This window comes from Opitutia bacterium KCR 482 (genome assembly GCA_029269845.2).
In the GTDB taxonomy this organism is placed as follows: Bacteria; Verrucomicrobiota; Verrucomicrobiia; order Opitutales; family Intestinicryptomonadaceae; genus Merdousia.
Map to the genome: position 1 here is coordinate 1,995,787 of CP149973.1, position 57,671 is coordinate 2,053,457.

At 45.8% G+C, this 57,671-nt stretch carries 51 protein-coding genes and 1 tRNA gene (2 of these 52 only partly in view); 27 read left to right on the forward strand and 25 right to left on the reverse strand.

Annotated elements, in window-relative coordinates:
• A protein-coding gene (locus P3B99_008610) for a hypothetical protein (protein ID WYJ07257.1) crosses the window boundary here: on the forward strand, positions 1 to 1,185 show its 3' portion. 294 nt of this gene lie to the left of the window's left edge; the window shows 1,185 of its 1,479 coding nt (coding positions 295-1,479); its start codon lies off the left edge, out of view; the stop codon is at positions 1,183 to 1,185.
• 2 nt (positions 1,186 to 1,187) lie between these two features.
• Here P3B99_008610 and P3B99_008615 read toward each other — a convergent pair whose 3' ends face one another.
• Positions 1,188 to 2,483 (reverse strand): RNA-binding domain-containing protein, encoded by a 1,296-nt coding sequence (locus P3B99_008615; GenBank protein ID WYJ07258.1) that lies wholly within the window; start codon positions 2,481 to 2,483, stop codon positions 1,188 to 1,190.
• Between the two features lie 60 nt (positions 2,484 to 2,543).
• On the opposite strand from P3B99_008615, the gene P3B99_008620 reads away from it, so the two are divergent.
• From P3B99_008620 to P3B99_008635, 4 genes are read left to right on the forward strand one after another with little or no spacing between them, the layout of a single operon-like run.
• Entirely contained in the window at positions 2,544 to 3,233 is a 690-nt protein-coding gene (locus tag P3B99_008620; GenBank protein ID WYJ07259.1) for a hypothetical protein, read from the forward strand.
• Positions 3,230 to 4,963: a hypothetical protein gene (locus tag P3B99_008625; GenBank protein ID WYJ07260.1), complete on the forward strand. Its 1,734-nt coding sequence runs from the start codon at positions 3,230 to 3,232 to the stop codon at positions 4,961 to 4,963. Before P3B99_008620 ends, P3B99_008625 begins: the two co-directional genes overlap by 4 nt.
• Positions 4,960 to 5,298: a hypothetical protein gene (locus P3B99_008630; GenBank protein ID WYJ07261.1), complete on the forward strand. Its 339-nt coding sequence runs from the start codon at positions 4,960 to 4,962 to the stop codon at positions 5,296 to 5,298. Before P3B99_008625 ends, P3B99_008630 begins: the two co-directional genes overlap by 4 nt.
• Before the next feature lie 3 nt (positions 5,299 to 5,301).
• A complete protein-coding gene (locus tag P3B99_008635) occupies positions 5,302 to 6,249 on the forward strand; it encodes a hypothetical protein (protein WYJ07262.1) in 948 nt (315 codons plus the stop codon).
• A gap of 58 nt (positions 6,250 to 6,307) precedes the next feature.
• Here P3B99_008635 and P3B99_008640 read toward each other — a convergent pair whose 3' ends face one another.
• The 5 genes from P3B99_008640 to P3B99_008660 are packed head-to-tail and all read right to left on the reverse strand — an operon-like array spanning position 6,308 to position 10,599.
• The gene (locus P3B99_008640; protein ID WYJ07263.1) at positions 6,308 to 7,072 is read right to left on the reverse strand and encodes a hypothetical protein; all 765 of its coding nucleotides are present in this window, start codon (positions 7,070 to 7,072) and stop codon (positions 6,308 to 6,310) included.
• Entirely contained in the window at positions 7,059 to 7,844 is a 786-nt protein-coding gene (locus tag P3B99_008645; protein ID WYJ07264.1) for an FkbM family methyltransferase, read from the reverse strand. Before P3B99_008645 ends, P3B99_008640 begins: the two co-directional genes overlap by 14 nt.
• Positions 7,845 to 7,848: 4 nt before the next feature.
• Positions 7,849 to 8,955, reverse strand: a complete 1,107-nt coding sequence (locus P3B99_008650; protein WYJ07265.1) for a hypothetical protein — start codon at positions 8,953 to 8,955, stop codon at positions 7,849 to 7,851.
• Positions 8,955 to 9,791: a glycosyltransferase family 8 protein gene (locus P3B99_008655; GenBank protein ID WYJ07266.1), complete on the reverse strand. Its 837-nt coding sequence runs from the start codon at positions 9,789 to 9,791 to the stop codon at positions 8,955 to 8,957. Before P3B99_008655 ends, P3B99_008650 begins: the two co-directional genes overlap by 1 nt.
• Before the next feature lies 1 nt (position 9,792).
• The gene (locus P3B99_008660; GenBank protein ID WYJ07267.1) at positions 9,793 to 10,599 is read right to left on the reverse strand and encodes a glycosyltransferase family 25 protein; all 807 of its coding nucleotides are present in this window, start codon (positions 10,597 to 10,599) and stop codon (positions 9,793 to 9,795) included.
• Between the two features lie 629 nt (positions 10,600 to 11,228).
• On the opposite strand from P3B99_008660, the gene P3B99_008665 reads away from it, so the two are divergent.
• The 6 genes from P3B99_008665 to dcm all read left to right on the forward strand — a co-directional run bounded on the left by P3B99_008665 (position 11,229) and on the right by dcm (position 16,249).
• Positions 11,229 to 11,831 (forward strand): tyrosine-type recombinase/integrase, encoded by a 603-nt coding sequence (locus tag P3B99_008665; GenBank protein ID WYJ07268.1) that lies wholly within the window; start codon positions 11,229 to 11,231, stop codon positions 11,829 to 11,831.
• 24 nt (positions 11,832 to 11,855) lie between these two features.
• Positions 11,856 to 14,069: a hypothetical protein gene (locus P3B99_008670; GenBank protein WYJ07269.1), complete on the forward strand. Its 2,214-nt coding sequence runs from the start codon at positions 11,856 to 11,858 to the stop codon at positions 14,067 to 14,069.
• 1 nt (position 14,070) lies between these two features.
• The gene (locus tag P3B99_008675; protein WYJ07270.1) at positions 14,071 to 14,331 is read left to right on the forward strand and encodes a hypothetical protein; all 261 of its coding nucleotides are present in this window, start codon (positions 14,071 to 14,073) and stop codon (positions 14,329 to 14,331) included.
• A gap of 2 nt (positions 14,332 to 14,333) precedes the next feature.
• A complete protein-coding gene (locus P3B99_008680; protein ID WYJ07271.1) occupies positions 14,334 to 14,801 on the forward strand; it encodes a hypothetical protein in 468 nt (155 codons plus the stop codon).
• Positions 14,798 to 15,004: a hypothetical protein gene (locus P3B99_008685; protein WYJ07272.1), complete on the forward strand. Its 207-nt coding sequence runs from the start codon at positions 14,798 to 14,800 to the stop codon at positions 15,002 to 15,004. Before P3B99_008680 ends, P3B99_008685 begins: the two co-directional genes overlap by 4 nt.
• Positions 15,005 to 15,100: 96 nt before the next feature.
• Positions 15,101 to 16,249, forward strand: a complete 1,149-nt coding sequence (dcm, locus tag P3B99_008690) for a DNA (cytosine-5-)-methyltransferase (protein WYJ07273.1) — start codon at positions 15,101 to 15,103, stop codon at positions 16,247 to 16,249.
• Here the strand turns inward: dcm and P3B99_008695 are convergent.
• Entirely contained in the window at positions 16,246 to 17,472 is a 1,227-nt protein-coding gene (locus P3B99_008695; protein ID WYJ07274.1) for an MspI family type II restriction endonuclease, read from the reverse strand. The two genes, dcm and P3B99_008695, sit on opposite strands and share 4 nt — an antisense overlap.
• Positions 17,473 to 17,689: 217 nt before the next feature.
• Here P3B99_008695 and P3B99_008700 point away from each other — a divergent pair, with 217 nt between their 5' ends.
• Together P3B99_008700 and P3B99_008705 are read left to right on the forward strand one after the other, a co-directional pair.
• Positions 17,690 to 19,216 (forward strand): ATP-binding protein, encoded by a 1,527-nt coding sequence (locus tag P3B99_008700; GenBank protein ID WYJ08447.1) that lies wholly within the window; start codon positions 17,690 to 17,692, stop codon positions 19,214 to 19,216.
• A 149-nt stretch (positions 19,217 to 19,365) separates the two neighbouring features.
• Positions 19,366 to 20,475, forward strand: coding sequence for a Fic family protein (locus P3B99_008705; GenBank protein ID WYJ07275.1), 1,110 nt, complete (start codon positions 19,366 to 19,368; stop codon positions 20,473 to 20,475).
• Positions 20,476 to 20,825: 350 nt separating this feature from the next.
• Here P3B99_008705 and P3B99_008710 read toward each other — a convergent pair whose 3' ends face one another.
• The 6 genes from P3B99_008710 to P3B99_008735 form a co-directional block, all read right to left on the reverse strand.
• Positions 20,826 to 21,767 carry a transposase gene (locus P3B99_008710; protein WYJ07276.1) on the reverse strand — a complete coding sequence of 314 codons (942 nt, stop codon included), beginning with the start codon at positions 21,765 to 21,767 and terminating at the stop codon, positions 20,826 to 20,828.
• A 151-nt stretch (positions 21,768 to 21,918) separates the two neighbouring features.
• Complete coding sequence (locus tag P3B99_008715; GenBank protein ID WYJ07277.1) at positions 21,919 to 24,135, reverse strand: ATP-binding protein; 2,217 nt, start codon at positions 24,133 to 24,135, stop codon at positions 21,919 to 21,921.
• A 67-nt stretch (positions 24,136 to 24,202) separates the two neighbouring features.
• On the reverse strand, positions 24,203 to 24,697 hold the full coding sequence (locus tag P3B99_008720) for a hypothetical protein (GenBank protein ID WYJ07278.1): 495 nt from the start codon (positions 24,695 to 24,697) through the stop codon (positions 24,203 to 24,205).
• A gap of 12 nt (positions 24,698 to 24,709) precedes the next feature.
• Positions 24,710 to 25,441 carry a hypothetical protein gene (locus P3B99_008725; GenBank protein ID WYJ07279.1) on the reverse strand — a complete coding sequence of 244 codons (732 nt, stop codon included), beginning with the start codon at positions 25,439 to 25,441 and terminating at the stop codon, positions 24,710 to 24,712.
• 56 nt (positions 25,442 to 25,497) lie between these two features.
• Complete coding sequence (locus tag P3B99_008730) at positions 25,498 to 25,989, reverse strand: hypothetical protein (GenBank protein WYJ07280.1); 492 nt, start codon at positions 25,987 to 25,989, stop codon at positions 25,498 to 25,500.
• The gene (locus P3B99_008735) at positions 25,976 to 27,214 is read right to left on the reverse strand and encodes a hypothetical protein (protein ID WYJ07281.1); all 1,239 of its coding nucleotides are present in this window, start codon (positions 27,212 to 27,214) and stop codon (positions 25,976 to 25,978) included. The genes P3B99_008730 and P3B99_008735 overlap by 14 nt, the downstream gene beginning before the upstream one ends.
• 148 nt (positions 27,215 to 27,362) lie before the next feature.
• Between P3B99_008735 and P3B99_008740 the strand changes: the two genes are divergently transcribed.
• The 5 genes from P3B99_008740 to P3B99_008760 all read left to right on the forward strand — a co-directional run bounded on the left by P3B99_008740 (position 27,363) and on the right by P3B99_008760 (position 31,242).
• A complete protein-coding gene (locus tag P3B99_008740) occupies positions 27,363 to 28,361 on the forward strand; it encodes a WYL domain-containing protein (GenBank protein WYJ07282.1) in 999 nt (332 codons plus the stop codon).
• The gene (locus P3B99_008745) at positions 28,354 to 28,869 is read left to right on the forward strand and encodes a 3'-5' exonuclease (protein ID WYJ07283.1); all 516 of its coding nucleotides are present in this window, start codon (positions 28,354 to 28,356) and stop codon (positions 28,867 to 28,869) included. The genes P3B99_008740 and P3B99_008745 overlap by 8 nt, the downstream gene beginning before the upstream one ends.
• Positions 28,866 to 29,519: a DUF4163 domain-containing protein gene (locus P3B99_008750; GenBank protein ID WYJ07284.1), complete on the forward strand. Its 654-nt coding sequence runs from the start codon at positions 28,866 to 28,868 to the stop codon at positions 29,517 to 29,519. Before P3B99_008745 ends, P3B99_008750 begins: the two co-directional genes overlap by 4 nt.
• Before the next feature lie 37 nt (positions 29,520 to 29,556).
• On the forward strand, positions 29,557 to 30,660 hold the full coding sequence (locus tag P3B99_008755; GenBank protein WYJ07285.1) for a hypothetical protein: 1,104 nt from the start codon (positions 29,557 to 29,559) through the stop codon (positions 30,658 to 30,660).
• A 366-nt stretch (positions 30,661 to 31,026) separates the two neighbouring features.
• The gene (locus P3B99_008760) at positions 31,027 to 31,242 is read left to right on the forward strand and encodes a DUF6140 family protein (protein ID WYJ07286.1); all 216 of its coding nucleotides are present in this window, start codon (positions 31,027 to 31,029) and stop codon (positions 31,240 to 31,242) included.
• Positions 31,243 to 31,263: 21 nt separating this feature from the next.
• Here the strand turns inward: P3B99_008760 and P3B99_008765 are convergent, their stop codons facing one another.
• Complete coding sequence (locus tag P3B99_008765; GenBank protein WYJ07287.1) at positions 31,264 to 31,476, reverse strand: hypothetical protein; 213 nt, start codon at positions 31,474 to 31,476, stop codon at positions 31,264 to 31,266.
• A gap of 196 nt (positions 31,477 to 31,672) precedes the next feature.
• Here P3B99_008765 and P3B99_008770 point away from each other — a divergent pair, with 196 nt between their 5' ends.
• The 3 genes from P3B99_008770 to P3B99_008780 all read left to right on the forward strand — a co-directional run bounded on the left by P3B99_008770 (position 31,673) and on the right by P3B99_008780 (position 38,386).
• The gene (locus P3B99_008770) at positions 31,673 to 33,346 is read left to right on the forward strand and encodes a hypothetical protein (GenBank protein WYJ07288.1); all 1,674 of its coding nucleotides are present in this window, start codon (positions 31,673 to 31,675) and stop codon (positions 33,344 to 33,346) included.
• 98 nt (positions 33,347 to 33,444) lie between these two features.
• A complete protein-coding gene (locus P3B99_008775) occupies positions 33,445 to 34,608 on the forward strand; it encodes an ATP-binding protein (protein WYJ07289.1) in 1,164 nt (387 codons plus the stop codon).
• 133 nt (positions 34,609 to 34,741) lie between these two features.
• The gene (locus P3B99_008780) at positions 34,742 to 38,386 is read left to right on the forward strand and encodes an SIR2 family protein (protein WYJ07290.1); all 3,645 of its coding nucleotides are present in this window, start codon (positions 34,742 to 34,744) and stop codon (positions 38,384 to 38,386) included.
• Between the two features lie 510 nt (positions 38,387 to 38,896).
• Here the strand turns inward: P3B99_008780 and P3B99_008785 are convergent.
• The gene (locus P3B99_008785) at positions 38,897 to 39,424 is read right to left on the reverse strand and encodes a transposase (GenBank protein ID WYJ07291.1); all 528 of its coding nucleotides are present in this window, start codon (positions 39,422 to 39,424) and stop codon (positions 38,897 to 38,899) included.
• A gap of 319 nt (positions 39,425 to 39,743) precedes the next feature.
• Positions 39,744 to 40,133 carry a hypothetical protein gene (locus P3B99_008790; protein WYJ07292.1) on the reverse strand — a complete coding sequence of 130 codons (390 nt, stop codon included), beginning with the start codon at positions 40,131 to 40,133 and terminating at the stop codon, positions 39,744 to 39,746.
• Here P3B99_008790 and P3B99_008795 point away from each other — a divergent pair.
• Together P3B99_008795 and P3B99_008800 are read left to right on the forward strand one after the other, a co-directional pair.
• On the forward strand, positions 40,105 to 43,506 hold the full coding sequence (locus P3B99_008795) for an autotransporter domain-containing protein (protein ID WYJ07293.1): 3,402 nt from the start codon (positions 40,105 to 40,107) through the stop codon (positions 43,504 to 43,506). The genes P3B99_008790 and P3B99_008795 overlap by 29 nt on opposite strands.
• A gap of 71 nt (positions 43,507 to 43,577) precedes the next feature.
• Positions 43,578 to 44,762, forward strand: coding sequence for a hypothetical protein (locus tag P3B99_008800; GenBank protein ID WYJ07294.1), 1,185 nt, complete (start codon positions 43,578 to 43,580; stop codon positions 44,760 to 44,762).
• A gap of 99 nt (positions 44,763 to 44,861) precedes the next feature.
• On the opposite strand, the gene P3B99_008805 is transcribed toward P3B99_008800, so the two are convergent.
• The 4 genes from P3B99_008805 to P3B99_008820 form a co-directional block, all read right to left on the reverse strand.
• The gene (locus P3B99_008805) at positions 44,862 to 45,023 is read right to left on the reverse strand and encodes a hypothetical protein (GenBank protein ID WYJ07295.1); all 162 of its coding nucleotides are present in this window, start codon (positions 45,021 to 45,023) and stop codon (positions 44,862 to 44,864) included.
• Positions 45,024 to 45,043: 20 nt separating this feature from the next.
• Positions 45,044 to 45,337, reverse strand: coding sequence for a hypothetical protein (locus P3B99_008810; GenBank protein ID WYJ07296.1), 294 nt, complete (start codon positions 45,335 to 45,337; stop codon positions 45,044 to 45,046).
• 53 nt (positions 45,338 to 45,390) lie between these two features.
• The gene (locus P3B99_008815) at positions 45,391 to 47,112 is read right to left on the reverse strand and encodes a PEP-CTERM sorting domain-containing protein (protein WYJ07297.1); all 1,722 of its coding nucleotides are present in this window, start codon (positions 47,110 to 47,112) and stop codon (positions 45,391 to 45,393) included.
• A 159-nt stretch (positions 47,113 to 47,271) separates the two neighbouring features.
• Entirely contained in the window at positions 47,272 to 47,811 is a 540-nt protein-coding gene (locus P3B99_008820; protein ID WYJ07298.1) for a hypothetical protein, read from the reverse strand.
• A gap of 88 nt (positions 47,812 to 47,899) precedes the next feature.
• On the opposite strand from P3B99_008820, the gene P3B99_008825 reads away from it, so the two are divergent.
• On the forward strand, positions 47,900 to 48,190 hold the full coding sequence (locus tag P3B99_008825) for a transposase (GenBank protein ID WYJ08448.1): 291 nt from the start codon (positions 47,900 to 47,902) through the stop codon (positions 48,188 to 48,190).
• Positions 48,191 to 48,311: 121 nt separating this feature from the next.
• Here P3B99_008825 and P3B99_008830 read toward each other — a convergent pair.
• Positions 48,312 to 48,398: transfer RNA gene (locus P3B99_008830), tRNA-Ser, on the reverse strand.
• Positions 48,399 to 48,464: 66 nt separating this feature from the next.
• Positions 48,465 to 49,061, reverse strand: a complete 597-nt coding sequence (locus P3B99_008835; protein ID WYJ07299.1) for a lactate utilization protein — start codon at positions 49,059 to 49,061, stop codon at positions 48,465 to 48,467.
• Positions 49,062 to 49,365: 304 nt separating this feature from the next.
• Between P3B99_008835 and P3B99_008840 the strand changes: the two genes are divergently transcribed.
• Together P3B99_008840 and P3B99_008845 are read left to right on the forward strand one after the other, a co-directional pair.
• A complete protein-coding gene (locus P3B99_008840) occupies positions 49,366 to 50,130 on the forward strand; it encodes a hypothetical protein (protein ID WYJ07300.1) in 765 nt (254 codons plus the stop codon).
• 116 nt (positions 50,131 to 50,246) lie between these two features.
• On the forward strand, positions 50,247 to 53,456 hold the full coding sequence (locus P3B99_008845) for a hypothetical protein (protein WYJ07301.1): 3,210 nt from the start codon (positions 50,247 to 50,249) through the stop codon (positions 53,454 to 53,456).
• A 398-nt stretch (positions 53,457 to 53,854) separates the two neighbouring features.
• Here the strand turns inward: P3B99_008845 and folE2 are convergent, their stop codons facing one another.
• Together folE2 and P3B99_008855 are read right to left on the reverse strand one after the other, a co-directional pair.
• Positions 53,855 to 54,808 (reverse strand): GTP cyclohydrolase FolE2, encoded by a 954-nt coding sequence (gene folE2 / locus P3B99_008850; protein WYJ07302.1) that lies wholly within the window; start codon positions 54,806 to 54,808, stop codon positions 53,855 to 53,857.
• A 47-nt stretch (positions 54,809 to 54,855) separates the two neighbouring features.
• On the reverse strand, positions 54,856 to 56,292 hold the full coding sequence (locus P3B99_008855; protein WYJ07303.1) for a GAF domain-containing protein: 1,437 nt from the start codon (positions 56,290 to 56,292) through the stop codon (positions 54,856 to 54,858).
• Positions 56,293 to 56,501: 209 nt separating this feature from the next.
• Here P3B99_008855 and P3B99_008860 point away from each other — a divergent pair, with 209 nt between their 5' ends.
• On the forward strand, positions 56,502 to 56,783 hold the full coding sequence (locus P3B99_008860) for an HPr family phosphocarrier protein (protein ID WYJ07304.1): 282 nt from the start codon (positions 56,502 to 56,504) through the stop codon (positions 56,781 to 56,783).
• A 136-nt stretch (positions 56,784 to 56,919) separates the two neighbouring features.
• Here the strand turns inward: P3B99_008860 and P3B99_008865 are convergent, their stop codons facing one another.
• Positions 56,920 to 57,671, reverse strand: partial view of a sugar phosphate isomerase/epimerase family protein gene (locus P3B99_008865; protein WYJ07305.1) — the 3' portion only. The gene runs 73 nt beyond the window's last position; the window shows 752 of its 825 coding nt (coding positions 74-825); the start codon falls outside the window, past its right edge — the gene reads right to left on this strand; its stop codon occupies positions 56,920 to 56,922.

Sequence of the window (57,671 nt, forward strand, 5' to 3'; positions counted from 1 at the left end):
GTTGAAGAATCGAAGCTTGTCCAGACTCTGCAAACCCTCAATCAGCGCACGATTGACGCCTGCGACGGCAACGATACCTACCGCGACGCCCTAAACCGCCTCGGCATAGACTTGAAGAATTTCGCCGACCAGTCTCCCGAAAAGCGTTTTGAAATGCTCGGCGTTGCCTTTAAGAATTCGGACGAATCGCTCACCGCGCTGAACGACATTTCGACGATATTGGGGCAAAAGACAGCTCCGCAACTTTTGGAGGTTTTGGACAAGGTGGCGACGCAGGGAATGGAAAACATAACCCAGTCGGCAATCGAAGCGGGCAACGTTATGGACGAGGAAACGCTTGCCGCTCTTGCCCGCGCGGGAGACGAAATCGACAAATGGCAAAACCGAATCATAGTCGGATTCGGAGGGTTTCTCGCAGATATGGCCTCCGCAATCGGACGGCAAAAGTGGGGGCTTATGATTGGTATGAAGTTCGCCCAAGCGGGCGAATTTATCGAGGAGGCGTTGCGGGATATTTCAAACTACATACTCGCGGTGTTTTCGAGCGTGTTTAGATACATAAACGGCGCGTTTTCGGGCTTTGTTGTTCCCATTCGCAACGCATTTGTGGGGTTTATCGAAACCGTCGGAAACGCGTTGGGGAAGTTCGTCGGAATGTTTTCCGACAGTTGGCAAAATGCGATAAACAATGCGCTTGACGGCTTACGCGAACTAAAAGACGAGGCAAACCTACTTTCCGCGAAAGACAAAAACAAAAGTTTCGGGCAGATTTTTGCAGAGGAAGTTTCCGACGCGTCGAATAGGAACAATTCGCGCAATCGCCAGAATTTGCTTACTTCAAAATCGGTTGATTGGTATAAGAAACAGCTAAAAAACGTCGAACAAGCCCGCGATGTCGAAAAGCAGTTGGCGGTTTCGGCGGAAAATGTGCGCAAGGCAAAATATCGAAAAGCCGACGAGTCGCCCGAAATCAAAAAGTCGGCAAAAGAGCGGAAGCTTGAAAAGTCGCTATCAAACCACAACGATTCGTCGCTTGCAAAAATCGGCGGAGGCGGACTTCTTGCCGCCCGCTACGACATCACCGCAAAACAGCTCTCGGAATCCAAACGCCAGTCGAAACTGCTCCAAAAGATAGCCGACAACACCGAACGCCAGTCGGTAAAATCGGAGTTGTTGATGAAGTGATTTCAGAGAATTTCCCAATGCCCGCCTTTGTCCGCTCCGACACGTTTTATTTTATTTTTGGCTTTTAACTCTCGTATGTGTTTTTCAATAGTAGAAGACCCTAATTGTAAAATTGAGGCAATTTCTCCCGTCGTTATGTCGGGATTTTCGCCCATCAATTTTAGGATTTTCTCCTTGCTTTTCTCCTTACCTTTCTCCTTACCTTTCTCCTTACCTTTTATCTGGTCGAAAGTGAAAGAGACTCGCAAATAATGGTCTGTAAATTCAAAGATTGACCTGTCATACTTTCTCATAATGCGGGTCATACCCGATCCCAAGTGTTCCACATAACCCAGATCTTTGAAGATTCTCATCAGTTCCCGATTTCTGGGCTTTGATATTCCCCCGAAAAATTCTTCCCTACTAAGGCCGTCAATTAGTCCGCCGTAGGAAGTTATGACAAATTTGTCCGAGAATATTTCAAAAAGAGGAGTATCCTCCGAGGAGTAGTCGTTGTGGACAAAGGCGTTTATTATGGCCTCTCTTAACGCCACCTTATCAACCAACGGGCTGTCGATTCGTTGTCCAGAAGTAATCTCCGATCTTGTAATATTTTCCAGTTCAAACTTATCCAAAACGCTTTGAACGGATTTTATAAGCGAACAATATCCGTATTCCTCGTTTTCACGCAAGTCGGCTTTGTCTTCGCCCCAATATTTGGCAACCCTAATTGAAGCCGAATTTTCGTCAGCCAATAGGAACGCGTCGTAATTAAATTTGCCCGACCCCGTCAGCAAATCCAGTGTTTTCGGGAAATTATCGTTTAGAGGCATCCCGCGTTCCTCATAGCAGATTTTCAACTGGCGAAAAGTCAAATCCTGCCGTTTGGATTCGATGTTTGCGATGGATTTTCTTACGCGCCTTATAAACAAATCCTCTATCATCGACTTCGTCATGGGGTGCGAAGAACTTCCTATTCTTATGAAACACCCGCTCTCCGACATTCCCTTGCGCTTTATGTAATACGGTTTTTCGACGCCGCTTGCCAATGTTATTTTCAAAACGGTTTTTCCGGAAATTTCCTCGCACGCAATATCGAACAGCCCCATTGCGCTTGGAGAAATATTCGACATTAGTCTGTCTTTTATCTTCAACTGAACCTCGTCGCAATTATCGACACCGACGGCATTTCCGTTTTTGTCGATACCCACATAAACTACGCCGCCCTCATTGTAGTTCAAAAACGCGACTATTTCCTTCTCGAAGTCGTCCGTTAGGCGTTCTTTAAATTCAACTCTGCTATTTTCGACCAAATCCATTATACATATTAGAGTGAATGTATTTTAATAAATCAAGATTTTTGACACCCGCCGTTTAGTATGCGGGTAAGATTGCAGAACGGCGAGGTATGTTTTTTGCGGGATTCGGGCGAGCGGATTGTTTCGGCGGATTCGGTCGCGACGTGCTCCGCCACTTGGTTTTGCTATCCGTGTTCGGCGGCGCTTGCGCATTGCCCGATTGTAAACAAGTCTCCGCACCCGATTTGGTCGGATTTGTATTGCAAGTCGGTAGGCATTAAGCGGCACGGCGAAGGCGCGATAATCACCGCCCAATACGAGGGTTCGGAATTCGTCTGGGATTCGGACAGGGATTCCTCCGAAAACACCGTCGAAGTCTCCTGCACGATGCGCGAAGAGCCGATAGAAAGCCACCCCGATTTCGAGAGATGGGCGGGAAGTCCCGACAAGCCCAACTGCGGAATATTCGACGACGACGGCAAATTCGTCGGCTGGAATTCCAAAACTCAGGGTGGCAAAATAATGGCGGGTGTTAAAAGCTACCTCGTGCCGTCGTATTCGGCGGCGGTAGGCTACATTTCAAGGGGAATTCCGAGCCTCGGCGGAATCGGCTCAATCGGCGGCGGCAGCGGACTGCCCACAGTCGGCGGAAACCGCCAGTGGATGTGCACGGGAATTTCCTACAACAAAATGGCGGACGGCAAATACAAAGTCTCCATCACCTACCTTTTGAGCGGCCCGAACGGCTGGAATAAATACATATACAAATGATTAACGATTTGGGAAACCAGAAACTGCCGCGATTCCGCGCGGGGTTGCCGCTACTTGAACAGGTAACGGCGGAACGGCTAAACGACATCTGCGCAATGATAGAAGCCTCGCGCCTGCAAAACGGCGTGGGATACACAATGAACAGAAGCGCAGGCGGAACTACGCTTACGATTCTCGATACGCTGATAACGAAAAATTCCAAGGCGTGGCGAATCTCCTTCGGCGATGAATTTTCCGAAATGGAAAAGTCGATGCTCGCAGTCTACATTGCAAAAGACACCGAGGAATTGCGCGACATCAAGTTTCCCGATTCGGCGACAATCCGTTCCAATATCGAAAACGCCTTCAAAACTTTCCAGAAAACGCCCAAAAGCGGCGATGTCATCTGGAACGAAACCGACGGATTGCGCTATCTTGTCTTCTCAGAAAAGATTTTGAATGACTGCGGCGGCGCGGTCGAAAAGAATTTTTACTGCATAAAGTTTTCTGTCGGCGAAAAAGAAAACGTAAAAACTTTCTACGCGCTTTACGTCGGCGAACACCCGCAACAACCTGCGGGAAGAACGCCTAGCCAGCCCATTGCAGGCCCTGCGGGCAGAGACGGGAAAGACGGCAAGGACGGCGAAAAGGGAGAAAAAGGCGACAAGGGGGACAAAGGAGACCGAGGCGAAAAAGGCGAGAAAGGCGAAACTGGGGATAAAATCGTCGAAAAGATTGTCGATAGCGGCGCGTATGACGATACCGAAATCCGCAACCAACTCGCAAACCTAAAAGCCCTTTGGGACGAGCACAACGCGCTAATCGCCGAACTCAACACCCTCACTAACGACGAACTCTACAAACGCCAACAGCTCGAAAAACGCGTCGGCGAAATCGAATCGCAAATAAAGGCGATTGTGGAATCTTTAAAAGCCCTCGCCAATGCCGACGAAAGCATAAAGGCGCAGATTTCGCAGCTGTGGGCTGCAATCAACAACCTGCCCAAGGGCGAGAAAGGAGACCAAGGCCCGGTCGGTCCGCAAGGCCCTCAGGGGATTCAGGGGGAACGCGGAGAGAAAGGCGAAAAAGGCGATACCGGACCTATGGGTCCGCAAGGTCCTGCGGGAGGCGGCGGCGGAACGCAAGGCCCGCAGGGTCCGAAAGGCGACAAGGGAGACAAAGGGGATAAGGGCGATACGGGCGCACAAGGTCCGATGGGGCCTCAGGGACCGCGCGGCGAAAAGGGAGATTCCGCCGACACTTCCGCGCTTGCCTCGGCGGTCGCATCTCTCGAATCGCGAATGGGCAACATCGAAAGCAGAATGTCCTCCGCAGAGTCGATTATGGCATCTATGCGCCAGAACGTAGACTATGTGAAGCGCACGATTGATTCCGCCGTAAACGTCGCCGTGATGGACGCAAACGGCAATCTCGCAACCCTCAAAGTTTTGCAGCACATCGACGGCGGCAACATTATGACCGACATTTACTATTTCGACCCGTCGACGAATATGATGAGCAAAACGCAGGTGTTTTCGACGGGGTCAAGGCAGGTCGATACGGGTTGGAAGCCGACGAATATCCAGTTTGTGCTCCCCAACGGCGAAAGCGCGGAAATCACGATTCTTGCCGACCAGAACACGCTAAACAATCTGGGAGCGGCGTTCTATTCCGAACCCTGCGAGGTTTGCGACGGCGGCTCTTCGACCGTAAAATACTTCCTTGTGAAGTCGGGGGAAGGTGGCGAATGATTCGGCTGAAATCAAAATGCGGCGACGACTGTTCGCAATGCGAGCCGAGCGTAATTGCAACTTATACCACAAACGGCGACAATCCGATGTGGGATTTGACGCCGTATCAGGGCGACGGCGTCGGTAAGCCCAACGCGCTTTGGCGTTTGTATGAGCTAAGCGGTGGTGTTGAATACAATCGCGGGCGCATCGACGAAAACGGTAAACTTGAGGGATTGCCGAGCCAGTTTAAATCCAACTACACCTACGACGGCTATATGGAGCTTCAACAGGGCTGCCCCGATGTCTGTTGCGACGACCTCTGGTGCGGCAACATCAAATGGCCCGAAAGTTAATTTATGTTTGAATTCGATAAAGGGATAAATTCGCATATGCCGTTTGTGGCTCGCGGCGCGCCGCCCGACTATGCGCCGAAGGCTTTTTGCTGTCTTAAAATCGGCGGCAAGTGGAAGCTTCACCACTATGAAAACGGCGAATGGAAGCGCGTTTACACAGGGCTTCCCGAAGACGCCACGGAGTGTTCGCCCACTGCCGAACTTGTAGACGGTAGATGGAGAATTTCGTTCATAGCGGGCGGGCACGAAAGCGACAGGCGTTTTTATCTCTACAAGATTGACGGAATCGACAACGTTCCCGAAAGGGTTGTCGCCGCAGATGTAGGCTTTGTTTTCAAGAACCGCATTGTCTACGGCGGGCGTTCTGGCGGGCTTTACATTGTAAACGGCGAGCGTATTCAAAAGCTGGGTTTCCCCGACGCCGAATACCTCTACCGCGTTTCATACAATCCCGACAACCCGAGCGAGTGGCTGATTTCGGGGCAGACGAAATCGGGTGGGACTTTTTCGCGCGTTTGCAATGTCTTCGCGGGAACGTTGCAAGACCTTTGCGTAAACGGCAAGCCTGCCTACAAAGCGGCGTTGTTTAACGGCAGATGCTTTTACGCCGAACGCGGCAAAAACGGCTTTGAAGACAGGCGCATTGTGGAGGCTGCGGATTTTACCAGAACCGATTTGGAGTTTGAAAAATCGGCAATTTTGGAAACTTTGGATACTTTGCCTACAACATTTCAAATGGTGGGGAAGTTTACAAAGGCAACCTACAACTGGGCAAAATCGGGCTTCAAACTTGCCGACGAAGCCGAATTAACAAGAAGAAAATCGATCTGCAATAAGTGCAACTTCTGGTATCCCGCCGCCCGAATGGGACTCGGCAAATGCCTAAAATGCGGCTGCTCCTCCGCAAAATTCAAATTGGCTTCCGAAAAATGCCCAATCGGTAGGTGGTAGGTTAAAGACTGCAATTTTTGTCTTTTATAGCGTTTTATAATAAAACTAGCAACTTGAATTATTGATATAAATCGGTAAAAATGCCCTTTAGCCCGACAGGATTTACCGAGATGATTTTCGTGTCAGGATAATACGTTTCGGCAAATTTTTTTAACATTATCCAGTTGCCGATTAGTTTGTTCATTGAAGTTGTCGACTTTGTTTTATCGAAATATCCCGAAGAGCAATCGCAGCCTACAAGATAAATCTTGTCTGGGTTTGTCCAAAGAATAAATTGCATGGCCGAGAAACTTACCGAATTAAAATCTCCCAACATTGTAGATGAAATATCATATGCAAATTGATGAGGTTTACATATTTCGTCAGTAAAGTAGCGGCTGGCTTTTAATTTTAACGCTAAAGATTCGGGGATAATCAGATTTGATTGCGGAAGAACGCCAATGAACTTTTTTATGTGCGAGTATTTTTCTTCTAAGAGGTAGCAAATATAGTCTTTTGAATTAAAATCTTGAATAAAAAGATAATCCAAATTCAATTTATCAAATAAGAATGACTTATTTACTCCAACATTAACTACATTTGGTATTTGCTTATACTGCGATAGGGTTGGCCCAGTAGCAATTAGTGCAACTGACTTGCCTTCATTAATATTTTTATATTTATCAAAAGAATGTGAATGAATTTTTGCCACACTATTTGCCAGCATGGTGGCTCTAATTGCCAGCCTGTAGTCGGATTTATCGAAAACTCTTTTATGAAATTTGATTCCCATAAAATTGTAAGTTTTATGGACTCCGTCTTCTGAAATTTTAAATAGTTTCATTTGTCAAAAGGATTTCAAAAAAGTTGCCAAATTTTGTGCCCCAACTTGGAGTTTTTATATCTGATGTTAGCATGGCAAATAACTTTTCGTTATTTAGCGGGTTCATTTTAGCGTCTCTCATATTTTTCCATTTACTGGAAACGCTTACGATTTTTTCGGATGTATTTTTCAAGTCCTTAAAAAACGGAGGGTGTAGTGCTAAAAAAACTGTATAATCCGAAAGATTTTTCAAATCGTCTAAAATAAGTTCTTCAGCGCCTTCAATGTCTATTTTTATTATTAATTTTTTCCCGAATAGGTTTTTGTTTTTAATAAAGGAGGAGAGTTTTGTTGATGGAATTTTCCAATCGTGCCCTCTAATACTCGACGCAGAAGATGTGCCGTTTTTTATTTTCCCTCCAAAATCTACTATACCGCCGTCTACATTTGTAACGCATAAATTACTTAAATCTGCAGAAAGCGTGCTTTTATTGTATGCGCAATTCTGTTTTACGATAGCAAAAGATTCGGGGTTTGCTTCAATCCCATATATTTGTTTGTATCCCAATTCTGCGGCAAAAAATATTGTCATGCCAACCCATGTTCCGACATCTATATAAACGGCGTCTGGAGAAACAAACTGTTTAAAAATATTGTAAGTTTGAGGTTCCCATCCCGTTTTGTCGTATTCATTCCAAAACCAATGATTTTGCACTTTGAAATATGTTTTATTTATTTCAATAAAGCGCGTTTGTGTGTATTTCTTTGAATTAAACCAAGTTAGTTTTAACATATTTTTAATATTTTAACTTTTTGCCGAACAGGCGGTTGAAAAAGGAAAGAGATTTTTTTCTTTCGTTCTGCCAATGTAGATCATATAGATCCTTGTATAAAAATCGCTTTGCCTCTGCAAACTTATCCGAATCAGTCCTGAGAACTTCTTCGCCTTTTAAAACACGTTGATAGAAATCAACATGATGGCAAACAAGATTTTCTTCGTTATAGTATTTCGTTATCCAATCCCTTGAAAAATTTCCTATGTCGGATAATAAATTTTTGTTTTTCAATAAATTTTTTAAAACAATTTCTATGTCGTTTATGGACGTGTTTACGAATGGGCAATCGTTGCATTTGAAGTAGGAGATAAAGTTCTGCATAGAACGACCGTCAAGAAAACAGAAAACTACTTTCCCTTGCGAAAGGCCTTCAAATTCCGTAAGGTGAAATGAACCCGTTACAATATCGCCAATAAGGATATCGGCTTCTCTTCGAATTTTAATCGCTTCGTTATAGGGTATTCCGAAAATTTCCACATATTTAAAACCCAATTTTGTTGATAACTTTTTTAGCTTGGAGGAAACCTCGGGATATCCTTTTGTGTCCCATCTACGTTCAAATCTTTTCCGTTTTGTAGATGCAGAAAATGCAACTATTGGAATTTCATTCCATGTCTTTTTCGGGGATAATTCTTCGGATTGTGTCGGAATAATGTTTGGCAGAATTTCGACATCTAAAAAAGATCTTTCGGGATAGTGTGGAATGACTGCCCGTGCATTAAACCCCTTTAAACATGGATTCGAAAGGCCATATACAAAGCGATTCGAATGAAAGTGCTGTATGAATTTACAAGAAGGTTTGGCGAGTTCTTTTAGGCTTATGCCAAACTTATTGTTTACCAAATCCATTGGGTGATGACATACAATTATATCTGCTGCGGAAATTAACGAAAGAGCAATGTTCTTGTCTTGCTGCCAAATTAAATCTTCGGGGAAAACTCTGGAATTATAGGCGTTTGGATTCAAATTAATTAAACGAGCTTTCACATTTGTAAAAGCGTTTAACGCATTTACAATTCTTATAGGAGCGCCCGCCAATGGTGTATATGTTAAATGAACAACCAACATTATACAAAGTCTTTCACAAATATATTTCTGATAAGAAAGTTATATATTTTTTGTGGGGTATGCAAAGAGTTCACAGTATACAACGACAATGATTCATATTTATACCACAGAATTTTTACTCGATTTAGTGTAAACTTCCGCCATGGTTTACTCGGTCCGACGTAGTGGATAATTTTTGCCGAGGGGACTTTTTCGGGAAAGGCCTTTTGGTGGGCGCGTTTGAAATTATAGATACAGTCAAGTTCCTTAATTTTGCCGTTGAAGGTTACGTTGATTGTGTCTTGGTCTTGGTATTTGAAATTGTTTTCGGCGGTGAGTTTGAAGAGTTTTTCGGCGATGTCGGTTTTGCGCATTTCGTCGAGGTTGAAGAGAATCACCCCAGCGTTTATATACAGCCCGTCAAGCCCGAGTGTCTTTTTATAGCCGACGCTTTCTATGTAGATGTCGCTTACGCCCGCGCAGTAATAGTTTGTTAAATCGGTATCGAAGAGTTCGCAAATGTCGCCGTTTACGATTGTGTCGCCGTCCAGATACAAAACACGGGAAATATTAGGCAAAACTTCGGCTATCATATAGCGGAAGTATGTCTCCCTTGTGATATGCCCGATTGTCAGTCCGAACTTTTCAAAGCGCGAATCGTCTATTTTGTGGAATTGGATTTTCGCGTTTTTATAGCGCGTTTCAAACATCTTCAGGCGCGCGGTTGTAGCTTCGCTTAAATCCGAATGTAATATGTGGACAACCACATTGCGCGAAGCGTTGTTTTCCAAAAGCGACACAATGGAAACCGCCATGTACGGCGCAAAACTTTCATTCGTGGCGTAGCAAATGTCCATTCTATTTCCCCCTGCATATTGAGGATATTGCGTATCTGAACTTGTAAACCAGACGAGCGAACGGATAGTGATATTGTTTCTTGCGTGAAATTCCCGAGGGAGTATCGGCAAGTTCGCAACATGGCGGCAGCAGACCTTGCACATCGAGTTTGGTTTCCCAAGTGTATTGCAGATCTACGTCTATCGGACGGAAAAAGCGCGACCGCTTTTCAAGAAATTCCTTTGCGCCGTCTTTCGTGATTGCGTATGCCTGTGTTCCCGCCGGCGGTTTTTTCCATCGAACAAGTTCAAATGCAATCGGAACGGTTATGCTTTTTGAAGTTTTTGTTATCTTGGGCGCATTTGGCGGATTGTCCGACGTCCAATTTTCTATATCACAAGTTGCGGGAATTTCAAAAGCGACGGGTTTGCTTGAAACTATCTTCTTCCTCTTAAACGGCGCAATTAGTTTGATGTAATTCCAATTCGTGATTGAATCCAGTGCGTGCGGAACAAGGGCGAAAGAATCCTTCAAAATAATATCGTCTTCAAGTATAATTACGTAGTCGAGGTTTTCGGAGAGGATTTTTTCGCAAACCCTCAAATGGCTGATATAACAGGCTATTTCCGACCTGCTTAAGTCTACATAATATTTGCGCCTGTTGAGTTCCGCCGAGTAATAATGGCGCAAAAGCTCGTCGGATATTTCGCGGCCGTCGACCGCCGAGAAGCGCTCATAGGGTAGCCCCAACTTTTCAAGTTGCGCACGCATGGCGCACCACCTCGACACATCCCTATCGAGATTGATTACGAATATCTTATATTTCATATGCTCCATTTGTTGCCGTTGGGGTACAAACACACTTTTCCCACAACAACGAGCGTAGTATTAAGAATACGATACCAGACAAATATTCTTCAAGTGCCTAAAATATAAATTGATGTGTAAATATGAACGAAGATATTTTGATAAAATCTTGAAAAATCCACCAATTGAATCCCGCCTTTTATATTTTTATTTCACGTGTTTGAAAAATAAAAATTGACAATCGTATTCTTAATACGATGAACACGGAATACATTTCAGCTAAAAGGATTTTGACGGGGACTGACGTTTCCGTTTTGGACGCGGCAAGAATCGCAAAAAACATTTTGGACGCAAAACCGAAAAACTTCGCCCTTACCGACCTCCAATTTTGCGCAAAAGTCATTGAAGTAGGGTTACGACATATCCGCACAAAGGAAATGTCCCTCGCCGACGGATTTGCTCTATATTTAAAGAGCAAGCAACATTTGCGTCCAGATTCGATACGGGACATTCGCTGTATTGGGAATAGGCTTTTGCGGATAACCCCCGAGTTTGGCAAACGTAATTTTTCAGAGCTTAGCGTAACGGAATGCGAGGAATGGCTGAACGCTGCGTTTCATACGGATAGTCAATTCAACAAAGCGAGGACTATGTTGCACGGATTGTTTGAATTCGCCCGCCGCCGCGAGTGGTGCGACAAAAACCCGATAAAGCGAATCGAACGCCGTAAAGTCGTCGAAAAGGAAATCCAGCCGTTGAAACTTGCCGAAACAAAGCGGTTAATCAAAAACGCGCAACGCGAAAGCCCCGTATATGCTGTTGTCGCCGCGCTTTTGGTCTATACTGGAATCCGTCCGCGAGAAGTCCGACGCCTTACTTGGCGAGACATTGACACCGAAGAAAAAACAATCACAGTTCGTTCGCAGTGCTCGAAAACAGGCGGCGTCCGCCAAGTGGAAATCCCTCCCGTTTTGAACAGGCTTTTGATTGTCAATAAATCCGAAAACACTTCCCATATCTGCCCGACAGACTGGCAACGCCGCTGGCGCAAAATCCGTGACAATTCGGGCTTTCGCGGGCGTTGGGTTCAGGACGTTTTGCGCCATACCTACGCAAGCTTTCACGCAAAAAACTACGCCGACTTGCCGCGCCTTCAACTGAACATGGGACACCGCGACCAATCGCTACTGCGCTCCCGCTACATCAATATGCACGGTATTTCCCGCGCCGAGGCAAAAAGCTTTTTCAACTGATAATTTGACAAGTCTGCTTCTTGTATGACTCTTTTTATAGACGTTGAGAACAAGAAGCTTGTCCAGAGTTTGACTTCCGACAGGAGTGTGCCCGCGCCCGTATTTATGCAGGGCGACAACGAGCCGCTCGAAATCTTCCTCCTGCAAAAAGGCGGAGAATCGCTCTATCAAGTAAAGCCGCTTGTTGTCGGCACGGATTTTTTGCGGGTTGCGATTGCGCGTTTCAAAGGCTATCCGAAATCACTCACTTATGTGGCAGGCTACGCGTTGAATCCGAACGGCGGTGCGGAAGTGGTATTGCCGCTGAACACCACGGCAATCGAAAACGCCGTTCAGGAGAGCGAATACATTACCGCTTTTTTGGAGGTGGAATATTTCGACACTACGGGCAGAATCGTTACGATTTTGCAGACCGCCTGCCGCGTAAAGAACGACCTCATCGAAAACGCGCCCGCAGTCGAACTTCAGGAGCAGTTCTACGACAAAGTTTACACCGACACCGTCTTCTCGAAGAAATCCGCCAATCTTTCGGACTTGGCTGACAAGTCGGCTTCAAGGAAGAACCTCGATGTCTACGCAAAAGGCGAAGTTTACAACAAATCGCAAATCGACGCGCAGGAGGCAAAGAACCTCAAAAAGGCTTCCAACCTTGCAGATGTTGCCGACAAATCAGCAGCCAGAACAAATCTCGATGTTCCGCAGAGGCGCGACCTGTTCAAGTATATGAAGTGCGGAATCTGGTCGGACACTTCATTGTCCGTTCCATCGGAATACGGCGCAACACTCGGCGATGATTTCGTGTCGGGAAATTGCTCGACATTTCTTACGATTTATTTGCCCGAACCGACAGCCTATTATACGCAACTTTACGCCGTTTCATACGCAGACAGCGGAATGTTCACGCCCGAAATTTCCGCAGACGGCAATATGCTTAAACTCGGCTACATCTATCGGGAAAGCGAAAGCGGCGGAACTGAAACTGTCGAGAAGACGGCGGCGATTTCAAAGGCAATCGAATACGGCGACAAAATCGCACTAACCGTAGACGGCAGGAATTTCAAGCTATACAAGGGCATAGAACTTGTTTCCTCGGGCACGATTCCCGACGAACTTTCCATAACGGGCGCGTCTTCGTTCTTGGGCTGGAAAGGCTTGAAGCAGGTTATGGCGTATTCCAATTCGCTCCTGTTGCCGCTTACCGCAAGCGAAGGCAAGACCGCGAAAATAAACTACTCGATTGAAGACTTCGCTAACGGCAATTTCCCGCCGAAGGGCATTCTGAACTCGCGCTATCACTATTTCAGAAGCACGTTCGCAAGCTCGTTTACGCGCAACAGCGTGCATTCGAAGGGCGTCGGCGGCGCGGAAATCGGCGGCAAGAAGAACGCGCTGAAAATTTCGCTCGTGCCCGACACCTACAACACTTCGCACGAATACGAACTTCCCTCAAAGTATTTCAGCGGCAACGGAATGCTGCACAAAATCAGGTTCTCGATTTACCTGCCGACAACAAACCCGAACATCACGAAAGTCCAGCTGAGGCTCGGAAGCATTGCTTCCACAAGCGCGGGGACGATAGTTTCAAAGACCGACAACATCGACAAGTCGGGCGTGATTCTGCCAAAGGACGAGTGGCAAACCGTGGAAATGACGCTCACACTCAAATGGTCGGGTTCGTTCAAGCTCTACTTGTATAAGGGCACAAGCTCCTACTTCAAGCTCGAGGAGGAATCGACCGACGCGGTTTATCTGCATTCGATTACCTGCTCGTGCTTGCAGGGCTTCGAGGGATTTTTCTACGGCGCGGGGAATTCGGGATTTTGGAAGAACCACGGCGCGTCGAGCAGGGACTTGGCGTTTTACGGGTGGTCGCTGCCGTTCGAGGGAAACGGAAGTTATACAAAGCACATTGTGGTTTCGTCGTTTTCGAGCACGACGTATCTTTACGCGGAGGGCTTCCCGACGGGCTTGGAGCTTTCGCAGATTGTCCTGCGCTTCGATTCGGAGCTGCCCGACACTTCGAGTGCCGAAGAGGAAATCCTGAAGAACGTCTTCCGCCTCAGGACAAACGACGACACGGTTTGCGAGGAACAGCTTCCCGCAATTCCCGCAAACAGGCCTTATTACATATACCCCAAGCGCGGACTTCCCGAACTCTACTATTCGCTGGAAGTCGCGCCGATGTATGCGTGCAACTGCGGCGGCTCGGTAGATTTAATTTTCACAAAGGTAAGTTAATATGGGTAAATATATCACAAAAATCACTCTCGGCGAAGACGCAAACGACTTCGCACAAATTGTCGGCGTTCTGGGCTTTTGCGGCAACCGCTACATCTGCCAAGCACTCGACGGCGATTCAAACATTATGCACTCGCAGACGTTTTCACTTCCGAAGAACATCGATGGGCTTCCCGCCAACGATTCCGCATTGGAAGCCGATGTCCTGAAATCTTGGAAATCCGAAGAGCTCAAACGCCGCAAGGCGCAAGGAATGGAGTAGAAATGGAAGCAATATCATCATTATGGGACAGCGGAGTTCTGGGCGCGATTGCGACAATGGTTGTCACGATACTCGGGCAGCTTTCCGCATTGAACAACCAAAAGTTTACGGCGGTTCTGGAAACTTTGCAAAAGCAACAGTCTTCGGACTCGGCGGTTCACGATTCGGCGTTTGCAAGAAGCGGCGACAAGGGCGTTGTAGTTAGGCGAATTATGCTTTTTATGGCGTTCTTCGTGCTGGCGGTATGCCCGTTTATCTTCGCATTTTTCGGGGACATTCCGATAGCCGTCGAAACCGTCAAACAATCGGGAGGCTGGCTCTGGGGACTTTTTCCGGAAAAGGAAACGTTCGCCGTCGCCTACATAAACGGCTTCTACTTGGCTGATGTCTGGAAGGAACTTATGGCAAATTTAATTTCCGCATACATAGGAGCGGGCATAACGAGAAAGGCGTTTACACTCGGCAAATGAACGAAGTCTTTGAAAAGGAAATCGAGCACATCGTAAAACGCTTGGAAACACTCGAACACACAGTCTACGGCAACGGACATAAGGGACTGAAAGCGGAATTAATCGAACTAAAAACCGAAATCGAGACCTTCAAGAAAATCGCCGTCTGGCAAGTGGGTATCCTCCTCGCCATCCTCTGCGCCGTTCTGAAGATTCTGATTTAAACAAAAGTCTCATACGGAAAAATCTTTACTTTGTTAAAGATAATGTTTTGACTTTTTTAACAATATATGCAGTATGTGTCAAATAAAGGAGTTACTATGCAAACATCATACGATAAGCTTTTTTGCCTGTTGGAGGGGAAAGATATAAATAAAACCTCTCTTCAAAAGATGACACGCATTAGTTCTCGTTCTATTGCAAAATTGGGGCATAACGAGGATGTTTCAATGGGGGTTCTTCGAAAAATATGCGAAGTTTTGGAGTGCGATATTTCTGACATTGTTGAATTCAAGCCAGATGTTCCCGAAAAAGTTTTAAAATACCGCCATAAGAATACCGATATGTTTAAATTTATAGATTTATTCGCAGGTATAGGTGGGATAAGATTAGCATTTGAACAGAATGGAGCCAATTGTGTTTTTTCATCGGAGTGGGATGAGAATGCAAAAAAAACATACGAAGCAAATTTTCATGAGAAACCTTTCGGTGATATAACAAAAATTGCGCCTGATTCCATTCCTGATTTCGATATTTTGACAGGAGGATTTCCCTGTCAACCGTTTAGTATGATAGGGAAAAGAGAGGGCTTTAATCATAAAACGCAAGGTACCTTATTCTTCCACATAGCTGAAATTTTGAGGGTTAAATTTCCAACTTCATTTTTGTTGGAAAATGTGCCGGGACTTTTAACCCATGACAATGGGAGAACGTTTTCAATCATCATGGAAACATTGGATGATTTGGGGTATGATGTAAAGACTTCCGTTTTAAACAGTGCTGACTTTGGACTTCCTCAAGTGAGAAAACGTCTTTATTTTGTAGGATTTAAAAAATCATTAAAAACAAATTTTGTATTCCCAAAAGGGCGAGGGAAAATTGTAGGTATAGGACCTTTTATAGAAAAGGATGCCGAAGGTCCTTCCATATCCAAGAGATTACAAGAAAGTTATATTTTTAAAAAAGACGATGGGCATCCTGAAATCGTCGATGAAAACTCAAATTTTCCAGTAAAAACCCTCTGTGCTTCATACCACAAAATCCAACGTATAACAGGAACATTTGTTAGAGGCGGGAAAACAGGATTAAGACTGTTGACGGAAAAAGAGTGTAAGGCAATAATGGGGTTTCCTATGGATTTTAAAATCCCTGTTTCTCGGACGCAAATGTATCACCAATTCGGAAATTCGGTAGCAATCCCCGTTGTAGCCGAAATTGCGAAAAAAATGATGTCGATCCTGACTCGTTAGAGAACGGGAGCTTTTAACTGTATAGATTTCCCGCGTTGCTTCGACGCGTATGTCCAGTTAAAAGGCGTTCCGAATGTTCCTTTTTTGGTAGAGATTAAGTTACAATAATCTTCTACTTTATGCGCAGAGAAGCAATCTTTGGTCGTCTGGTATGATACAATATATTTTGCGAATTGGGATTTATTATTGACTTCAGCCCCAAATCCTCCCACTACCCACATTGAAAGATTGCGCAACAATGGATTTAGTTCGTTTTTTAGGTCTTTTTCAGTTTCTGGCGGTAAATCTTTTACATTCCCAAAATACTGAAAATCGTTAAGCAGTTTTCGTAACTTTGCATTGTTTGGAGCCAAAACATCAGCAAATGTATCTGCTGTGTATTGATGTATACTTACAGTGTCGCATTTTGAACGTTTACAGCTGATTGTAAGTTGAAGCGTTTTCCCATCCGAAAGAGTAATATCGGCTATAACGTCAGTTTTTGGCGAACCTCCTGAAGGCAAATATCCAATTTCTTTTTTGTCAGCAGTCGTTTCAATTTTTATGACATTGGCAGCATCTAAATCAAAAGCATCTACCAACTTCTTAAAATGCATAAACTCCTTGTTTTTGGCGGGAAACTTTCCTTTTTTCCAAAATGCAAAAAACTGTCTGTCCTGCAATATTTCGGCTATATATCTTTCAAAGCTCTTTCCTTTTTTATCCCAAATCTTACCAACTTTCGCATTTGGTGTGCTTGATGTAATATCTACCTCATCTTCAAGAGAAACTAATGCTTCTTCCTTGATTTCTTTTACCAATTCATCGAAATCGATAATTCTATCAATGGCACTAATTTCCTTGCCTGTTGTATACTTATCATCTTGTCTTTTGAAATTTTCTACATCGTCGCTCTCGGGAGAATAGGCAAGTATAGCTTTTGTGACGGTCGTATCCAAAGATTTCAGATTGTAGGCATCCCACTGTTGTCCTTTTATTCGATCTGTCCGCATCGATGTGGTTGAAAATATCACCCATCTGGACCTATCCATAAATTGAATCATGAATGGAGCGTAGAATTGAGCGGTATTTGATGCCGTAGGATGTCCTATCCTGAATTTCTGTTGAAAGTCGGAAATGTATCCTTGCCCTAAAAGCGAAGAAAGTATCCCTGTTAAGCTTTCTTGGTTTTCGTATCCATGTATGCTTTTTTCCTTGTTGGATAATATGTTTGCTTTAGACATCTTGCCCTCTATCGGTTGGTTGAAATTTTTTATTCATTCTTCTATGATTTTGTAAAAATGCAAGGTTCAAAACTTAATTTACAAAGAAAAATTAAATCTCACGCTTTTTTGGGCTTGTGTACTGAATATAAGACAGTGCTATGATATTTTTAAGTTGCACTATTTTATCCTTTTGAATTATATGGAAGGAGAAAAATTCATAACAACCTTACAAAACATGAAGATAAAAACCATAAAAATAAAGAATTTTAGAGGATATCGAAATTCTACTTCCATAAACGTTAAAGAACTAACAGCTTTCGTCGGCAAAAACGATTCAGGCAAATCTACTGTGTTAGAAGCCTTAGATATATTCTTTAACGACGGAAAGGGTATTATCAAAATCGAATCGGATGATTTAAATATAGGGGCAAGAGATGACGGAGAAAGTAATATCGAAATTTCAATTGTTTTTACGGACTTGCCAGACTCGATTATTATAGATTCGACAAATAAAACAACATTAAGAGACGAATATTTACTTAATGACGAAGGCGATTTAGAAATCGTAAAAATTTACCCCAATGGGGGAAAAGCAAAAGTCTATATAAGAGCAATGCATCCTCAAAATTTAGAATGTAATGATTTGCATGCAAAAACAAATAAAGACCTTAAGAATATATTAGAAAAACACGAAATAGAGTGCGCTGACAAAACGAAAAATGCAACTATTAGAAAGGCTATATGGGATCATTTCTCCAACGACCTAAATATAGCCGATTCAATGATTGATGTATCAAAAGGAGATGTAAAATCAATTTGGGAACAAATTAATAAATACATGCCCTTCTATTCGTTGTTTCAATCAGACAGAAAAAACAGCGACGGAGATAGTGAAGTCCAAGATCCGTTAAAAGAAGCGGTAAAACAAATACTAAATACACCTAACTTAAAGCAACAATTAGATTCCATTGCTTCTGAAGTATATGAAAAACTGAAAGATGTTTCGACTCGAACACTTGAAAAGATTAAAGAAATGAATCCTAACATAGCAAACAGCTTATCCCCAAGGATTCCTTCTGTTGAAATGTTAAAGTGGCCCGAAGTCTTTAAAGGGGTCTCAATTACAAGTGATAACGATATTCCTATAAATAAAAGGGGTAGCGGAGTAAAAAGATTAATTCTATTGAATTTTTTTAGAGCTGAGGCAGAAAGAAGACGAGAAGAATCCGACAAAGCCAACATTGTGTATGCAATAGAAGAACCAGAGACGTCACAACATACGAATCATCAGAAGATTTTGATAAAAGCCCTATTGGAATTAAGCCAAATGCCTAACACCCAGATTTTAATAACTACACATAGCTCAAATATTGTAAAAGAATTGGACTTTGAAAATATAAGATTAATAAAAGACGATGGAAATCAACGCAGCATAACTGGCGTAGAATTAGGTCAATTACCGTATGTTTCATTAAATGAAATTGCCTTTTCCGCATTTGAAGAAGTTTCGCCAGAATATCATGACGAGCTCTATTCCCACTTAGATGAAATGAACTTGCTTAAAGAATATGAAGATACTCAAGAAAAAATAGAATACATAAGAGGTGAAAATAAAAAATGGAATGTCTCTAAATCGGAATATATAAGGCACCAGATACATCATCCTGAAAACAAAGAGAATAAAAGATACACAGAATCTGAATTGAAAGATTCAATTATAGCGATGAGAAAATTCATAATGGAGAAAAAGCGGCAACCATAGATAAATGGCATAACGGGCTATATAAGTTGCCTTTCTATATTTTCTAACATTACGTTACACTTTTATTATCTCCGCGTGTTTTGCGGAGATAATGCTTGTTTTTCTCCGCAAAGTGTGTTTTGATGGCGTCGACAAAGGAAGTGTTGGGTATGTATATTTACGAGTGCAAAGGTTGGCCTAAGTTTATTTGGAATGCGGCGGATATTCAGTCTGCGCTTTCGCGGGCTGTATTTGCGCAGGGCAAGTTGCTTGGCAAAATGGGCGCGCTTGGTTTCGACGTGAAAAACGAACAGGTATTAAGCAGCGTTTCCGACGAAATCATAAAATCTTCCGAAATCGAGGGCGCGAGTCTCAATCTCGAACAGGTTCGCTCATCGGTTGCGCGCAGGCTCAACATAAGCTACAAATCTTCTACCGAACCAAGCCGCTACGTAGATGGAGTAGTGCGCATGATGATGGACGCCATCGACAACTACGACCGACCACTTACGCAGGAACGGCTTTTTTCGTGGCACGCGGCGTTGTTTCCGACCGGTTGGAGCGGTATGTCCGAAATAGAAGTCGGCAAATTCCGCTCGGATAAATTCGGGCGAATGCAGGTTGTTTCGGAGCGCGGCAGCCGCAAGGCAATTCACTACGAAGCTCCGAAAGCGGAAGTAATTCCCGACGAAGTCGCAAAATTTCTGCGCTGGACATATTCGGTAAAGCCCGACTTAACCGCGGCGGCAATCGCGCACCTGTGGTTTGTAAGCTTGCACCCGTTTGAAGACGGCAACGGGCGCATAACACGCGCAATTACGGAGTATATGCTTGCAAGGTGCGAAAAGTCGCAGCTGCGCTTTTACAGTATGTCGAAGCAAATAGAGCTAAACAGGCGAAATTACTACGACATAATTGAGCACACGCAAAAAGCCAGTCTCGATATAACGGGCTGGCTAATTTGGTTTTTCGATACAATTTTCGATGCAATTTCCGATGCCGACAAGATGAGCGAAAGGCTTGTGTTTAAAGCCCGATTCTGGCAGAATCTTGTAGATGTCGATATAAGCGCAGGACAACGAAAGCTCATAAATAGATTACTCGACGGCTTTGACGGTAAAATGACTTCATCGCGCTGGGCGAATATCCGCGACTGCTCGCAAGACACCGCCTCGCGCGAAATCAACGACCTCATCGCAAAAGGCGTCCTTTTGAAAGAGGGCGTAGGGCGTTCGACGCACTACGTTATAAATCGAAACAAAATATATCCCAATGAATAGTCTCTCATAGCTACGCAAAACCTCAATTCTCCGCAAAACCTGCGGTGCAAACGATAAAAAATTAGCAACTACACGACGCCATCGAAAATATATTCTGATAATCAATATACTTACGCAACTACGGCGGCACCTCGTCCATCCCGCCACTTTAAAAGCCGCAAGTTCAAAGACTTGCTGCTTTTTTTGTTTCTAAATTTCGCGCCAAACCCAGTATCCACGCGGCTTGCGGGGATACGATGCCGCGCAAAGCCAGTATTTAAGCCACTTGCGGCGGAACGCCCGCCCACCCGAAAACCACCAAAATTGGCGTTTTGTTGGTAGTTTTGGGTCAACACCAAAGAGAGTGGATTTCAATGAAAGACGCCGCATAGAACCAAGACCCTCAATCTGTAATTTTGGAAGTTTTTATAACCGTAAGCCATTCGTTGTATTAGTTTCATTTTCCTGTGGAAGCCTTCCGTTATCCCGTTGTTTTTTGTAAATCTCCACATTCGGATTATCGGCGCAAACCAGTCGCTTATGGTTTCTGCGAGCCTCTCAAACTCTTGCGTCGCTTCGTATTTCATCTGTTTCATCATTGTTTTCAGTTCTCTTATATTTCTCTTACATTCCTTTGCCGTTTGATGTTTCCTGTTCAGTAGTTCGCATATCCGCCCGTCTATCGACGCTACTTTCGCCTTCCTGTAATAATGGTCGTAAAATACAACCTTCTTATGCCCGCAACCGCGACAAGACGGTATACCGTCTTGTTTGTATTCCAACCTCGCAAAAAAGTCTCGACCTTTTCGCCAACTTCGTATTACTCTATAAAAACTAAACAACATCAGAGGCATTGTAGGACTTCCGTCCTCTTTGCCTCCCTTTTTTTCTACTTCTTCTACCCTCATCCCACTACCTTTGACGTTGAGAGGGTCGTATTCTTTGAGCGTTTTATCGCGGAGATTTATGCGCTGACTGTGCGCCATAAAGTTGCGCGCGCAGTCTTGCACCAATACAACCTTGTTGTATGAATTTAACTCGACGCGCCTGATGGCGTCGTTGATGACAATCTCGGTGGACAGCCCGCGCTTGTGGCATTCCGTGTTGAGTTTTAAGACGGCCAAACGAACGCCGCTTGGAATTGTCATATCCTCTGGGAGCGAATACTCGCTCCTAAGCGAAAACATAAAAGATTTTGCTTCGCTTTGGGTCGTAAACGACCTTGATTTTATTTTGCCCGCGTCGGGATAAAACACCAAATAAGGCGATTTGCGCCCGTCGCGGTACTCCAGTCTGAGTGAATTTTTCTTCATACAAGGGCATGTGTTCTGCGGATAAAATTTCCGTCAAAACACAGAATCCCTTGATACGTGCGTAGCACGTCCCGCGCCCATTCGGGCGCACCCTATAAAAACAAAAAGCGGCAAAGTCCCCTTTGCCGCCGATGTTTGTTGTAAAATGCCGTTAAACGCAAAATCCGATTCTATTGTTGCTATTTGTTGAACGGTCTCTTTTGAATTCGGTCTCGCGCTTTAAAAGTTCAAGAATGTCGCGCTCGTCGTAGACGGTATCGGCAAACTGAATTTGCTGAAAGACATTTTTGAAATCTCCCGCCGTCAGATTGTTTAGTTTCTCCAATTCGCAAATGGTTTCCTCGGACAATCCTTTTATAGTATCAAAAAAATAGCTCTTGAACAGCTTTTCTCTCGCATCTTTACCGAGGTATCCGAATGTTATTTTCTTTTGGAATCTGCGCATTGCTGCGGTGTCGATGTTCTCCAAAATGTTTGTGGAGCAAATAAAAATGCCTCTGAAATTTTCCATCTGCGCTAGCATTTCGTTTGTTTGCGAAATTTCCCAATTTCTGCTTGCGGTCAACCTGTCTATAAAAAGCGAATCAGCTTCGTCGATTACAAGAATTGCCTTCTCCCGTTCCGCTTGGGCAAAGGCTTTGGCTATGTTTTTTTCAGTCTCGCCGACATACATTGACTGCATGTCAGACATGTTTTTCAGGATTATTTTCTTGCCCAGTTTTTGCGCAATATGTTTAGCCAATTCCGTCTTGCCGCTTCCGGGGACGCCCGCAAAAATCATGTTAAGCGGACAATTTACCACGCCTTCTTCCTGCTTTTTGCTGTAATTCGACAAAATTTTCATCAAAGTGTCGTAGGAAGTGTCCATGTTGATTATGTCGGCGTCGAAATGGCAGTCGGGCTTATATCGCGAAAATTTTTTCGGCGACTTCCCGTTTATTAAAACGCTTTGAGCTTTTGCAAAAGCCTCGGCCGCATCTAAAAACTCTTCGGTCGAAGAATCTTTAACGACGGTATTAGCCGAATTTACAGACAAAGCGATGCCCGCTGTGGATAATTGATATTTATCAAGGCGGTTGAATAATTCTTCCGCATCGATTTTGTCGGAAAATGTGGTGGCATTCAGAGCGGTTTTAAGCGAATTTATTTTTTGGATTTTTGAAAGGCCGTCAAATTCTATGCTGAACGTAAACCTGCGCAGAGTAGACTCTTCTATTGATTCAATGGAATTTGTAATCCAAATGCTTTTTCCTTTCATCGAGTCGAGTCTTTTGTTGATGTCGCCTTTGTCGGTATTTTTGCGGTGTAAAAATCCGAAGTTCGACGAAATTATATTGTCGCATTCGTCGATAAGCGCAACTTTTCCAGTTTTGTTTGAAATAAACTCGGCCATCGCGCATTTGTTGAATTTATTTTCGTCCTCGTTGTCTTTATTGAAAATCGGAACGGCAATTTCTTTTCCGCAGGCGGTAATAAGTGTTTTTGCAAATTCGGTTTTTCCGCTTCCCGCCTTGCCGTATAATAAAATCTTGCATGGTGCTTCGGATTTTAACAATTCCAATATGATTTTCTTGGAGAGCGCCGGAACGTCAAAGCTCGAAATGTCGAACGTGGCGGCGTTTTCTTCCGCAGTTATGACATTGGGGATGAATTCTTTTGTAAGTCCTTGTATGTAATCCGAAATATCTTCCGAAACTTTCAGCTTTTGATTTATAATGCCGAATTTTCTCAAAGACGACGACGATGAAATCAATGTTGTATACTCGCATATTTCAACGTCAAGCAAAGCCGATATGAGATATGCCCTTCCGCGTCCGTCTAACCTGCCCAACATTTCCTCCAACGGTGTCCATATCGATTTCACCATAAAAAAGACTATGAGTTTTGCCTCCGTCTCGGTTAACTCGAAGAAACTTTTTGTTAGTTGAACTTGCTCCGACATGTAATCGAAATTTTCGAGGTCCAAATTTTTGTTTAAATTTTTCAGAACCATCTCTGTAATATTGGGGAGTAGAATCTTGAATAATTCCGAGCTTGATATGCCGATTGTATGCGAATGATTCCAACTAAAAATGCGCCAATCATTATAATCGACATCCAATGATTTGACTTTTTCGCTCGAAAAATTACGTTTCTCATATTCAAGTATGTATTTATGGCACGACGCCAACAAATCTACTCCGATTTTTTGAAACAAATCAACCAGCATATCCATGTAATTTGATTCACATTGCGGATGCCTATTTAGGAAATTTGCCTTTATTATTTTGTATGCGTAGAGCGCGCAAATTCTGTCTTCGTCGAATATATGTCCGCAGTTAAGATAACCGTCCGAATCAGATTTCGCAATAAGAATGTCTGTGCCCATAAATTTTTCCTTTCAAGACAAAGACTATAAAAAAATTGCACGACAAAATATGTCGCACAATTTCGGTTTATTCGATAAGTAGTTTTTCCATCTGAAATTCAATGTTCTTTTCTTTTAGCTTTATCATGTCTTGTAATGCAAAGAGTCCGTCGCAAAAGAACCAATGGGTGGCATAGCAGATGTGAATACTGTATTTTTTCAACGGCTCGAAGATTTCAATGTCCCAATTTTCGTCTTCCAAAAGGGTTGAAATTCGATCTGTGGGATTTCGGGGATCGGGATCGACCGAAATCATATACGGAGTTTGATGTTCGGCAACTTCGGGTGGAAAGTTTATTTTAATTGCTCCTTCTAGCGAGTAATTCCCTTCTATTACGCTTATATTTGTCAAATGATTCAACCAACATTTTCCTTTACACAATCTATCAAAAAGTTCGTGTGATTTTCTAAGCAGAATAGAATTAACCCGCTTTATTTTGGCTATGTTTTCTTCGGAAAATTCAAACTTTTTATTCAGCCGTATTTTTCTATTATGTAAATTTTCCGTGATTTTATTTTTCATGATATTTACCTCCTACAAAATGCGAAATTTCTGTAAATCGTCCTTCGTTTGGAGAATGACATCATCTTTTAGCGGACGAATTTGATCTTTCATATTTTGCAACACACTTTTAGATGCATTGTAAATGCGTTGGTAAAATTCAAGACGAGTAGGGAAATATGCGTTCCATCCGTCGCGAATACACGACGGCTCGATGGAATAATTCGACGTTGCAACAATCAAAAATACTCCCGTTCCTTTTGAGTATAAAGCCTTGTTTATAAGTTGGTGAAAGAAAAAGTGGTTCCCTTTTCGTCCAAGCAATTTTGAGTAATCGGAGGTAATGGAAACAATGACGGGTAATTTTCTCTTCGCAATTTTGTTGTATTCAAAAAACGAACCGCCGAAGCTCTCCAAGAGTTTGTATCTTTCGCGGTAAATTCTGTAAAGAACTTCTGCTACATCGAGAATTTCGGGAGTTCTGGTTTTTACTTTTCCTCCCCAAAAATGGCAATTCCCCTTAAAACGCGAAAAGATTTTTCTCTCATTTGAATTTAAAATTATCTCCAATTCCTCGTCGGAATAACGCTCCGAAAGCGATGTAATTAGACTTGAAACGTATTTTGTCAAAAAGCGGTTGTCGCCTCCAATCAGAATATTCCCGAGCGAAAACAAGTCTTTGAAAACGGTTTCGCCCGTGCAGTTTTTGCCAATCGGAATAGTTATAGCTTTTTCAGGTTCAAAATTTTGATTTTCGTCTTTCATGTTAATTTATATACAAAAATTCAGCGACAGAATACGTCGCATTCGCTTATGTATGATTACAAAAACTCGTCATACAAAACGTTTCGCATTGTTGCGAGTATGTGGGGATTGGGGGTAGGTGGAAGTTCGAAGCCGTGTTTGTCGTTATACTCCCAATCTGTCTCATTTTCGGACAGCACTGAATTTATGAAGTCGTTTAAGATGCGGCTTACTGCCGCGCTTCGGCTGATTCCCGCCGAACAATGAACGAGAATGTGTGTGATTTCCGTGTTTTTTAACGCTTCTTCAATGCTTTCCAAAATAAAGTATGCCATTTTGCGGTCAAAAACTTTTGTGATGCCTTTGAGCCCAATGTCTGCGGGGGTTGCGTCGTCAAAAAACAAAACAATTCCGTGTTTCGGTGAAATCGGAGGGCAACACAAATTTTTTACCTTACCGTCATCGTTTTTGCAAAAGTCGTTTATGCTTACAACAAATAATGAATCGTCGGCTTCAAGCTCGGACTTGTGCGTTTCAACGTATCTTCGGCTACAATTAAATATTTTCATGGTTTTTAATACTTTCTATAATGTGGGGATAAACTCTTACAAATCTTTCTTGTAATTCTTGCGGGAGCTTATCCCAGCATTTGTGTTCTATACAATCGTCCAAATAAGCAGGATATTCTGCGCTTTTTAGCAAAGTAATCCACTGTTCGGGGTCATTTACATCGTCGAACGTATTGGAGGTAAGCCATTCGTCAATCTCAATAAAATCGTATTTTGTGGTGTTGCAGACTTTGCTTCGACAAGGCGAATCCTGTCCGAATGTTTTGTAATACTTTTCAAAATAAGAATCCGTGCCAAGTAGTCTATTCCAATCGGTTTTGTCTAAACTTGTCCAATCGGAATTCGAAAGGAATTGGAGTTCAAAATTTTTGTTGACCAACAACAACTCTACCCATTCGGCAGAAGAAAAGTATTTAAATATTTTGCGCGAACATGCAGCGGCTCTCACATCATAGCTTTTTGCATATCGAAGAATGTCCTGCCAATTTTGCCGGCTTAGTTTTTTCCAATACGAAAAATCACATGCTATTTGATGAATTTCCTTTGAATGTTCGATTAACGTATCATCCATTATCCCGTCCAAAACTCTTTGTTTTAATAGAAACGTCCAGTTCTCCCCACTAAGTTGCGAGAAGTCTATTGATTTTAAATCGGCCATGCCCTTCGAAAAAAGCGCGATTTTCCCATTTGGGAACTTTGATGCTTGCGAAAACTTTTCGTTGCGCCTTAGCAGAAACCGCCAGTTTTCGATGCTAAGCAATTCGTATTCATTAAAGCATTTTTGCGGAATTATGCCGAGATACAGTAAGGCGATACGTCCCGCAAAATAATTCTTTGCGATATTTTCGTATTCTTTTGAAAAATCCAAAATCATTAACCACGAGTACGAATCGAGCTTTGAAAAATCCCGTTCGGGAAAGTTTGTCATCTTGCCTTTTCTTAAAACAAATAACTCGGCAAAATCATACTGTGAAAACTCGTCAATTTTGTTGCACAGGTCGCGCCTATTTGGGAAGCAAGCCAAAATTGCAATTTGTCCGCGCAAAAATCGCGCGGCTTTTCTCAAAAACACGGGGTTTGATTTAATAAGGCGAATCCAGTCTTGCGTGCTCAATAAATCCCATGCATAAAAGTACTGTGTTAGATTTTGATGCTCAATAAGAGCATCGACGCCGTTAAAATCAAAAAGTCTTTCGATTTCTTTTTCGTATTCTTCTGCGGACATATATCTCCTTTTTTTGGCTCGATTATACATTTCAGCGCGACGAAATATGACGCAAAGTGGCATTTTCACGATAAATTCAAAATAGTGCGACGTATTTTGTCGCAATCGCCTGCTAAATTGTTTTCATTAAAAATCGAAAGGAAATGTTATGCCAAAGAGCAACAACAATAACACAATCGCCCGACAGTGGGAAATGCTGAAAATGATACCCAAAAAAGCTCCAGGAATTACCGCCGCCGAGCTTGTGTCCAAACTTTCCTACGCGGGTATTGACGTCTCAAAGCGGACGGTGGAGCGCGACCTGCGCGACCTCTCCCTGATATTCCCCATCGCTGCAACCGATTCCGTTCCTCCGTTCGGCTGGTATTGGATACGCGACATCGGTTGCGAGTTCGGCGGAGTTGAAGTTTCCGAAGCCGTATCGCTTACGCTTGCCGAAGACATTCTGAAAAGCGTTCTGCCAGTCTCGATGTTAAAAACTCTCGAACCGCGGTTTGAATCGGCGCGCAAAAAACTTGCCGCGCTTGATTCTTTACCCATCAGCAAGTGGAGCAGTAAAGTTCGCTATATTCCCGATTCTCTGCCCACAACGCAGCCGTTCGTGAAAAATTCTATTCTCGAAACTCTGCAAACGGCACTTGTTGGCGGCAGGCAGATAAAAGTCGCCTACGACCCAATGTGGAAGAAGACAAAAACATATACGTTAAACCCTCTTGCAATAGTTCAGCGTGGCGCGCGTGGATATCTGATAGCCGTCATCGACGGCTACGAAAATCCCGTCCAATTTGCGATTCAACGGTTGCGGTCGGTTGAAATTTTGAAGACTTCCGCCATTCGCCCGAAAGGGTTTTCGCTCGACAAATACATCGAAAGCGGTGTAATGCAGTTCGGACAGGGCGAAGTTGTAAAGCTTAAAGCAAACGTCTCCGAAACGCTTGCAATGTATCTCGACGAATGCGAGATCGTAAAAGATCAAAAACTGCGCTTTGTGGACGGCAAGTGGCAGTTGTCGGCTACAATTAAAAATTCGTGGCAGTTGATGTTTTGGATTCGTTCGCAAGGTTCAGACATAACGGTTCTCTCTCCAAAATCCATTCGCGAAGATTTGTTAAATGACGCAAAAAAAGTTGTGGAAAATTATGGATAATTTGAATTTTACCGCCATCGATTTTGAAACCGCGAACGGGAATAGGGCGAGCGTTTGCAGTGTTGGCGCAGTATTTGTGCGGGACGGCGAAGTTGCGGATACTTTTTATAGCCTTATCCGGCCGACGCCGAATTACTACACCCTCACCCGCATTCACGGACTTACGCGAAACGATACCGATTCCGCCGCAACTTTCCCCGAAGTGTGGTCTAAAATTTCTGATAGGCTGGGGAATGCGCTGCTTGTAGCGCATTTTGCAACTTTCGATGAGTCGTGCTTGCGTCAAGTTTTCGCCGCATACAATATGCCCTACGACAACTATGAATTTCGTTGCACCTGTTGCGGCGCAAAACGATATTTTTCGACTTTACCAGCTTCCCTGCGTCCCGAAAGAACAACTCTGGACGTTGTTTGCGACTACTTCAATCTTGAACTTAACCACCATAACGCGCTTTCCGACGCCGTCGCCTGCGCACAAATAGCAATAAAAATAAAGGACTATCTATGAAAATTCTGACCTACATAATTTTGGCTCTGACGCTCTGCGCTTGCACAAAAAGCAACTGCACAATCACCGATAAAATTTTTGCATTCAAAGAAGATTCTGCGGCACATCAGACAATAAACGAAATGCTGCGCAAGAAGTTCGCCGAATTGAAAACGGAAATTGCCGCCGAAGCTGCCGAAGCTAAACGCGACCCCGAAGCCGCACATATTCAATACGAAGTTTCCGCCGAAACAAAAGTTTATGTAAATACCCCCAAATTCTTTTCCGCAAGAAACGACTATCATACCTATACAGGCGGTGCACACGGCGACTCAATGTCGGAAGGCTTTAATATCGTGTTCAACGATGATGGCACAATAACAAGACTCTCGCTCTTCAATGTAATCGACGTAAACAAGACGGACGAATTTGTAAAACTCGTCCTGTCGAAACTGAAACAGAAATACGGTAAGATGCTTGCACTCGACGATATCAAAACAAACACCGACCTGCTCAACGCCATAGACGGATTCGTCCTCAGAAAAGACGGTCTGGAAATCTTCTTCAAAAAATATTCCGTAGCCTGCGGCGCTTGTTCCACCGCCCCGATTCTAGTTGAATATGGTCGTATTAGTGATATCGCCAACACGGTAATTGACATTATATTCTAAAATGATAACAATCTAAATTATTATGATTTTGACTGCTATGGAAAATATATATTTAGAGCATTACAAGCCTTTAATTAAAAAGTTTATTGAAGAAATGGACAAACTTGAATTACCTGAAATTCAAGGAATGCCAGAGCCATTTCTTAGTTATTTTGGGAAAAGATATTTTTCATCTCAGCAAAGAATAGTTTTTGTTGGTCGGGATACAAAAAACTATGGCGATCTAAGATTGTTTATCAAAGCGGAAAAAAACAACCCGCTTTCCAAAGTAAAGTCAGAGTTAAATTCATTCCAAAAGCTTGATTTTAGGAATTGGGGTTCTACAAGATATAAGTTTTTTGGTTTTATAATGATGTTTTTTGCAATCAAGAACGATTTACAACCAGAAAATTGGACTCTCATCAAACAGGATAAATATAAAGACCTCTTGGAATCGTTCGCATGGGCAAATTGCCAACCCATAGAATATTATGAAAGCACAGCAAAACATCGAGGTGTAGATGGTGTTCTATGGGAAAAAATAAGAAATGCAGGACGAGTCTTCTACGGCTTTAAACATATTTTAACGACATTGGATCCTGATGTTGTTGTAATACTGCACAAGAATATTCCTTCTGACTACTTTGAAGGTGTTAACATCCAAAAAATCGAGGGGAATTCATTTTATGAGCACTATATTTTGAACGATAAAAATGTACATATCATTAAACTTTGCCATCCAAATCGTATGCGTTTGACTGCAAGCGAGATGACTGTAAGTAACTTTTGTAATTTTTTGAAGGATAAAATGGATGTTATCAAAAAAGATTCAGTAATTTCAGCGAATACTTCTGCAAAAGTTGAATATTTTAAAAAATATAAAGAAAATTTAGCCAAAACTGCGGATAAATATGAATTTATTTTTGCACTGGCGAAATATCTACAATCGCATAACATTTATATGTCATATAACGGGTTGGCAGAGCTTCTAAACTACTGCGGATATACAACGAATAGGGGTACTCAATATGTCGTGAATTCAAAACGGGCTAGAATTATAGGAACAGCGTATCGCCGTGCGAAAGATAAAAATGATCATAGTTTAGCCGAAACAATAGCTACAGTTTTTGTGAATCCGAATTTTTCATATAAGTACGAATAAACTTAAAGTTTTGTTTGCATAATATTTGAAAGATAAAAATTAGTATATAATAGCTCGCGACATATAATGTCGCGAGTTTCGCTTATGATTTGGGTATGGAAATTTTGGTGCTTTTAGTTGTTATATTATTGGCGGCATTTGTTTATTTTTTGCCTGTGATTATTGCGTTTTGGCGCAGGCACACTTACAGGTGGGTGATTTTTATTTTAAATATATTCGGGTTCTTGGGTATCTTTTGGATTGTAGCGCTCATTTGGTCGGTTTGGCCGCGCGACGAAATGTTTAATTAATTTTTTGTGCGACGTAAAATGTCGCGCTGGTGATTAAAATAGACGTCGCCAAACAAAATTAACAGAAAGGATAATTATGGCACTTTGGACTGTTACGGTAAAAGCAACAAGAAACATAAACGGTCTTAGACTCGAACGCGGAATGAGTGTGCAGGTCTCGTCGATGTACCACCCGATATCGTATAATAACGGTGAAGCAACTCGTCAGGCTTTCATCCGAATCTATGGCATAGATTTAAAAAAGGCAGGCGCGCTTAGCATTGCGTACTTTGACATAGAAAAGCAAAACTAAATAACGAAGCGGCGGAATAATTTATTCCGCCGCTTTTTCATCGAGTTCCTGTTTGTATTTTTCAAAACAAGCCGGATGTCGCTTTAAAACATCTATGCATTCGTCGGGGTAATTGTGCTGATTCTTTTCGATATATTCTTCCTGCGTTTGGGTGTCGGACTGCCAAAATAACGGCTCTACCCAACTTGAAATGTAGGAGCACGCAACAACTATTAAAACTGCAATATCTTTCATTTTTGTTTTCTGTTTCAAAAATAATAACCATCGGAAGCGACAATACACGTCGTTTAAGATTTATTTTGAGATATTTTTATGAGAACGACGTATTCTGTCGCGGGCGTCTTTTATAAGAATCTTAAAAAGAGAAGCAATTTCTTAACTTCTCTAAAAAATAATTGCAAAACTAAACAATATATAACAAAATAAAGATATGAAAAAATACACAGATGAACAATTGGAAAAGTTCAATTCGGAAGAATGGTGCGACTTACTTTTGGCACAACCGCAGTTTGCTGAACAATGCGATAGATTTAATGCTTGGATGAAATTCAAATCAGGTGATTGGACTGATATTTTGCGTAAACTACCGCAGTTTGCCGATAGATGTGATAAAATCAATGCTTGGACAAAATTTGAAGATGTCTCTTGTAGTCTTCTTATCCGCGAACAACCGCAGTTTGCCGATAGATGCGATAAAGTCAATGGTTGGGTAAAATTTAATGACTTAGCTTGGTACCTGGTTCTCTCTGCTCAACCGCAATTTGCAGACAGATGTGATAAGCTAAACGGCTGGGCAAATTTTGATGGAAGAGTTTGGCATGATCTACTTTTAAAACAACCGCAGTTTGTAGAAAAAGCTAAAAACTATGCATCAGGCTGGGCTGGTATTATTATGCAGACTCCTGAACTTGCATCTGAATGCAAAGATTGGGAGAAGTTCGGCGGTTCTGAATGGATTGAGCTTTTACCGCAGTTTACAGATTGGTGCGATAAGGTAAATGGTTGGATGAAATTTACTTCAGAAGATTGGTGCGAATTTCTTTCTAATCATCCAGAACTTGCGGGCAAATGTGATAAAATGAACGGCTGGGCGAAATTCAATTCAGGAGATTGGAGTGAACTTCTTTCTAATTTTCCAAAGTTTGCGAGTAAATGCGATAAACAAGATGGCTGGAAAAATTTTGATTCAGATGCATGGGGTGCTCTTTTAGGTTCCCAACCGCAGTTTGTAACTAGGTGTGATAAGTCTAATGGCTGGAGAAAAATCACTTCGGCAGATTGGGAATACATGCTTTTCTATCAACCGCAATTTGCAGACAGGTGTGATAAGGTTAACGGTTGGGTGGAATTCACTTCGGGGAACTGGAGTGAACTACTTTCAAAACGACCGCAGTTTGTAGATAAATGCGATAAAGTTGATGGTTGGGAACAATTCGATGGAGAGGATTGGCGTGCTATTCTCTCTTCCCAACCGCAGTTTGTGGACAGGTGCGATAAAATAAATGGTTGGGCTGAATTCGACGGCTTAAATTGGGGGTACCTACTTTCAAAACAACCGCAGTTTGCGGATAAATGCGATAAAATGGACGGTTGGAAACAATTCGACGGATTAAGTTGGTGCATCCTTCTTTCTGCCAAACCACAGTTTGTAGAAAAGTGTGATAAAATGGACGGATGGAAGCAAATTGATGGATCCGGTTGGAGTATCTTGCTTTCGGACCAACCGCAGTTCGTGGATAGATGCGATAAGGTAAACGGTTGGGCGGAATTCACTTCAGGGAATTGGGTGGAACTTATTTTTAATCATCAGCAGTTTGCTGACTGGTGTGATAAGATGAATGGCTGGGTGGAATTCAATTCGGTTGATTGGCACGATTTGCTATACTATCACCCAGAGTTTGCAGACAGATGTGATAAAGTGGATGGTTGGGGACAATTTGATGGATCAGAATGGAGATACCTTCTCTCGGGCCAACCGCAATTTGCAGATAGATGCGATAAGGTAAACGGCTGGATAAAATTCATTCCGGCGGATTGGGATGAGTTGCTTTCTTCCCAGCCGCAGTTTGTGGACAAGCGAACAAAGTGTAAAAAGAACTCATAGGAAATATGTAGGAAAAGTTTAACGTTGGCAGGTCAACATCAGATTATTAGTTAAATAGTTAAAGAAAAGTCTTGCAAATCGGAATGTAAACTCCCAAAATGCAAGGTATGAAAATTGAACGGTCGGAAAAGTTAAAAATCGAGAATGATTTAAATCGATTTCCTGTTGTTGCCATTGTAGGGGCGAGACAGGTCGGGAAAACAACTCTTGCAAGGGAAATTGTCGCCGACTTGAAGGAGTTGAGCGTTTATCTCGATATGGAAAAGCCTGCCGATTACGACAAACTTAATGATGCGTATCTTTATCTCAAAGACAACTCCGAAAAACTCGTAATAATCGACGAAATTCAGCTGCGCCCCGAGTTGTTTCCTCTGCTTAGAAGCCTAATCGACGAAGACAGAAGAAACGGCAGGTTTTTGATTCTCGGCAGTGCTTCGCCTGAGTTGCTGAATAAATCTTCACAATCATTGGCTGGACGAATCTGTTATCACGAATTATCTTCGTTTAGTCTTTTTGAGGTAGGCGCGGAAAGTGCGGATAAACTATGGCTAAGGGGCGGTTTCCCCGATTCATTTCTCGCCGCGGACGACGAACAAAGTTTTTCGTGGCTTGATTCTTTTGTTTCAACATTCTTGGAGCGGGATTTAAACATCTTGGGTTTCCGTCTTTCGCCGACTCAAATGCGCCGAGTTTGGACAATGACGGCGCATTATCACGGTTCGGCCATAAATTATTCGAGCCTCGGGAAATCGCTGGAAGTGTCGAACAAAACCGTAAAATACTGGTTGGACGTTTTGAGCGATACTTACATGCTCCGTCAGCTCCACCCTTGGTCTGGGAATACGTCGAAAAGACTGGTTAAGTCTCCCAAAGTCTATTTGCGGGATACCGGCATCTTGCATTCGCTTCTAAAAATAGAAACAAAAGATTCACTTTTGTCCCACCCGATACTCGGCGCATCTTGGGAGGGCTTCGCGATAGAGCAAATAATATCCGCCGCTCCCGCGCGTTCGGAATTTAGCTACTATCGAACGGCTACCGGCGAAGAAATCGACTTAATTGTGGATTCTCCGAAAGCGGGGCGAATTGCTTTTGAAATAAAGCGTTCTTCCGTGCCCGCACTCGGGAAAGGATTTTACAACGCGCTCGATACAATCAAACCTCAAAAGGCGTTTATCATTTATTCCGGCGACGAGCAATATCGCATAAATGATACAGTTTCTGCATTGCCGTTGAAGATGGTACCCGAGGTTTTTGAGTAATATTCAACAATATAAACCATAAACAATGTTGTGATGCATTGAAGCATTTAAACAACAAATATTTTTCTGACATAAGTATATAAAAATTCAATATTCACGAATAAGATTATTAACTCGAGAATACATATAAAGCATGCAGTTTATTCCTAATGGCCCAGATATTCCGATTCAACTATTGAAAGCTCACGAAGAAGGTAAGGTTGTATTCTTTTGCGGAGCTGGAATATCTATGAATTTTGGGTTGCCAAATTTTGAAAATTTAGCTTATAAAATCTACGAACTGAACCACGAAGAACCGATTCCAACCGAGCGTAATGCTATTAAAAATGGTTTTGTCGATGAAGCTCTTGAATCATTTGAAAATCGTATTGTAAGCGATAAAATATCCATCAGAAAATCGTTACATTCCATATTAAAGCCAGATTATCGAAAAACCAAAGGAAATACGCACAAAGCTCTATTGGATTTGGCAAAAAACAAATCCGGTGAATATCGTATAGTCACTACAAATTTTGACAGAATATTTTCCGATACTTTAGAAAAGTATAACATACCAGTAAGAGAACACATAGCGCCATACATTCCTATCCCCAAACCGACCAATTGGAACGGTCTTGTATATCTACATGGAAGATTACCAGACAAAGAAGAAGACATAAGTAGCTTAAAAAATTTAGTTCTTACGAGTGGAGATTTTGGGTTAGCATATTTACGAGAATATTGGGCATCACGTTTTGTAAATGAATTATTCCGTAATTTTGTTGTTTGTTTTGTCGGGTATGGAATAAATGATCCCATTTTAAAATACATGCTGGATGCATTGTCTGCCGATAGAAAAGCTGGGGAATCTCAGTTCCCAGTTTATGCATTTATAGAAGATGACACAAAAAATACAGAAAACAAAGAATTGATACATAACGCAATAATTCCCATACGCTATAAAACAGACAATAAGCATTCTCTTTTGCACGACACGTTGATTGAATGGGCGAATGTATATTCGAGTGGAGTCGACGGTAAGGTTCAATACGTTTTAAAATACGCATCTTCAGACCCATCAAAAAATTCTAATAACGATGATTACGTTGGAAGAATGATTTGGGCATTGACAGATTATACCGGAATTCCTGCGAAGAAATTTGCCGAAATGAATCCGCCACCGACGATTGAATGGTTATATATATTTTCTGAAAAGGATCCATTTGGCTTTTTTGGGAATAAGAAAGTGAGTGAAAAGAACAATATTACAGAACCGATTGTAAAATGGATGTTAAAACACATTAATTCCAGCAAACTAATCTTATGGTTTGCAGAAAACAGATGGGGGGTTGACAAAAAATTTATCGCATTGGTTGAAGATGTGTTTACAAGAACCCTCATATTAATAAAAAATGGAGACCAGAAGAACTCCCCATATGCAACCTTGTCAAAGCGTAACAAAGCGTTATGGTGGTTGATTCTAAGAGGTTATGTTTTAAGGAATCGCGATTTTGATTTTTATAATTGGATAAATCACTACGAGGATACAAAATTGGACTTCATTGGAAAGAAAACATTATACGAACTTTGTTCTCCAAAAATACAAATACAGAGAAACTTCTTATCGTGGAATGAAACAACTCATCAGCCAATCGAAGACGAAATTCTTATCGATGTTGTGCTGACATGCCAACAGTTACGTTATGAAAAAAATGCCATAAGAAAAATTGTTCCTCTTGAAACCTTATTTGAATGTGCGCAAAAATCCTTAACCGACTTTCTAGATCTTTCTGGAGAATTAGATTTGGCAAACGAAAAATTTGATAGATCGGCATACGACCTTCCATCCATTGAAGAACATCCGCAAAACAAAAAACATTACAGCGCATGGGTTGTTCTTATTGAACTACTTCGGGATATATGGTTGGATATTAATGCAACGAATCACAAAAAAGCAATGACAATTGCAATATCCTGGTGGCAAGAAAAATACCCAGCATTCAAGAGACTAGCACTTTTTGCTGCATCTAAATCTAAACACATTAATTCCGCACTTTGGATAAAATGGATTTTAGCCGATAATGCATATTGGTTATGGGGTACGGCTACATATCATGAAGTAATTACTCTCTTGTCGCAAAGAGCAATCGAATTACCTCCTATTTCATTTGAAAAATTGAAAGATGCAATAATGAGTGGGCCGCAACGGTCTTTGTATCGGAGAGATATTTCTGATGGAGAATATCAGCGTATTAGAGAACGCAAAATTTGGTATTACTTCGCAAAAATACAAAATGGCGGTTGTAATTTGCCTTCAACCATATCTGATGTCTTGTCGAAATTTTCCCAACAATATGGGTGGAAACTTGATGATAATTCAAAGGAAGATTTTCTCTCCTGGTCGATCGGTTCGGGGGATCCAGAATATGAAAATAGACCGATAACAGATAAAACTCCAGATAAACTAACAAATCTTGTTGAGTGGCTTGGGGAAGAGAAACAAAAAAACAATTTTTATTATAAGTCAGACTGGGCAGAGTTCTGTGCCGAAAATTATAAGTTTGCGGCATATGGATTGTATTTTGCCATAAAAAACAATAAATGTTCTAAAGAAAAGCTTAATGTTGCATTGGCAACTTGGTGTAGAAAAAGTGATACGTTAAGAAAGCTTTGGCAATTGATTCCAAGCACAGATCTATCTTTTATTAATAATACAACCATTAGTAATTCCAAAGGACAAATAATTTCATGTTTAACTCAGTTATCAGAAGATACTGAAATTTGGAAGAAAGATGATACAAATGAAAATATTGAGGTATTTTGTGATTTTTGTTTTAGAGTAATCGATATTGTGTTTAACAAAAAAGAATTTGATTCTGTCGATATAAATGATGCAATAAACGATCCATGCGAGCAACTTTCAGTGGCAATATTCAAAATATGGATAAGCGAAAATCCATCAAAAAATTCTGGATTAACAGAATATTGGAAAACTATATTTGGACGTTTATTAGATGTAAAAAACAAGAATTTGTTTTATACCAAATTCGCATTTGGGGAGTATTTGAACGCTTTGTATTACGTTGATAAACAATGGGTCAAAGATCATATGTATCCGATGTTTTTACATTGGAGCAAATTTCCACGCATTTGTATGATTTTGTGGGCGGGTGTCCTGTCGAATAAAATTGATGCGCAAATACTTTACGATCTAAAAACATCATTCTTAAAATTGGCAAGACATATCTCGAAAATGAAGATGTCTATTGATAATTACACAAATATTTTTGTAACAATGGCATTGTCTATGTCAAAAAGCTATGGGGATAAATATTTAAGCTCTGTTATAAAATCGTTTCCCAAAGAAGAATTATACAGAGTTTGGACATCAATCCGACATTATTTCAAGTATCAAGGAAATAAAATCGATGTCTGGGAGTTACAAATAAAACCATTTTGCCAAAATATATTTCCGAAAGATAAATGTATTAAAACTCCAAAATTAGCACATGAAATCTCAATGTTCATTGTTGAATCAAATGAGTTGTTTTCGGATACATTCAAAACATTGAAGGGATGGCTATCCACATGTAATAGACAAGATGATATCCTTTATTCCATGTCATTATCGTTGCCAAAGGCGGTACAACCAATGGATATTTTAGAATTTTTGAATTTAATTTTAGACGATTCGAGCATATATAACATCGGATTAGAAAAAATACTAACAAATATATCGAAAATGGATCCGTCATTGCAAAATGAAAAGATTTTTAACGAGTTGATGTCCATTTGCTGATCTGTATTTTCGACATATAATCGCATTTAATACGTCGAACTGAAGTGAATTCTAAACAGGGCAGAGAAAAAATACTAGGAACTTGTCTTTGTTTAAATTTATGACATTACTAATATTCTAATTAATGAGTTTTGTATAATTTTACTTGCAATCAAAAGATAGTTTTTCAGATTTACAGAAAGATAAAATAACATATATTAAAAAAAGTGTGCATCCAACAATTTTCCAACATAATTTCCTAATAAACTGATAGTTATGGAGAATTGCCCTGTCTGTCACGCAGGAGGTCGCGAGTTCGAGTCTCGTCCGTCCCGCCACTTTAAAAGCTGCAAGTTCAAACACTTGCGGCTTTTTTGTTTCTACATTTCGCGCCAAACCCAGTATCCACGCGGCTTGCGGGGATACGATGCCAGTATTTAAGCCACTTGCGGCGGAACGCCCGCCCACCCGAAAACCACCAAAATTGGCGTTTTGTTGGTAGTTTTGGGTCAACACCAAAGAGAGTGGATTTTAATGAAAGACGCCGCATAGAACCAAGACCCTCAATCTGTAATTTTGGAAGTTTTTATAACCGTAAGCCATTCGTTGTATTAGTTTCATTTTCCTGTGGAAGCCTTCCGTTATCCCGTTATTTTTCGTAAATCTCCACATGCGGATTATCGGCGCAAACCAGTCGCTTATGGTTTCTGCTATCCTCTCAAACTCTTGTGTCGCTTCGTATTTCATCTGTTTCATCATTGTTTTCAGTTCTCTTATATTTCTCTTACATTCCTTTGCCGTTTGATGTTTCCTGTTCAGCAGCTCGCACAATCTTTCCTTAAACTCGTAAGCCAGCTTTATCGCGGGATTGTTCACAAAAAACTTTTCCAATCGCTCTCGCTCTTCGGCTTTCAACCTATCTCCACGTTTTCGCAATGGGTAGGTCAGTTTCCTGTTCCATTTTACCTCTTCTTGGGCTTGTTTGCAATTCAAGCGAAGCGCGAATGAGATTTTGCCGCAGGCAAGAGACCCGAAGGGCGAGACGGTTTGCGCATGCAAACGCGAGTCAAAACTCCATAAAATGGTACAATACCAATCTTATTACGTGGAACCTGTCCGCCACTATTTTTGCTTTCGGAAAACACCGCCTTACTATGCTTCGGTAGCTGCTGCTTAAATCCATACACACTACTTTTACTTTATCCCGACCTTTGTAGCTCATTAACTTACTTTCCACCAAGTTGCGAGATTTCCCCTCTATCACATCGTATACCCTATGATGCGTTAAATCCGCTATCGTTGTCGCAAACGCTCCACTGTGCTTTGCGATATCCCCAACCTTTTCGATATCTTCTTGTTTGTCGCCCCATCGAGGTATTTACTGATGATTTCGTCTTTGGCGTTCTCCGATATCCGCTTGTTGCTTTTCAATCCCCGTATCGGCTCTCGATAAATTCTTCCGCATTTCGGACATCGGTATCGACGCGCCTTTATGACTGCATCGTATATCCGTTGCGGAAAACGATGTAACGGCAAAGGACATAACAAACAATGTCGCCGTTTCCAAAGGCACGAACGTAAGCGTTTCCGCCGTCGGCGGCAATGTCGCAGCCGACGATATCAGCGGAAAGCTCTCCGCCGAAAATGTCGGCGGAAGCATAAGCAGCGCGACAAAGCTCGGTTCTCTCGACGCGAGAAATATCGGCGGCGGCATCACCCTCAACAACGTTGACGCCGAATTGAAGGCCACCGATGTTTCGGGCGACATAACCGCAGTGTCGGCTGGCTCGCTCAACGTCAAAAACGTCGGAACAGTCTCCCTAACCGACGTAAACGGAACGTCCCTCGCGGAAAACGTGGACGCCCTCGAAATATCGGGAACGGCCGTCGGAGACGTAAACGCCAAAAACGTAGCCGGAAAAGTGTACGTGGAAAACGCCTCCGCAAACGTCGCCGTGAACACGGCAGGAAGCGTGGAGGCAAACAATGTCGCCGGAACGCTCTCCGCCGTTGATATCTCGGGCGGAATAGACAGCTCCGTATCGCTCGGCGCGCTCGACGCCAAAAACGTCGGCGGGCAAATAGCCTTGCAGGACGTGCAGGGCAAGCTCAAAGCCGCGGATACGCAGGGCATTTCCGCCGAAAACGCTGGCTCTCTCGAAATCAAAAACGCGAAGGACGTGGAGATACGGAACAACGTAGGCGGCAACGCCGAAGTTTCCGGCATCGGCAACTTCTCGGTTGCAGGCGAGGTCGGCGGAACGACGCTGATGGACGCAGTCGACGGCGATGCCACAATAGGCACTGCCAACGGCGCGGTAACGGTTAATTCCATGGGCGTATCGGGTTCCGTCAATATCGGCACGGCCAACGACAAGGTTTCCGCAAACGGCAATATCGTCGGCGGACTTATTGTCGGCAGCGCCGGCGGAGACGTTACTTCGACCGCGAACGTGGGCTATGTTTCCGTAAAGGGAGCAGACCAAACCCAAAAAGTCGAATTGAAGAACGTTCTCGGCGGAGGCGACTCCAAAATCGAAAACGTATCGGGCGTAATCGTCAACGGAAAGATTTCCGCGGGAGCGCACAGAATGGATATCGTGTCGATATCCAACGATGTCGATTTCCGCGACGAAGTCCTGCTCGACGCGCTCGGCATTGACACCGTCGGCGGCGACGTGAAGTTTGCAAAGAAGCTGACCGCCGCAAATTCCGTGAAAATCGACAACGTAAAAGGAGACACGACCTTTGCGGGAGACGTTTCGGCAAATTCGTTCTCGATGGGTAACGCCGCCAAGGGAGGAAACGTAAGCTTTACGGGTTCTCTCAAAACGGCAGGCGACACCGAAATAGCGAATGTTTCCGACATATCCGCCCTGAACGGGATTGAAGCCAAAAATCTCAAAATCGACGGCGCGGACAATGTCGTAGTCGACAGGATCAAGGCTGACGAAAACGTAAACGTCCTCAATGTTGCCGGCTTCACGGCCGACGCAGTCGAAGCTGCGGACGAAATAAACATCAAGGCGTCGGGCAATATCGCCGTGGGCTCCCTCGACGGGGATGCGGACAATACGGAAGCCACGCTGAGTGGAACGCAGTCTTCGTCCGTCATAACGGTCGATACGGCAAACGTCTATACGATAATATCCAACGCGGCGGAAGTTGCCGTAAATAAAGCCGCCAACTATCTCGACTTGGAATCGGTCGGAAACGCCGAGATTCGCTCGATAGCTGACGGGGTTGACTACGCGCGGGTGAACGACGGACCGTTTATGTACGCCGACAATGTCGGAACGATTGAAATCGGCGCCGACGAAGTCGGTGCGGTGTACGACACGGGCGGAAATCCCCTGATAAAGTCCCAACACGGCGGCTCTGCAACCGTAGACAAACTGATTCTCCACGCTTCGGCAATCAAATCCGCCGCGCTCACGGGAACGGTTCTCGATATCGGGGCGGCATCGACGGGCGATAGACTGCGGCTGTCGTTTACGCAAAACGATGTGGAAATCGTCGGCAAGCTGAATTTTGCCAGCGATGTCGAACTCGTGACGGAAAACAACTGGACCTTCGATTCGGTAAAGTCCGCCGGACAGCACTCCGCCGTGGGCAGAACCTCCGATGTCGCCGTAAACGGCGTTCTCGGCGGCACGGAAAAGTCGGTTTGGAACTTCCTGAAGGCGAAATCCCACGCGGCGTTCGCATTCGAAGCCGCGGACGAATCGGTTGTAAACGAGTTCACGCTTGTGGGCAAATACGACGACGTTCCGCAAAGCGGCTCGTTCAACCACACGTACAGGGACTCGGCGGGCGAAATCCAAAACGAAACCGCGCAGTATAGTCAAAACCTGACGGCAACCGACCTCTACGCGACAGACATCTACGCGAATACGGTTTCGGGAACAACCGACAACGGTATCCTTGATGTCGAATACTCGGTATCGGACGGCAAGGTGGTCCATGAAATAAAGGCAAACAGATTCGTCGAAAAGACGGTTGCAAAAACCGCAAACGAAGCCGAATTTGCCAAAATCATCGACAGCCTCAAACACTCTGGCGATCTCGATAAGGATAGCGAAAACATCCGCGACATTAAAATGCCGTACATTACGGGCGAAAAGTCGCTTTCGGCTTCGCTTCCGAACGCAATGACGTACGCCGTGCGCCAACAGGCGGCTCTCGCGAATTCGATAGCGCTCTCCACGGTCGACTACATCTCCGCTACCCGCGCAATGCTCGGACGTCCGGCGTTTGCGGGTTCGAAGGAAGTCGCGGCTGTTTCGGACGGTTCGGAAAAGGACATCTCCGACGTTACCTCGGTATCCTTCAGGAGTGTAAACAGACTCGGGGATTTTGCGGGAACGGACGGAAATTCGGGAGCCAACTCCTATTCGGCCGGCGGTCTTGCCAACCTGGAATACATCGTCAACCGCGACCTCTTCTTCGGGATCTCGGCGGGCGGAGCGTATTCCCGCGCGACGGGCGACAATGTGTCGGCAAAAGCCGAATCCACTAACCTGATAATCAATCTCTACGGCGACTATCAGATAACGGACGGGCTCGACGCGTATATCGGTCTGACCTACTCCTACGGAGACAATAAATCCGAACGCGAGGCGGCGGCCGGCAAGGCGAAGGTCGATTACGAAAGCGACACCTTCGGGGCATTCGGCGGCTTGCGCTATACGATAAAACCCTGCGGGCTTCCCTTCTCGATTACACCCCTTCTCGGTGTAAACTACTCCGCGGTGCTTACAAAAAGCGCGACGGAAAAGGAATACACGGGTCCGGACGCAATGTCCTATGCCGGTGGCGACTACCACAGCATCAGGACTCTTGCGGGATTCGAGGCGGCCTACCACTGCGAGGATATTCTGAGAATTGCCGTCAGCGCAATGTACGCCCACGAATTCCTCGATAACAGGTACAACGTAGGCTATTCGCTCGATCCCTCCATGTTTGCCGTCAGCAGTGGCATTCTCAGGGGATCGGTAATCGAAAGAGACTACGCGATTCTCGGGTTCGGCATAAACGGCAACGTCACCGACTCCGTGTCGGTGGGGGCAAATTACAACGCCGAAGTAAGCGTATCCGAGCTGAACCACCATATCGGCGGCTATATCAGATTCGAATTCTAATGGGTCTGTAAAAACAATGCATGGGGGCGGATTTGCGAAAAATCCGCCCCCATTTGCGTATAACACAAAACATGAAAAAGATATTCGCATTTTCCGCATTTCTGTCTCTCTGCGCCGCGCATTTGCCCGCTGCGGACGTTTCCGCCGATTTCGCGGGAGGCAACGCCGTTATCGCCGCTTCGGCGGACGGAAAAATCTCGATTGCCCCCGATTCCTCCGGCTGCTCTCGCGGCGGAAATTACTGGAACTTTCGCGTAAGAAACGCGTCCGGCAAACTTTTGGAAATAAGCGTATCGGGCAAAAACGCCGTTGACGCATGCGGGGCATTCGTCTCGGAGGACTCCGGCAAAAACTGGACGCCGCTGGGCGCGCATTCTGTCCGCCGATGTGGCGATTCCGCAAAATTCTCATACCGCGTCTCGGAGGACGCCGCCGAAGTCCGCTTCGCTTCCGTCATACCCTACCTGTATTCGGATTTTAAAAGATTCGCGCAATCGCGCGGAATCGCGATCCGACATTTCTGCAAAACCGAGCGCGGGCGCGAAAACGTGTTCGTTGAGCTCGGAAACGAAAACTCCGCCGTCACGGCGGTTCTAACCTGCCGCCACCACGCCTGCGAATCGGCAGCTAGCTTTGTCTTGGAGGGGTTTCTTTCCTCCGCAAAATACGCGAAAAACATTCGGGTTGCCGCCTTCCCCCTTGTGGATTTGGACGGCGTAGAGGAAGGCGGGCAGGGAAAATTCCGCAAACCGCGCGACCACAACCAGGACTATTACGGAACGTCAAGGTACGCCGCCACGGCAACGCTAAAACGGATATTGGAGAAACTGAACGCCGACGGGAAAAAAACGGTAGTTTTGGATTTGCATTCCCCACTTTTTTCGGAAATGAGCAACCTCGCCACGCGCGCCAACGGCATCTATTTCGTCTTCGGGAAAAACGGCAAAAAGCGGAATTTGGCAAAAGACTTCTCGCTGAAGCTTGCCGAGCGCTGCAATAAATCGGGCGGGCTTGCGAACAATCCCGAATTGGATGTCGACTTCGACCCGTTTTTGCACGACAGACGGCCGATAACATTCGCCAAATGGGCGGAAAGGTTGGAGAATGTCATGTGGAGCGCGGCTATGGAAATACCGTTTGCGGTTCCAGGCGGCGAAATGCCGTCAACGCCCGACCAGTTGCGGAATTTCGGGAAGGCTCTTTTGGAAGAGCTTGACGCGCGCGCTGGGATTGTCTGGGAGCATTCGTGGGAATAGTCCGTCCGCGGAGGGATTCGGAAATTCCGCAGACGGAATGCAGGGCGGCATGCGGGAGCTGTCCGAAGCCAACCTCGGAGAAGGGGCGCAAGGGTTGTTCTACCATATGAAATCGGAGCGGATTATGTCGTCCTCGGAGAGTTCCCGCCCCAACTGCACCTCCACAATTTGCAGGTTCTCCAAGCCCATTATTCCGTGCATTTGTCCTGCTCCGATTTTTGCGACATCTCCCTGTTTGAATTCGGTTTTCTTTCCGTCCACAACAAGAGTTCCCAATCCGTTTATGCCATAATCTGCTTCAAGCCTTTCCAGCCCAAGATCGAAGACGCGCCCGTTATGGAAAGCTCGTCGGGAATTGTGCCCGATGAGACAAGCTCGATACCCTTGTAAAGCTTGAAATTCCTGCCGTCGACGGTTAGCGCGATTCTGTCGCCGTATTCTATCGCCTTTGAAGTCGTCGCCGAGCGTTGCGCCGAGTTCGGAGGGAACGGACAGTGAGGAGTTCGACCATATGCCGCGCATATTGATGTAGCGCGAAATAGGTAGTTAGAATTTGTCCCCGCTTTTCTGTGCACAAAAAAACCGCCTTGCCTTGTGGTTTGGCGGTTTGGAAATTTAAAAATTTGCCTTACTTGCGGCGGCGATAGATTACAAAGCCCAAAGCCAACGCGCCGAAGATTGCCGCCCATTCGGCGGGTTCTGGGACGACGGTCAGCCAGTATTTGTTTGTCGCCGTGTCGAATGCCCACGAGAGTTTGGAACTGTCAACGCCCGAAATTTGCAGATACGCCAACGCGTCGTCGGCAAGCGAATTGTGTTTGTTGATTGCAAGCGACTTTTCGGCGAAACCGCTGATTACGATTGTATCGCCGTCAACCAAGCCATAACCGGCGATGTCGGCAACGATGAATTCGTCGAACGTCAGGACCGAGCCGCTGCCGAGGTTGATTTCAAACTGCGCGGCTTCGCCCGTTGCGAACGCAATACCCCTTGCCGTCAGCGAAACGTTGTCGCCTATCGTAATTTTACCGTAGGAGCTTGAAGGCTTGTTGTCGTTGTACGACTTCGACACGAGGAACGCCGTCTTCTTCCAAGTGTTGTCGGCGTTGACAACCAGCGAGCCCGCGTTTGTGTCGGTATTTTTTCCGAACGCAAGGTGCGTGTCGATGTCGAGCGCATCGTTGAGTGCCATCGCATTGCCGAGCGCGAAATATTTGCCGCCCCTGATAGCCAATTTGCCGCCTTTGTCGAGGACGATTTCTTCATAGTTTTTGCCGGCGGCACACGTTGCCGAATCCGTAAAGATGAGGAGAGATGCGCCGTTTTTGATTGTGAAAAGACCGCCGTTCGCGAACGTTTCGCCGACATTGCTACTATGATTGTAGAGAATCATGGTGGAGCCCTTCGCGAGAGTGATAGGGGTTGCTATTGAACGGAAGGTTTGCGCGTTGATGGATGCTCCCTCGCCGATTGTTATCTTTGGCGTAATGCTGTCGTGTTTCGAAACATAAAAGTAGTCGTTTATATTGAGCGTACCGTTGACAACCAAGTTGCTTGCCGTTGTTGCGTCGCCGTTGTCGGGTGTGAGTTCAAGACGGGAGGTAGTGTACACGGCGTCCTTTCCGATGTTGAGAGTCGAATTTTGTACGGTCGTTTCATTGGCGGTGAAGTTGCCGCCAATGTTTGCAACGGTGCCGTTGAATGCGGCGTTTCCCGAAGTCGTGTACGTGCCGTTGAAGTTGTTTATGCCGTTTGTGAAATAGGACGCGCCTGTAACGTTCATAACGCCGTCGACGGTGAAGACCGTATTCGCGGCGTCGCTTTTGACGGTTACCGCTTCCGAACTCGTAACGGTAATGCCCCTGCCGATTTTAATCGACGCCGTGCTGCCCGAACGCCCCGTGCCTACGGGAGCGGTAAGAGTCCAACCGTTGGTAAAGTTTATCGCAGCATTTCCGCCGTTTTTAACGGAAAAATCCATCGCAAGCGGATAGGCGCTGAACCCTATCCCGTCGCCACTCGATAACGTCAGTGCCGCTCCGTCTTCGAAAAGCATATTCAGGTCGGTATAGCTTCCTCCGTCGTCACTTACCATGAAGCTTTTGAATGAATATTTTCCGTCCACAACGGTGTACGCCGGCGCGGTTGCAACGCCCGAATTGAGCCCCTTCCAGAGAACCCCGTCGGAATCCGTCGGCGTTACGACATCACCCGAAGAGTTCTTGATGTCTGAGGAGAACTTCGTTGCGCTCTCTTCGTTAGTGCCGCCCGACAGAAGATAGTCGGTTGCGAACGCCGAACTTGTGGCGAATGCCGCTGCCGATATAATTACAAGACAACTTGTTCTCATGATACCTACTTTCTATATTTTCAATAACTGGAATATAAGATTATGTTTATAAAACTTTTTACAACTTTTCTGCGGTAAAAAAAGCTTGCAGTCAACCATAAAAATTCCAACAGTTTTCAACAGTTCGTTCGGTACGGCAATCACGCTGTGTCGATTGGTTTATATGTTTATGGGGGAAATGGTAAAATTTGTAATATACGCGGGTGCGCTGCTTGTAGTCTGTGTCCTTTCGGCGGAGGAAAGCGTCGGCGATACAATTTCGGCGAAGTTCGGCAATACGGTTTCGGGGAAAGTAAGCATTTGAATACTCCCGCCGCTTACAACGTAAAGCCCGCCAGAACGCCCGCCGTAGACAATGCGGTTCTTGAAAATAAACCCTACATCGGCGGAAACAACTTTTTCGGAAACGTTGCCGATTCCGTCAATTTTGTAGAGATAAAAACGCCTGTCGCTTTCGTGCCCGCCCGCTATGAACGAAATTCTCCATCTGCCGTCTACAAGTTCGGCAGTGGGCGAACATTTCGTGGCGTCTTCGGGAAGCCCCGTATAAACGCGCTTCCATTCGCCGTTTTCATAGTGGTGAAGCTTCCATTTGCCGCCGATTTTTAGAGAGCAAAAAGCCTTCGGCGCAAACTCTGGTGCATTACCGCGCGCCACAAACGGCATATGCGAATTTATCCCTTTATCGAATTCAAACATAAATTAACTTTCGGGCCATTTGATGTTGCCGCACCAGAGGTCGTCGCAACAGACATCGGGGCAGCCCTGTTGAAGCTCCATATGCGAGCTGTTAAACAGGAAACATCAAACGGCAAAGGAATGTAAGAGAAATATAAGAGAACTGAAAACAATGATGAAACAGATGAAATACGAAGCGACGCAAGAGTTTGAGAGGCTAGCAGAGACCATAAGCGACTGGTTTACGCCGATAATCCGAATGTGGAGATTTACAAAAAACAACGGGATAACCGAGGGCTTCCATAGGAAAATGAAACTGATACAACGAATGGCTTACGGTTATAAAAACTTCCAAAATTACAGATTGAGGGTCTTGGTTCTATGCGGCGTCTTTCATTGAAATCCACTCTCTTTGGTGTTGACCCGTTAAATGGGCTGTGCCCCGCGAAGCCGTTTGCAGCGCGGGTTGGCGGCGAATGGGCAAAAAAAATTTCACACGGGTTCGTGTGAAATTTAAAACGCGGAGAGGGAGGGATTCGAACCCCCGGTACCGTTTCCGGTACATCTGATTTCGAGTCAGATACGATCGACCACTCTGACACCTCTCCTTTTTTTTTGAAGTTTCCAAAGCTACTTATTTGTTGCCGCTCGTCAATACTTTTTTACGAATTTTTTTAATAGCCCCAGTCTCCGTCCACTATTATTATTGTCGTTTCCGCGCTCGTCGGGCGGCTGATTATTGCCGTCGCGCGGCATATCCTTTGGGGACTCATGCAGTTATAGCATTTATCGGCTTTGATTGCGCACGGCGTTTTCAATCCGAGTCGCTGGGCGTTCTTGGGGGCTGCCACGTTTTTTGCGCGCCACGTTGCCTTTTCGAGGTTCTCTTCTATCTTATTTGTTCCGCAGATATACAGCACTTTTTGTCGGTTTGCCCCGAATATTGCGCCCGACACCCTGTTGCCGCGTCCGTCGATATTGACGATTTCGCCGTTCTCCGTAAGTGCGTTTGCGCTGAGTATATACACTTGTGCGAGGCTTGCCTTTTCGAAGGTTTCGGGCGATTTATCCACTGCGTGCCAGTATACTTGGTTGGTGTCTTTAAGTGTTTCGTACACTCCCAGTTGGGAGAGCGAGACAGAGCCTCCCATGCCGACGCTCATATCGCGGATTTCCGATTTCAGAAATTCTTGCAGTTCGTTCGGGTTTGAAAAATGGCGGGTTTTGAAGCCGTTTTTTTCGAAGTTTTTGAGGGTGGTTTCCAAATTCATGGAGGTTATTTTTCTCACGAAGCATGGGAGAGTCGAGCCAAATTTTTTGCTTCCGCTTCGAATTTTCCGCCCGCCGCAAAAAAATGTTGTAATTTTCGGGAAAAAAGCAATGCTGTAAAACGAATAAGGCAATGTCGGAAGTTTGCGCATGCTACGTCGCAACTTACAATCTCCATCTCAATCCTTGACGGCTTGCCTCGCATACCGCAGTCCCAGGGGGGTGCGGACATTGCGTTTTGCGGCATTGAATTGCCGCGCTCGATTCGTCGACAATCCCCCCTCACAACATAAATAACAATCAGACATGGAAGAAAATCAGAATACCGAAGTTCCCTCCGAAGTCGCAACTCCGTCGGAAGTCCCGTCTTGTCCCGAAGTTTCGGAAGAATCATGCGCGTCCCAACCGGAAGTCAAACAGCACGCCCGCAAAAACGGCAGAAACCGCTCGTGCAAACGCGGCGCAAAACAGGCGTCCGCCGAGGCGGAATCTTGCGGCGAACTTGAAAATCCCGCCGAATTCCACGAAAAGCTCAGCGGCTCGAACGTTTCGGGCTATGCGGAAAACGACCGCCAGAAACGCGAACGCAGGGGCGAAAAGCGCGACCGCCGCGCCGACCGTCCAGATCAGGATTCCGCGGAATCCGTCGAGGCGTCGAACGAAGCGTCCGAACCCGAACATCAGGGCCCCTCGTTCGAAAGCAAAAAGTTCACGCCCAGAGCGGTTGAGGTCGGCCTTTCCGACCGCCGTCCAAAGGTTCCCGCGTCCGACAACGCCAACGACGGTGTAGTTTCGTACACGCCCGAAGACAGCAAGTGCTCGATTTCGCTTTTCGACAGAATCAAGAACATTTTCAAGTCGATATTCGGCAAGAGCGAGAAGTCGAAGAAGCGTTATAACAAGCGCGGCGGCAAAAAGAATTGGAGCAACAACCGCGACGGCGGCAAGCGCTACAACAATAACAACCGCCACAACAACAACCGCAAGGGCGGCTACAACAAACGCCGTTTCAACGACCGCAGGCCCAACAACGGCGGCGGCAAGCCGCGCGGCAACGGCGACGCCCAGTAATCGGCAGGGTTTTTAATTCGGCGTCGGAGCTTTCGGGCTTCGACGCTTTTTTTTCCCCGTCGTTCGGGGCGGGATTTTTGCTTGTAAATGCTTGGGGCGCGGGCTAGTTTTTTTTTATGAAGAAATTTATATTTGTGGCGGTTGTTGCAGCGGCGTTGTGCCAGTCGCTGTGGGGGCAGAAATTCGGGCAGTTCACGATGCGCCCGAAAGGCGTGATAGACTTCAACTCGCACTACATTCAAACGGAGTCGGGCAACACCTACCAGCAGAGCGAATTGAAATCGCCGCAGGTTTCGGTATCGGACGGCGTTTACGAAATTTCGGGCGACTATGTTATAAAAGACCAGCCGCCGTTCAAGTTTTCCGAGAAAATAGCGAAGACGAAAAACGGCATAGACTTCGAATCGACAGTTTCGCGCGACACCGGATTTACCGACGACTTCGCGCTAGTCCTCTACATGCCCACAAAACTCTACAAGGGCAAAGTCTGGATTGACGACAGCAACGAGCTTAAAGACGCCCAGTTTATCGCGAAAAAAATCAGGGTTGTCGGCGAGAAATACACGCTCGAAATTTCGGGCGAATTCGAGTGCGAAATGCGCCGCTACCGCGGGAAATCGCGGCGCGACTGGGGCGTGTACGACAACATCAGAATTTCGATAAACTATCTGAAAGACTCCGAAACCTCGCGCTCGCTCAAACTGAAAATGCGCGCGGTCAAAAACTTTGTGGCGTCCGCCGACATGGGAAAAACCGTCGCGCCGCTCGGACTCCCGATGCCCGACGGTACTGTCCACTTCGCCTCGACGCAATACAACATAACGAATGGCGTGAAGGGGCTTGTTATCCCCGCGGGCAAGAGTGCGGCAATCGGCGGCTCGAAAAAGAGGGCGAAGTACCTCGAAATCCTCAACGGCTTTGCGTCGCTGCCGAAAGACGCGGACGCTCTCGGGAAGGTCGTGGTTTCGTACGTTGACGGCTCGAGCGCGTCGTTCGACATCACGAAGTCCAATTCGGGCGCGATTGCGGACGGCGAAGAGCCGAAAGGCGCGACCGTCGCGTGGCGCGGCGAGCACAACGGCGGAAACGCGGCTATGTATACAACCGAAATTCCGCTTGCGCACAAGGCCGTCAGGAGCGTAAAGCTTGTAAATTCCAGCGGCGCGGACTGGAAAATCGCTGCGGCGACGTATTCTGCGACGCAGTTCGGGGTGATCCCCAACGGCGAGTACTACGTCATGCAAAACGACGCCTACTGCCCGATTGAAAACAAGCGTCCCGCCGTCAAAGGCTCGATTCTCGACATGTCTTTCGCCCTCGACGCCCCCGCGGGGAAATACGGCAGGGTAAAGGTTGTAAACGGTTCGTTCGCATTCGAAAAACGCCCCGACAAGCCCGTCCGATTCTACGGCGCGAACAACGTGTTCAAGGCGAACGCGCCGTCGCACGAGGACGCCGTGCGTCTGGCGGATCAATACGTTGCGCTCGGCTTTAACGTCGCGCGAATCCACCACTACGACCGCCTTTGCACGACCACCAAAAACGGCGACTCCGCCGAACTCGACGAAGCCGTAATGGACCGTTTCGACTTCCTTTTCAACGAGCTGAAAAAACGCGGCGTCTACATGACGATAGACTTCTACACAACCCGCCAGCTTCTGCCTTCCGAGTACGACGACATCAAATACGACGGCGACAACATGAAGCTTGTCTTCTCCGCGTCCGACAAGGGGCTTGAAAACCTCCGCCGCTTTATCCGCAATTTTCTGACCCACGTCAACAAGTACACGGGGCTTGCCTACAAGGACGACCCCGCGCTGTTTTCGGCGTGTATCCGCAACGAGTCGTCGCACGTCGGCAACCGCAACTTCGTGGTAAGAACGCCGTTCGACTACGAGGCGATTCTGCCGAAATACGAAAAATGGCTCGCCCAAAACAAGTCGAAGTGGGAGGGGCGTTCCGAGCGCGAACTTTGGCAGATTTTCCAGCTCGACGTCTACGACCAAACCCATGCAAAACTGCTACAAACCGTCAGGGAGCTTGCCCCCGACCTGCTCGTCTCCGACCAGAACCACGTCGGCGGCTTCATGACGAAAGCCATGTCAAAAACATACGATTTCGCCAGCCAGAACGCCTACTACGGACACCCCAACTACATCGAAACAAAATACACCCTGCCGCAGGAAATCCGCAGCGACCCTCCCATCGGCAACTACGGCGGCGACACCGTCCGTGCGCTCGTCGCCGAAATTTTCGGCAAGCCGCTAATCATTACCGAGTGGAACTACATGAGCCCCAATCCGTACTGCTCGCAGGGGGCGTTCCTTGTCGGCGCGTATTCGGCTCTCAACGATGTCGGCGGGCTTTGCTATTTTGCGTACTCGCACGGCGACGGCGCAATATCCAACAACTACAACATCGGCGGCTTCGACTTCGCAAGCAACCCGATTCTCACGCTCGCGCACAGGGCGGCAATCATGATGTACCTGCGCGGCGACGTCAAACCCGCGACGGTTTCGTTCCCCATTCCGCTCCTGACAAGCTTTTACAGAAACGGCGCGACGAAAGGCTCGACCGGAAACGTTGCCGAGGCAACATACCTCGGTCTTGTAGGACGCGTCGGGCACGTCTTGGCGGACTCCGTCGACGGCGCGAAAATTCCGTCCGACGCCGCGGCTGTGCTGATGTCGGAGGACGCATGGAAGTCGGCAAAATTCTCCGCGCCCGCGTACGACATTTTTTCGAAAGGCAAGTTCTTGAAGTCGATTGCCGAAAGCGGCAGGCTCGACAAGGGTAAAATCGACCTCGAAAACAAGACATTCCGAAGCTCCACGGGAGAGCTTTTCATGGACGTCGGCAAGCTCAACTGGAAGGCGATAACCCCGAAAACCGAGGCGTACGCGCTCTTGGAGGGGCAGTCGCTCCGCGGAGATTTTGCAAGCGTGAAGTCTTTGACCGCGCAGGCGAGCGTCCTGATTTCCGCATACGACAACAAGCCGCTCCGCGACAGCAACCGCATTCTCATTCTCCACCTGACCGACGTAATGAATTCGCGCCAGAAATTCGCAACTCCCGAAAAGGACGTTCTGTTGGAGCGCGGCGAGAGGCTTTCGGCGGAAAATCCGCTGCTGGTTCGCGCGGGGAAAATCAGAATCACGGTAGACTCGCCGCTCGACGGCTTCAAACTCTACGCGGTAAACACGGCGGGAGAGCGGCTTTACGAAGTGCCGATTGCAAGGGTAGGGGGCAGGTCGATTTTGAACCTCTCTGTATCAAACCCAAAGGGGACTTCAATCGCTTACGAACTTATTAACGGCGCGTTATAGCACCGTTGATACGGTGTTTCCCCGCACTTGCGGACTGCTCGCGTACGTCAAGTACGCCACGCACCCCGCAAGCGCGTGAAAGCCGCCGTCTGAACGGCACTCTAACGCGCCTAAAATTACAGTGCTAACGCACGAAGATTTTTAGAGTGCGCTGGGAGAAAAGTGGGGTAGGGGGTATGCAAAAAAACTGTGTTTGCGGATTTTCGCTTTTTCTTTATCCGCGCGTAGCGCGTCTATTTTTATTTCGTTTCTTCCGAAACTAAAAGATTTTTTGATGCAAGTAATTGCCAACGGCAATACGGACTTATTCAGAAAAGGCGTGGTTATAGCCGCGCCGCGTAAACACAGAAAGGAGCGAAGCTCCGTAGGGAGGCGCACCTTGCGCCCGCGGCTCGCGCCTAGCAGAGGAGGTCTTCGAAGTCGGAGAAGTTGGCGGAGAGGCCGTTGGGGAGGCCTTTGCAGATGACGCCTACTGCGTCGTGCGAGTGGAGGCTTTCGAGGTGGATACAGGCTATTTCGAAGTCGGCAATGCGCTTGTCGGCGTCGAATTCCTGATAGAGCAGGCGGGTTGCGTCTTCGATAAATTTTGCGTACGCGCCGTTGAGCTCGGCAAAAGCCTGCTCGTCTTCGCGGCGGACGATGGTTTGCGTTTCGGTTTTGAGGGCTTCGAGACAGAGCGCGTGCATGTCCTCAATCGAAACGCTTGCGCCGTCGGCGATTTCCGCGAGTACACGCGCCTTGCTTCGCTGCGAGTGCGGCACGCAGTAGACGTTGCGGGTGCGGCGGGCATGCTCGCTAAGCTCGGCTGAGCAGGGGCACGCCGAGGAGTATATAAAATCGAACTGCACGTTTTTTTTGAACGCGCCGCGCTCGTCGATGAAGCCCTCGTAAGCGCATTTGTAGTACTGCCACGCGCGGTGCCCGCTTCTGAGGCTTTTTTGCAAAATGGGGTATTCGAACGAAATTTTGATTCTCGCGCGGGAGGTTTCGAGCTGCTCCTTCATTTTTGCGAGGATTGTCCGCAGGGTGTCGGGCGTGAAGATTTCGTCGGTAAAGAGATAGAATACGCGCATTATCCGCGACATGTTCACGCCTTTGCAGTCGGCGGCGAGCGAGACGGTTGCGGTTATCGACGCCTGAAGCTCGCGCGCGGAGCCGTCTTGCGTCTTGAATTTCAGCGGGAGCTTAAAGTTGTGGATTCCGACCTGCGCAATGGGCACGTTTGCGCCGCGGATAGCGTCTTTGGGGGCGTTTTGCACGTCGGGCAGCGAGCTTCTGTAATTGCTGTCGGCGGAAAAATTTTCCTCGTAATTGGCTTCCGGCTGTGTGCGGTCTGTTTTGTCCTGATTCATCTCAATAAAACTTCAAGATAATCTACCGATTCGCAATTAAGGCAAGCTTATTTGTCCCCTTCTACTTTTTGAATGGTGGTCGCGGGGATATTCGTGGGAATGCTGCCCTCTCCCTCCTTGTAGATTTTTGTGATGTCGGAGAAAATCGCGACGACGTTCGCGACTTTGCCGGCGTCGTCGAGCGCGGGCTTGCACGATATTTCGTAGACGTTGCCGCCGATGAACGCGCGTTTCGACTCCGCCGATTTTTCGGATTTCGCCTTTTCGAAAAGCTCCGCGAAGCCGTCGGAGACGCCCGCGAGGTCGGCGAGATTTTCGGGGGCTTTGCCCGCGAGGGATTTTGCGGCGTCGTTGGAGGTTTCGACATTGCCGTCGGGGTCGAGGAGGATTACGGGGAAGTCGAGCGTTTGCAGGACGAGCCTTTTGCGCAATACGCTCTCTTTGAGCTTTTGGTACGAGTCCTTTCTGTCCTGCGCAATTTGTATGATTTTTGCGGCGTTGACTACGGCGTTTTTGTCGAAGTCGGAAAACTTCCTGCGGTTTTTCAGGCATTCCGCCGAGAGGAAGCCGACCGGCTCGCCGTCGGAGACCGCGCCGAAAAACACCGCCGACTTCACGCCCTGCGCTTTGAGATACGGCAGGATTGCGTCAACCGACTCCTCCGTTTTCGGGTCGGCGGAGTCGTACACAATCGCGTTTTGCGATTTCAGCATCGCGCGGAATTTCGACGATTCCCCGATTTCGCATTCGATGCCCGCGCCGCCCGCAACTCTTGCGCATTCCGCCAAGTCGGACAGCCCGTTTTCGCCGAATTTGTAGGCGGCAACCCTGTCGGCTTGCAACCATTTCATGAGGTTTTCGAGCAGCCAGTTCGAGAAGTCGTCAAAGCCCTTGTTTTGGGCAATCATTTGGAGGGCGATTCTGAAAATCTTTTCGTGCTCGTGAAGAATGTCGGCGCGGGTCTGGTTGGAGTGGCGGTCGGTGATGTCTACGCCCGTGAGCAGAAAAACCTGCTCGCCGAACACGTTTTCGGGGAGCGGGCGCACCTCCGCCTCGTATCTGCGTCCGTTTTCGACCGACGACTCGAACTCGAACTTCGCGGTTTTCGCGGCGGTCTCGGAGATTTCGCGGAAGGCGCGTTTGTAGAGCTTTTCGTCTTTCGCTCCGAATTCGCGCAGGCGTTTCGCGCCGTCGAACGCGGGGTTTGTGTAGTGCAGATAGAGGAATTCGCCGTCGGCTTTTGCAGCCGCGAAGTTGAAGGGCAGGGCGTCGAGAACGGATTCCAGACGCCTGCGCTCTGCGACGGCTTTTGCGAGCCTGCGTATGCACGCAAAACATACAACGCCCGCCGCGAGGGCAAGGGCGGCGAGCGCGGCGAAAGCGGTTGCGGCGGAAACCGAGCCTGCGGTTTCGGCGGCGTTCGCGCATGCGGCGGCGGAAACGAGAGCCGCGCAAAGAGACATTTTAGCAAATGGAGTAGCCATGATTTTGTAAAAAAGTCGCCTTTTATTTGCCTCCATAAACGCGGGAAAGTCAAATGTTAAAAGCGCGCAAACGGCGCATTCCGCCGATTTTGCCCGCGCGGGGCGCGTCGGGCGCCGCTTGCGTAGATTATATGAATCAAAAATTTAGAAAATTTACTTGACGCGGATTTTTCGCGAAGCAATATGACGATTTTAAAAATTTACAAATCATGCCGGAAACAGAAATGTCCAGAGTCCTTACCGTACAGAACAAGATGGGAATACACGCCCGTCCCGCCGCCATGATTGTGCGCATTTCCAATAAGTATGCGAATTGCGAAGTTTGGGTTGAAAAAGACGGCGAACAGGTCAACGGCAAAAGTATCATGAGCCTGATGATGCTCGCCGCGGGAAAAGGCTCGGAAGTCAAGTTCATCGCAAGCGGAGACGATGCCGACTCTATGCTCGACGAAATCGAGGCTCTTTTCAACCGCAAGTTCGACGAAGAATAATTTTTTCGGGGAACGGATATTTTTTGCGACACTGCCCGCGTATTTCACGCGGGTTTTTTTGCGCTCCGACGCTTTGCCTGCAAAGACAAAAAGCGCGGAGTGCCGCCCCGCGCGTCTGCAAATTCCGCGTCGCCGTTTAGTTGTTTTCGAGCCATTCGGCATTGAACCTGACTATTTCGAAAGCGTTTTTCTGGTCGTCTCCCTGTTCGATTACGAAGTCTCCGTCGAAACCTTGACGGTCAAGCTCGGCGAGAATGCCCTTCATGTCGAGCGCGCCCGTTCCGTAGTTTACGCCTGGGCTGTTGATGTCGCCGAAAGTTTTTTGGTCTTTGAGGTGGAGGGCGAAAATCTTGCCGTCGGCGGTTTTCAGCGCGGCAATCGGGTCTATGCCGGAGCGCGACCACGCGCCTGTTTCGGCGCAGAAGCCGATATTTTTGTATTTGTCCACAATTTTGCGCACGGTTTCGGGGTTCCAGTACGGCGTGTTCGAGCCGCGCTGGTGGCAGTGGATTGCCATTTTAGCCCCGTATTTTCGGCAGTATTTTTCCCAGAGGTCGAGCATGTCTTCGCGCGATTCTCCGACGAAAAGCCTTACCCCGAATTCCCTGCCGAACTCCATGAGCTTTGCGAGCTGTTCCTCGTTTTTCGGCGGAATGTAGTAAATTGTGGTGATTGCCATGCCGTTGTCGGCGAGCAGTTTTTTTACGAACTCGCGCTGTTCGGGCGTGGAGTCGGGATTGAAAAGCGCGTTCCCGAATTTTTTCGAGATTTTCTGAATCGGCGTGCTTTCGATTCGCGTTATGCCGAGCTTCGCCAGCCCGACTATTGATTCTTCAAGCGTGTAGCCGTGCGTAGTGTACATTTGAACCGAGATTTTGCGCGGAGCGC

Excerpts from the sequence above, each read along its gene's own strand:
- P3B99_008715 (WYJ07277.1), bottom strand. The coding sequence starts at position 24,135 with ATGGGCACAGACATTCTTATTGCGAAATCTGATTCGGACGGTTATCTT.
- P3B99_008860 (WYJ07304.1), top strand. The coding sequence starts at position 56,502 with ATGCCGGAAACAGAAATGTCCAGAGTCCTTACCGTACAGAACAAGATG.
- P3B99_008695 (WYJ07274.1), bottom strand. The coding sequence starts at position 17,472 with ATGTCTAAAGCAAACATATTATCCAACAAGGAAAAAAGCATACATGGA.
- P3B99_008660 (WYJ07267.1), bottom strand. The coding sequence starts at position 10,599 with ATGAAATATAAGATATTCGTAATCAATCTCGATAGGGATGTGTCGAGG.
- P3B99_008670 (WYJ07269.1), top strand. The coding sequence starts at position 11,856 with ATGACTCTTTTTATAGACGTTGAGAACAAGAAGCTTGTCCAGAGTTTG.
- P3B99_008770 (WYJ07288.1), top strand. The coding sequence starts at position 31,673 with ATGAAAAAATACACAGATGAACAATTGGAAAAGTTCAATTCGGAAGAA.
- P3B99_008630 (WYJ07261.1), top strand. The coding sequence starts at position 4,960 with ATGATTCGGCTGAAATCAAAATGCGGCGACGACTGTTCGCAATGCGAG.
- P3B99_008725 (WYJ07279.1), bottom strand. The coding sequence starts at position 25,441 with ATGAAAGACGAAAATCAAAATTTTGAACCTGAAAAAGCTATAACTATT.
- P3B99_008750 (WYJ07284.1), top strand. The coding sequence starts at position 28,866 with ATGAAAATTCTGACCTACATAATTTTGGCTCTGACGCTCTGCGCTTGC.
- P3B99_008645 (WYJ07264.1), bottom strand. The coding sequence starts at position 7,844 with ATGTTAAAACTAACTTGGTTTAATTCAAAGAAATACACACAAACGCGC.
- P3B99_008835 (WYJ07299.1), bottom strand. The coding sequence starts at position 49,061 with ATGAATTTGGAAACCACCCTCAAAAACTTCGAAAAAAACGGCTTCAAA.
- P3B99_008640 (WYJ07263.1), bottom strand. The coding sequence starts at position 7,072 with ATGAAACTATTTAAAATTTCAGAAGACGGAGTCCATAAAACTTACAAT.
- P3B99_008650 (WYJ07265.1), bottom strand. The coding sequence starts at position 8,955 with ATGTTGGTTGTTCATTTAACATATACACCATTGGCGGGCGCTCCTATA.
- P3B99_008705 (WYJ07275.1), top strand. The coding sequence starts at position 19,366 with ATGTATATTTACGAGTGCAAAGGTTGGCCTAAGTTTATTTGGAATGCG.
- P3B99_008675 (WYJ07270.1), top strand. The coding sequence starts at position 14,071 with ATGGGTAAATATATCACAAAAATCACTCTCGGCGAAGACGCAAACGAC.
- P3B99_008620 (WYJ07259.1), top strand. The coding sequence starts at position 2,544 with ATGCGGGTAAGATTGCAGAACGGCGAGGTATGTTTTTTGCGGGATTCG.
- P3B99_008665 (WYJ07268.1), top strand. The coding sequence starts at position 11,229 with ATGTTGCACGGATTGTTTGAATTCGCCCGCCGCCGCGAGTGGTGCGAC.
- P3B99_008800 (WYJ07294.1), top strand. The coding sequence starts at position 43,578 with ATGAAAAAGATATTCGCATTTTCCGCATTTCTGTCTCTCTGCGCCGCG.
- P3B99_008820 (WYJ07298.1), bottom strand. The coding sequence starts at position 47,811 with ATGTTTGAATTCGATAAAGGGATAAATTCGCATATGCCGTTTGTGGCG.
- P3B99_008615 (WYJ07258.1), bottom strand. The coding sequence starts at position 2,483 with ATGGATTTGGTCGAAAATAGCAGAGTTGAATTTAAAGAACGCCTAACG.
- P3B99_008855 (WYJ07303.1), bottom strand. The coding sequence starts at position 56,292 with ATGGCTACTCCATTTGCTAAAATGTCTCTTTGCGCGGCTCTCGTTTCC.
- P3B99_008625 (WYJ07260.1), top strand. The coding sequence starts at position 3,230 with ATGATTAACGATTTGGGAAACCAGAAACTGCCGCGATTCCGCGCGGGG.
- P3B99_008780 (WYJ07290.1), top strand. The coding sequence starts at position 34,742 with ATGCAGTTTATTCCTAATGGCCCAGATATTCCGATTCAACTATTGAAA.
- P3B99_008700 (WYJ08447.1), top strand. The coding sequence starts at position 17,690 with ATGAAGATAAAAACCATAAAAATAAAGAATTTTAGAGGATATCGAAAT.
- P3B99_008735 (WYJ07281.1), bottom strand. The coding sequence starts at position 27,214 with ATGTCCGCAGAAGAATACGAAAAAGAAATCGAAAGACTTTTTGATTTT.
- P3B99_008775 (WYJ07289.1), top strand. The coding sequence starts at position 33,445 with ATGCAAGGTATGAAAATTGAACGGTCGGAAAAGTTAAAAATCGAGAAT.
- P3B99_008815 (WYJ07297.1), bottom strand. The coding sequence starts at position 47,112 with ATGAGAACAAGTTGTCTTGTAATTATATCGGCAGCGGCATTCGCCACA.
- P3B99_008710 (WYJ07276.1), bottom strand. The coding sequence starts at position 21,767 with ATGAAGAAAAATTCACTCAGACTGGAGTACCGCGACGGGCGCAAATCG.
- folE2 (WYJ07302.1), bottom strand. The coding sequence starts at position 54,808 with ATGAATCAGGACAAAACAGACCGCACACAGCCGGAAGCCAATTACGAG.
- P3B99_008790 (WYJ07292.1), bottom strand. The coding sequence starts at position 40,133 with ATGTCGCCCGAAACATCGGTGGCCTTCAATTCGGCGTCAACGTTGTTG.
- P3B99_008840 (WYJ07300.1), top strand. The coding sequence starts at position 49,366 with ATGGAAGAAAATCAGAATACCGAAGTTCCCTCCGAAGTCGCAACTCCG.
- P3B99_008680 (WYJ07271.1), top strand. The coding sequence starts at position 14,334 with ATGGAAGCAATATCATCATTATGGGACAGCGGAGTTCTGGGCGCGATT.
- dcm (WYJ07273.1), top strand. The coding sequence starts at position 15,101 with ATGCAAACATCATACGATAAGCTTTTTTGCCTGTTGGAGGGGAAAGAT.
- P3B99_008745 (WYJ07283.1), top strand. The coding sequence starts at position 28,354 with ATGGATAATTTGAATTTTACCGCCATCGATTTTGAAACCGCGAACGGG.
- P3B99_008760 (WYJ07286.1), top strand. The coding sequence starts at position 31,027 with ATGGCACTTTGGACTGTTACGGTAAAAGCAACAAGAAACATAAACGGT.
- P3B99_008730 (WYJ07280.1), bottom strand. The coding sequence starts at position 25,989 with ATGAAAATATTTAATTGTAGCCGAAGATACGTTGAAACGCACAAGTCC.
- P3B99_008720 (WYJ07278.1), bottom strand. The coding sequence starts at position 24,697 with ATGAAAAATAAAATCACGGAAAATTTACATAATAGAAAAATACGGCTG.
- P3B99_008845 (WYJ07301.1), top strand. The coding sequence starts at position 50,247 with ATGAAGAAATTTATATTTGTGGCGGTTGTTGCAGCGGCGTTGTGCCAG.
- P3B99_008685 (WYJ07272.1), top strand. The coding sequence starts at position 14,798 with ATGAACGAAGTCTTTGAAAAGGAAATCGAGCACATCGTAAAACGCTTG.
- P3B99_008655 (WYJ07266.1), bottom strand. The coding sequence starts at position 9,791 with ATGGACATTTGCTACGCCACGAATGAAAGTTTTGCGCCGTACATGGCG.
- P3B99_008765 (WYJ07287.1), bottom strand. The coding sequence starts at position 31,476 with ATGAAAGATATTGCAGTTTTAATAGTTGTTGCGTGCTCCTACATTTCA.
- P3B99_008740 (WYJ07282.1), top strand. The coding sequence starts at position 27,363 with ATGCCAAAGAGCAACAACAATAACACAATCGCCCGACAGTGGGAAATG.
- P3B99_008755 (WYJ07285.1), top strand. The coding sequence starts at position 29,557 with ATGGAAAATATATATTTAGAGCATTACAAGCCTTTAATTAAAAAGTTT.
- P3B99_008635 (WYJ07262.1), top strand. The coding sequence starts at position 5,302 with ATGTTTGAATTCGATAAAGGGATAAATTCGCATATGCCGTTTGTGGCT.